The sequence below is a fragment of the Brevibacterium sp. 1718 genome (assembly GCF_051131255.1).
In the GTDB taxonomy this organism is placed as follows: domain Bacteria; phylum Actinomycetota; class Actinomycetes; order Actinomycetales; family Brevibacteriaceae; genus Brevibacterium; species Brevibacterium sediminis.
This window is the reverse complement of sequence record NZ_CP186550.1, coordinates 1,145,950-1,202,216: the sequence shown is the minus strand read 5'-3', so window position 1 is coordinate 1,202,216 and position 56,267 is coordinate 1,145,950. Positions and strand designations below refer to the sequence as shown.

General features: G+C 65.0%; 51 protein-coding genes and 1 tRNA gene (2 of these 52 only partly in view). 17 read left to right on the top strand and 35 right to left on the bottom strand.

What is annotated here, in order from left to right; all coding sequences use genetic code 11:
• Both ACOZ9V_RS05205 and ACOZ9V_RS05200 read right to left on the bottom strand, forming a co-directional pair.
• Window positions 1–76: the 5' end (the start) of an HpcH/HpaI aldolase/citrate lyase family protein gene (locus ACOZ9V_RS05205; protein ID WP_139468672.1), read on the bottom strand. Its footprint begins 728 nt before the window's first position; the window shows 76 of its 804 coding nt (coding positions 1–76); the start codon lies at window positions 74–76; its stop codon lies beyond the left edge, outside the window.
• An 8-nt stretch (window positions 77–84) separates the two neighbouring features.
• Complete coding sequence (locus ACOZ9V_RS05200) at window positions 85–615, bottom strand: MaoC family dehydratase (protein ID WP_434594254.1); 531 nt, start codon at window positions 613–615, stop codon at window positions 85–87.
• A gap of 85 nt (window positions 616–700) precedes the next feature.
• Here ACOZ9V_RS05200 and ACOZ9V_RS05195 point away from each other — a divergent pair, with 85 nt between their 5' ends.
• On the top strand, window positions 701–1,360 hold the full coding sequence (locus tag ACOZ9V_RS05195) for a histidine phosphatase family protein (RefSeq protein WP_172173851.1): 660 nt from the start codon (window positions 701–703) through the stop codon (window positions 1,358–1,360).
• Between the two features lie 32 nt (window positions 1,361–1,392).
• Here the strand turns inward: ACOZ9V_RS05195 and ACOZ9V_RS05190 are convergent, their stop codons facing one another.
• Window positions 1,393–1,905 (bottom strand): SRPBCC family protein, encoded by a 513-nt coding sequence (locus tag ACOZ9V_RS05190; RefSeq protein WP_181270908.1) that lies wholly within the window; start codon window positions 1,903–1,905, stop codon window positions 1,393–1,395.
• An 83-nt stretch (window positions 1,906–1,988) separates the two neighbouring features.
• On the bottom strand, window positions 1,989–2,351 hold the full coding sequence (locus tag ACOZ9V_RS05185) for an ArsR/SmtB family transcription factor (RefSeq protein WP_139907214.1): 363 nt from the start codon (window positions 2,349–2,351) through the stop codon (window positions 1,989–1,991).
• Between the two features lie 183 nt (window positions 2,352–2,534).
• Here ACOZ9V_RS05185 and ACOZ9V_RS05180 point away from each other — a divergent pair, with 183 nt between their 5' ends.
• Complete coding sequence (locus ACOZ9V_RS05180; RefSeq protein WP_139468677.1) at window positions 2,535–3,356, top strand: HAD-IIA family hydrolase; 822 nt, start codon at window positions 2,535–2,537, stop codon at window positions 3,354–3,356.
• Between the two features lie 312 nt (window positions 3,357–3,668).
• Complete coding sequence (locus ACOZ9V_RS05175; RefSeq protein ID WP_434594247.1) at window positions 3,669–4,598, top strand: hypothetical protein; 930 nt, start codon at window positions 3,669–3,671, stop codon at window positions 4,596–4,598.
• A 109-nt stretch (window positions 4,599–4,707) separates the two neighbouring features.
• Here the strand turns inward: ACOZ9V_RS05175 and cls are convergent, their stop codons facing one another.
• The 4 genes from cls to ACOZ9V_RS05155 form a co-directional block, all read right to left on the bottom strand.
• Complete coding sequence (gene cls / locus ACOZ9V_RS05170; RefSeq protein WP_434594245.1) at window positions 4,708–6,180, bottom strand: cardiolipin synthase; 1,473 nt, start codon at window positions 6,178–6,180, stop codon at window positions 4,708–4,710.
• 175 nt (window positions 6,181–6,355) lie between these two features.
• Window positions 6,356–7,528, bottom strand: a complete 1,173-nt coding sequence (locus tag ACOZ9V_RS05165; protein ID WP_434594242.1) for an acyl-CoA dehydrogenase family protein — start codon at window positions 7,526–7,528, stop codon at window positions 6,356–6,358.
• Between the two features lie 47 nt (window positions 7,529–7,575).
• The gene (locus tag ACOZ9V_RS05160) at window positions 7,576–9,585 is read right to left on the bottom strand and encodes an acetyl-CoA carboxylase biotin carboxylase subunit (RefSeq protein ID WP_434594240.1); all 2,010 of its coding nucleotides are present in this window, start codon (window positions 9,583–9,585) and stop codon (window positions 7,576–7,578) included.
• 17 nt (window positions 9,586–9,602) lie between these two features.
• Window positions 9,603–11,216: a carboxyl transferase domain-containing protein gene (locus ACOZ9V_RS05155; protein WP_181270912.1), complete on the bottom strand. Its 1,614-nt coding sequence runs from the start codon at window positions 11,214–11,216 to the stop codon at window positions 9,603–9,605.
• 134 nt (window positions 11,217–11,350) lie between these two features.
• On the opposite strand from ACOZ9V_RS05155, the gene ACOZ9V_RS05150 reads away from it, so the two are divergent.
• Entirely contained in the window at window positions 11,351–11,977 is a 627-nt protein-coding gene (locus ACOZ9V_RS05150; protein WP_181270913.1) for a TetR/AcrR family transcriptional regulator, read from the top strand.
• Window positions 11,978–12,041: 64 nt separating this feature from the next.
• On the opposite strand, the gene ACOZ9V_RS05145 is transcribed toward ACOZ9V_RS05150, so the two are convergent.
• From ACOZ9V_RS05145 to ACOZ9V_RS05135, 3 genes are all read right to left on the bottom strand, one after another.
• Window positions 12,042–12,962, bottom strand: coding sequence for an NADP-dependent oxidoreductase (locus ACOZ9V_RS05145; protein WP_139907208.1), 921 nt, complete (start codon window positions 12,960–12,962; stop codon window positions 12,042–12,044).
• Between the two features lie 93 nt (window positions 12,963–13,055).
• Complete coding sequence (locus tag ACOZ9V_RS05140) at window positions 13,056–15,233, bottom strand: 3-hydroxyacyl-CoA dehydrogenase NAD-binding domain-containing protein (RefSeq protein ID WP_139907207.1); 2,178 nt, start codon at window positions 15,231–15,233, stop codon at window positions 13,056–13,058.
• Window position 15,234: 1 nt separating this feature from the next.
• Window positions 15,235–16,443, bottom strand: coding sequence for an acetyl-CoA C-acetyltransferase (locus ACOZ9V_RS05135; RefSeq protein ID WP_181270915.1), 1,209 nt, complete (start codon window positions 16,441–16,443; stop codon window positions 15,235–15,237).
• 374 nt (window positions 16,444–16,817) lie between these two features.
• On the opposite strand from ACOZ9V_RS05135, the gene ACOZ9V_RS05130 reads away from it, so the two are divergent.
• A complete protein-coding gene (locus ACOZ9V_RS05130) occupies window positions 16,818–17,222 on the top strand; it encodes a hypothetical protein (RefSeq protein ID WP_181270916.1) in 405 nt (134 codons plus the stop codon).
• 146 nt (window positions 17,223–17,368) lie between these two features.
• On the opposite strand, the gene ACOZ9V_RS05125 is transcribed toward ACOZ9V_RS05130, so the two are convergent.
• Window positions 17,369–18,199: a carbon-nitrogen hydrolase family protein gene (locus tag ACOZ9V_RS05125; protein WP_181270917.1), complete on the bottom strand. Its 831-nt coding sequence runs from the start codon at window positions 18,197–18,199 to the stop codon at window positions 17,369–17,371.
• 50 nt (window positions 18,200–18,249) lie between these two features.
• On the opposite strand from ACOZ9V_RS05125, the gene ACOZ9V_RS05120 reads away from it, so the two are divergent.
• Window positions 18,250–18,930: a GntR family transcriptional regulator gene (locus ACOZ9V_RS05120; protein ID WP_188741299.1), complete on the top strand. Its 681-nt coding sequence runs from the start codon at window positions 18,250–18,252 to the stop codon at window positions 18,928–18,930.
• 143 nt (window positions 18,931–19,073) lie between these two features.
• On the opposite strand, the gene ACOZ9V_RS05115 is transcribed toward ACOZ9V_RS05120, so the two are convergent.
• On the bottom strand, window positions 19,074–20,444 hold the full coding sequence (locus tag ACOZ9V_RS05115) for an MFS transporter (RefSeq protein WP_434594233.1): 1,371 nt from the start codon (window positions 20,442–20,444) through the stop codon (window positions 19,074–19,076).
• Between the two features lie 138 nt (window positions 20,445–20,582).
• Between ACOZ9V_RS05115 and ACOZ9V_RS05110 the strand changes: the two genes are divergently transcribed.
• Window positions 20,583–21,263, top strand: coding sequence for a DUF2848 domain-containing protein (locus ACOZ9V_RS05110; protein WP_434594231.1), 681 nt, complete (start codon window positions 20,583–20,585; stop codon window positions 21,261–21,263).
• Between the two features lie 77 nt (window positions 21,264–21,340).
• Window positions 21,341–21,820: an ureidoglycolate lyase gene (locus ACOZ9V_RS05105; RefSeq protein ID WP_434594228.1), complete on the top strand. Its 480-nt coding sequence runs from the start codon at window positions 21,341–21,343 to the stop codon at window positions 21,818–21,820.
• Window positions 21,821–21,904: 84 nt separating this feature from the next.
• Here ACOZ9V_RS05105 and ACOZ9V_RS05100 read toward each other — a convergent pair.
• A tRNA-Thr gene (locus tag ACOZ9V_RS05100) sits at window positions 21,905–21,977 on the bottom strand.
• 210 nt (window positions 21,978–22,187) lie between these two features.
• On the opposite strand from ACOZ9V_RS05100, the gene ACOZ9V_RS05095 reads away from it, so the two are divergent.
• Entirely contained in the window at window positions 22,188–23,306 is a 1,119-nt protein-coding gene (locus ACOZ9V_RS05095; protein ID WP_434594226.1) for a M20/M25/M40 family metallo-hydrolase, read from the top strand.
• A gap of 41 nt (window positions 23,307–23,347) precedes the next feature.
• Here the strand turns inward: ACOZ9V_RS05095 and ACOZ9V_RS05090 are convergent, their stop codons facing one another.
• On the bottom strand, window positions 23,348–24,505 hold the full coding sequence (locus ACOZ9V_RS05090) for a DNA polymerase III subunit delta' (protein WP_434594223.1): 1,158 nt from the start codon (window positions 24,503–24,505) through the stop codon (window positions 23,348–23,350).
• Window position 24,506: 1 nt separating this feature from the next.
• A complete protein-coding gene (gene tmk, locus ACOZ9V_RS05085; protein WP_434594220.1) occupies window positions 24,507–27,395 on the bottom strand; it encodes a dTMP kinase in 2,889 nt (962 codons plus the stop codon).
• Window positions 27,396–27,525: 130 nt separating this feature from the next.
• On the opposite strand from tmk, the gene ACOZ9V_RS05080 reads away from it, so the two are divergent.
• Window positions 27,526–28,260: a lipoate--protein ligase family protein gene (locus ACOZ9V_RS05080; protein WP_434595354.1), complete on the top strand. Its 735-nt coding sequence runs from the start codon at window positions 27,526–27,528 to the stop codon at window positions 28,258–28,260.
• A 93-nt stretch (window positions 28,261–28,353) separates the two neighbouring features.
• A complete protein-coding gene (locus ACOZ9V_RS05075) occupies window positions 28,354–28,848 on the top strand; it encodes a GNAT family N-acetyltransferase (protein WP_434594217.1) in 495 nt (164 codons plus the stop codon).
• A 250-nt stretch (window positions 28,849–29,098) separates the two neighbouring features.
• Here the strand turns inward: ACOZ9V_RS05075 and topA are convergent, their stop codons facing one another.
• Both topA and ACOZ9V_RS05065 read right to left on the bottom strand, forming a co-directional pair.
• Complete coding sequence (gene topA, locus ACOZ9V_RS05070) at window positions 29,099–31,930, bottom strand: type I DNA topoisomerase (protein WP_434594214.1); 2,832 nt, start codon at window positions 31,928–31,930, stop codon at window positions 29,099–29,101.
• Window positions 31,931–32,098: 168 nt separating this feature from the next.
• The gene (locus ACOZ9V_RS05065) at window positions 32,099–33,757 is read right to left on the bottom strand and encodes a methyltransferase (RefSeq protein ID WP_434594211.1); all 1,659 of its coding nucleotides are present in this window, start codon (window positions 33,755–33,757) and stop codon (window positions 32,099–32,101) included.
• Window positions 33,758–33,791: 34 nt separating this feature from the next.
• Here ACOZ9V_RS05065 and ACOZ9V_RS05060 point away from each other — a divergent pair, with 34 nt between their 5' ends.
• Window positions 33,792–36,068, top strand: a complete 2,277-nt coding sequence (locus ACOZ9V_RS05060; protein WP_434594208.1) for a DEAD/DEAH box helicase — start codon at window positions 33,792–33,794, stop codon at window positions 36,066–36,068.
• 9 nt (window positions 36,069–36,077) lie between these two features.
• Here the strand turns inward: ACOZ9V_RS05060 and ACOZ9V_RS05055 are convergent, their stop codons facing one another.
• The 9 genes from ACOZ9V_RS05055 to ACOZ9V_RS05015 all read right to left on the bottom strand — a co-directional run bounded on the left by ACOZ9V_RS05055 (window position 36,078) and on the right by ACOZ9V_RS05015 (window position 44,159).
• Window positions 36,078–36,395 (bottom strand): Rv3654c family TadE-like protein, encoded by a 318-nt coding sequence (locus ACOZ9V_RS05055; RefSeq protein ID WP_139468699.1) that lies wholly within the window; start codon window positions 36,393–36,395, stop codon window positions 36,078–36,080.
• A complete protein-coding gene (locus ACOZ9V_RS05050; RefSeq protein WP_434594205.1) occupies window positions 36,392–36,778 on the bottom strand; it encodes a TadE family type IV pilus minor pilin in 387 nt (128 codons plus the stop codon). Before ACOZ9V_RS05050 ends, ACOZ9V_RS05055 begins: the two co-directional genes overlap by 4 nt.
• 6 nt (window positions 36,779–36,784) lie before the next feature.
• A complete protein-coding gene (locus tag ACOZ9V_RS05045; protein WP_139468701.1) occupies window positions 36,785–37,030 on the bottom strand; it encodes a DUF4244 domain-containing protein in 246 nt (81 codons plus the stop codon).
• 187 nt (window positions 37,031–37,217) lie between these two features.
• On the bottom strand, window positions 37,218–37,820 hold the full coding sequence (locus tag ACOZ9V_RS05040) for a GNAT family N-acetyltransferase (protein WP_092016110.1): 603 nt from the start codon (window positions 37,818–37,820) through the stop codon (window positions 37,218–37,220).
• A gap of 42 nt (window positions 37,821–37,862) precedes the next feature.
• A complete protein-coding gene (locus ACOZ9V_RS05035; RefSeq protein ID WP_434594200.1) occupies window positions 37,863–38,459 on the bottom strand; it encodes a type II secretion system F family protein in 597 nt (198 codons plus the stop codon).
• Window positions 38,456–39,151 (bottom strand): type II secretion system F family protein, encoded by a 696-nt coding sequence (locus ACOZ9V_RS05030; RefSeq protein WP_434594197.1) that lies wholly within the window; start codon window positions 39,149–39,151, stop codon window positions 38,456–38,458. Before ACOZ9V_RS05030 ends, ACOZ9V_RS05035 begins: the two co-directional genes overlap by 4 nt.
• Window positions 39,148–40,320 (bottom strand): TadA family conjugal transfer-associated ATPase, encoded by a 1,173-nt coding sequence (locus ACOZ9V_RS05025; protein WP_434594194.1) that lies wholly within the window; start codon window positions 40,318–40,320, stop codon window positions 39,148–39,150. The genes ACOZ9V_RS05030 and ACOZ9V_RS05025 overlap by 4 nt, the downstream gene beginning before the upstream one ends.
• The gene (ssd, locus tag ACOZ9V_RS05020) at window positions 40,317–41,324 is read right to left on the bottom strand and encodes a septum site-determining protein Ssd (protein WP_181270926.1); all 1,008 of its coding nucleotides are present in this window, start codon (window positions 41,322–41,324) and stop codon (window positions 40,317–40,319) included. The genes ACOZ9V_RS05025 and ssd overlap by 4 nt, the downstream gene beginning before the upstream one ends.
• Before the next feature lie 243 nt (window positions 41,325–41,567).
• The gene (locus tag ACOZ9V_RS05015; RefSeq protein WP_434594191.1) at window positions 41,568–44,159 is read right to left on the bottom strand and encodes a hypothetical protein; all 2,592 of its coding nucleotides are present in this window, start codon (window positions 44,157–44,159) and stop codon (window positions 41,568–41,570) included.
• A 337-nt stretch (window positions 44,160–44,496) separates the two neighbouring features.
• Here ACOZ9V_RS05015 and acs point away from each other — a divergent pair, with 337 nt between their 5' ends.
• Window positions 44,497–46,434 carry an acetate--CoA ligase gene (gene acs, locus ACOZ9V_RS05010; protein WP_434594188.1) on the top strand — a complete coding sequence of 646 codons (1,938 nt, stop codon included), beginning with the start codon at window positions 44,497–44,499 and terminating at the stop codon, window positions 46,432–46,434.
• A 179-nt stretch (window positions 46,435–46,613) separates the two neighbouring features.
• Window positions 46,614–47,021, top strand: coding sequence for a phage holin family protein (locus tag ACOZ9V_RS05005; RefSeq protein WP_039211350.1), 408 nt, complete (start codon window positions 46,614–46,616; stop codon window positions 47,019–47,021).
• 82 nt (window positions 47,022–47,103) lie between these two features.
• Here the strand turns inward: ACOZ9V_RS05005 and ACOZ9V_RS05000 are convergent, their stop codons facing one another.
• Window positions 47,104–48,108, bottom strand: coding sequence for a TetR/AcrR family transcriptional regulator (locus tag ACOZ9V_RS05000; RefSeq protein ID WP_434594185.1), 1,005 nt, complete (start codon window positions 48,106–48,108; stop codon window positions 47,104–47,106).
• 111 nt (window positions 48,109–48,219) lie between these two features.
• Between ACOZ9V_RS05000 and ACOZ9V_RS04995 the strand changes: the two genes are divergently transcribed.
• Both ACOZ9V_RS04995 and ACOZ9V_RS04990 read left to right on the top strand, forming a co-directional pair.
• Window positions 48,220–49,179, top strand: a complete 960-nt coding sequence (locus ACOZ9V_RS04995) for an ABC transporter ATP-binding protein (RefSeq protein ID WP_434594182.1) — start codon at window positions 48,220–48,222, stop codon at window positions 49,177–49,179.
• 58 nt (window positions 49,180–49,237) lie between these two features.
• Window positions 49,238–50,083 (top strand): ABC transporter permease, encoded by an 846-nt coding sequence (locus ACOZ9V_RS04990; protein ID WP_434594180.1) that lies wholly within the window; start codon window positions 49,238–49,240, stop codon window positions 50,081–50,083.
• Between the two features lie 28 nt (window positions 50,084–50,111).
• Here ACOZ9V_RS04990 and ACOZ9V_RS04985 read toward each other — a convergent pair whose 3' ends face one another.
• Window positions 50,112–50,843 (bottom strand): NUDIX hydrolase, encoded by a 732-nt coding sequence (locus ACOZ9V_RS04985; RefSeq protein ID WP_259357050.1) that lies wholly within the window; start codon window positions 50,841–50,843, stop codon window positions 50,112–50,114.
• A complete protein-coding gene (gene nth / locus ACOZ9V_RS04980; RefSeq protein WP_139468712.1) occupies window positions 50,840–51,616 on the bottom strand; it encodes an endonuclease III in 777 nt (258 codons plus the stop codon). Before nth ends, ACOZ9V_RS04985 begins: the two co-directional genes overlap by 4 nt.
• 243 nt (window positions 51,617–51,859) lie before the next feature.
• Here nth and ACOZ9V_RS04975 point away from each other — a divergent pair, with 243 nt between their 5' ends.
• Complete coding sequence (locus ACOZ9V_RS04975) at window positions 51,860–52,537, top strand: Crp/Fnr family transcriptional regulator (RefSeq protein ID WP_101545702.1); 678 nt, start codon at window positions 51,860–51,862, stop codon at window positions 52,535–52,537.
• Window positions 52,538–52,851: 314 nt separating this feature from the next.
• On the opposite strand, the gene ACOZ9V_RS04970 is transcribed toward ACOZ9V_RS04975, so the two are convergent.
• The 5 genes from ACOZ9V_RS04970 to ACOZ9V_RS04950 form a co-directional block, all read right to left on the bottom strand.
• A complete protein-coding gene (locus ACOZ9V_RS04970; RefSeq protein WP_434594176.1) occupies window positions 52,852–53,619 on the bottom strand; it encodes an MBL fold metallo-hydrolase in 768 nt (255 codons plus the stop codon).
• Entirely contained in the window at window positions 53,616–54,587 is a 972-nt protein-coding gene (locus ACOZ9V_RS04965) for a hypothetical protein (protein WP_434594173.1), read from the bottom strand. The genes ACOZ9V_RS04970 and ACOZ9V_RS04965 overlap by 4 nt, the downstream gene beginning before the upstream one ends.
• Entirely contained in the window at window positions 54,577–55,050 is a 474-nt protein-coding gene (locus ACOZ9V_RS04960) for a RidA family protein (protein WP_101545695.1), read from the bottom strand. Before ACOZ9V_RS04960 ends, ACOZ9V_RS04965 begins: the two co-directional genes overlap by 11 nt.
• A gap of 49 nt (window positions 55,051–55,099) precedes the next feature.
• Window positions 55,100–55,255, bottom strand: a complete 156-nt coding sequence (locus tag ACOZ9V_RS04955) for a hypothetical protein (RefSeq protein WP_009883339.1) — start codon at window positions 55,253–55,255, stop codon at window positions 55,100–55,102.
• A gap of 279 nt (window positions 55,256–55,534) precedes the next feature.
• A protein-coding gene (locus ACOZ9V_RS04950) for a transglycosylase domain-containing protein (protein ID WP_434594169.1) crosses the window boundary here: on the bottom strand, window positions 55,535–56,267 show its 3' end. The gene runs 1,673 nt beyond the window's last position; 733 of the gene's 2,406 nt are visible here — the last part of the coding sequence; its start codon lies off the right edge, out of view; it ends in the stop codon at window positions 55,535–55,537.

The window sequence follows — 56,267 nt, the reverse complement described above, 5'->3', positions numbered from 1 at the left end:
GTTCGGCTGCTTTCGTGTACCGATCGGGACGATCGCCGGGGACGAAGAGCCAGGCGGGTTTGAACTCGAGGGACATATGGGGGCTCACTTTCCGGTGTCGGACTGATCGGCGGTGTCGGCGGCGGACTTCGCCGCCGTGGACTCGTGGCTGGAGTCGAACATCATCGCCTGGCGCACGGCCTTCGCGACGAGTTTGCCGTGCTGGTTGTAGCCGCGGTGTTCGAAGGTGACGATGCCCTGGCCCGGACGGGACTTCGAATCGCGTTTGTCGAGGATCGTCGTCTCTGCGTAGAGAGTGTCGCCGTGGAACATCGGTGCCGGGAAGCTGACCTCGGAGAAACCGAGGTTTCCGACTGTCGTTCCCTGCGTCAGCTGGGACACGGACAGACCGATGAGGGTGGCCAGGGTGAACATCGAGTTGACGAGGCGCTCGCCGAAGGGTTCGGTAGCCGACCAGGCCGCGTCGAGGTGCAGGGCCTGGGTATTCATCGTCACGGCCGTGAACAGGGTGTTGTCCGCTTCGGTGACTGTGCGGCCCGGTGCGTGCTTATAGGTGGCGCCGACTTCCATCTCGTCCAGCCACAGACCTCGTTGTGCAATGACCTTGTCACTCATGTAACGCTCCTCACTCGTCGTGATTTGAGTTTATCGCCATTCACCGGACCCCTGCGACCCGGGGGTCGGTAGGATCGAGCACACCATGGCCATCACACGATCCCTCTTCGTCGTCACCCACCCGGAGGCCCGACACCATCTCGAGGCCCGGGTCGGCGGGTGGCACGATTCCGAGCTCACCGTCCGCGGCGAACTCCAAGCCGATCGCATCGCCGCCGAACTGCGGTCGCGGATCCCGACGGCCGCCTCCGCGCCGGTATTCACCTCTGATCTCAAACGGACGCGCAGGACCGCCGAAGTGATCGCCGATCGACTCGGCACGCGCGCAATCGACCACCCGGGTCTGCGCGAGAAGTCGTACGGAGTCGCGGAGGGACGGGAGCAGTCCTGGCTGGACGCGCGCTTCATCTTCCCACCCGTGCCCGACGACGCCTTCGACCACACGATGCGCCTCGATCATGCCGAAGGCATCGACGGCGCGGAGACGCGACGCGAGGCCGGTGCTCGAATCTACGCCGCGGTCGGCGAGATCCTCACGCAGCGAGCCTCGCACCAGGTGGTCGTCACCCACGGCTTCGCCCACACGTTCGTCATCGGTCGGTGGCTCGAACTGCCTCTCGAGGCGATGGGGCGGGCGACGTTCGCCGCGCATTCCGGGTGCATCACCGAACTGACCGAGGACGATCGGTTCGGCAATCGGACCCTGCGGTCGCTCGCTGCGGTGGACCACCTCGGCGATGCCTGAGGCGGTCCACCGCCGTGATCAGTCGGCACCGGTCAGGACCCGAGCTCTGTACCGAGTTCGTTGAAGGCCGATGACCATCCGTCGTAGGCACTGGCGTCTTCACCCGAGTCATTGGGCAGGCCGGTCAGCGTGAACGTCATGCGAGTGCGGTCGGCGCCGATCTCCTCAAGTGCGACGCTGACGCGCGGGGCATCGTCGACCTCGCCGGGACTTCCCCAAGTGAAGTCGAGGCGGACGGGCTCGTCGATGTGAAGGTACTTCCCGGCGGTCGGGAACTCCTGCCCCGTATCGGGTATGCGCATCGTATAGGTGTATTCGCCGCCGACCCGCAGGTCGACGGATACGGATTCGCGTGGAGTGACCAGCGTTTCGGGGTGGAACCAGCGGGCCATGACGTCCGGGTTCGTCCAGGCTTCCCAGACGCGGGCGCGCGGGGCGGCGAATTCGCGGACGATGGTGAATCCGGGTTCTCCCGCCTGTGCGCTGTTGGGATCGGTCGCGGTGTTGGCTGTGGTGTCTGTGGTGGCTGTGTTCTCGGCGTTCATCGCTGTTCTCCTCCTTGAGTCTTGCATGATGTCTGCGTCATACGTGATGTCTGCGTCATTCGGTACGTCGTTGATGTCGATAGTCAGTCCGCAGTTCGATCTGTGGTCGACGGGTCGGTCGTCGATGTATCGGTGGGCACCTCCTCGGCGAGGATGCGGTCGAGGCTGTCGAAGCGCTGCTGCCATTCGTCGTGGGCCGCCTGCAGCCAGCCGGCGGCCTCGGTGAGGGCATCGGCGTTGAGTGCGACGATGCGCTGCTGCGCGGATTTCGATCGGGTGATCAGCCCCGCCGTCTCGAGCACCTTGAGGTGCTGGGAGACCGCGGAACGACTGATCGGCAGCGGCTCCGCGAGCTCACCGGCGGTCTTGTCTCCCCCGCGCAGACGATCGATGATCGCCCGACGCGTCGGATCGGCAAGCGCCGCGAAGACGTGATCCATACTCATTTAAGCATCCCCTTAATTAAGTGATTACTACAATACACTTTTCGACCGCTCCGTCAAGGGGGCTCTGGGACGATCCGCAAAGGGGTACGGCACCACCCCGGATCGGACTTCTCAGCACACTTGCGCCCAACCCGACTAGGCTGGAAGCAGCCGCTTCGGCCCACCCCGAGCTCGAGGAGAGACATGGATCGCGATTCGATCGACTGCTGGCTGACCGATATGGACGGTGTCCTGGTCAAGGAGAACAATCCTCTGCCGGGAGCCGCAGAGCTGCTCGCCCAGTGGCGTCAGGCCGATATCCCCTACCTGGTGCTGACGAACAACTCCATCTACACCGCTCGTGATCTCTCCGCCCGGCTGCGCTCGAACGGGCTCGACGTCCCCGAGTCGAACATCTGGACCTCTGCGATGGCCACTGCGGATTTCCTGTCCAATCAGGTCGAGCACGGCACGGCCTATGTCGTCGGCGAGGCGGGGCTGACCACGGCGATCCACGAGGCCGGGTTCGTCATGACCGAGCACGACCCGGACTTCGTCGTCGTCGGCGAGACCCATTCATATTCGTTCGAGGCGATCACGAAGGCGATCCGCCTCATCGACGCCGGCTCCCGCTTCATCGTCACGAACCCCGACGCCACCGGTCCCTCCCCCGAGGGCGTCCTGCCTGCCACCGGCGCCATCGCCGCTCTCATCACGAAGGCGACGAACCGCGAACCCTACGTCGTGGGCAAGCCCAACCCGATGATGTTCCGCTCGGCCCTGAATAGGATCGGCGCCCATTCGATGAGCACCGCAATGATCGGCGACCGCATGGACACCGACATCATCGCGGGCATGGAAGCGGGCATGCACACGGTCCTCGTGCTGTCGGGAATCTCCACCGCCGAGGATGTCCGCCGCTTTCCGTTCCGACCCAACGAGATCGTCGACGGCGTCCACAATCTGCTGGACGTGCCGCTGGAGAGCCGCGGCGACCTCGGCCCCGACCCCACGGGTTCCGCCTGAGGCACGCACTCCTTCGCCGAGAGACAGGGGGCATGCACCCCGGGCCGCCCAGAAACGGGCTGAGTGTCGAAACACGGGTGTACGCACCCGTGTTTCGGCACTCAGCCCGTTTTTCGATGGAGCCGGCGACCTTGCAACCCAGCACAGGCCCGTGCTGCATCAATCCCTTCACCTTCGCCGTCGCCGAAGCTGCACCATCTGACCACACAAATAAACCACGTTTAATAGTATTTGCTTGCATTTGGAATATTTTAAGATCATCCTTGATAGATGTTCCAAGTGCTGACAGCGCAACAGCTCCGTGGACTCGGCATGTCCCGCAGACAGTTGGCCGACGCCAAACGATGCTGCCTGCGCCTAGTCAGGAAGGGTCACTACGTGATCCGCAAGTCGTGTGATGATAGCCATCACGGACCCATCCGCGGTCTTTCCACGGATCACGACACTTCGTTTCCAAAAACCTTCGGAGATCTGCGGGACGAAGCCGAGGAGCTGCGGGTCCAGATCGCATGCCGCCTCGGTGAGCTTCTGCCGGGAGATGTGTTCTCTCATGTTTCGGCCGCGCTCATCCACTGTCTTGACCCCGCTGTGCTCGAATCGTCGAAAGTCGAGATCTCCAGGAACTCCCCTACCCGCAACTACGACGGCGTGTTCATCTACTCGCGCAGACTTCCACCGGAACAGGTCTCATCCGAGTTCGCCTATCCGGTCACCACTCTGCCCAGGACTCTGGCTGACGTTGCTCTTGACCGTTCGCTCGAAGTTTCTGTACCGCTCATCTCTCAAGCACTCCGTTCGGGAGAGGTGGACCGGGCAGACATCACCGATCTGTTGGCGAAAGGGCAACGCGGACGCCGAAGAGCCCTCTTGGCCGTTGATCTCTCGAGCGCCGAATATGAATCTCCAGCCGAGGCGGTCTGCGCAGTGAAGTTCCATCGCTTCGGAGTAACCGGAATGGTCCCGCAGGTCGACACGTTCACAGAGTCGGGCAAGTTCATCGGACGCAATGACTTTCGGCACAAGTCCGCTGCTGTCGCAGTGGAAGTCCACGGTCTCGGCAAGTTCTATCTCAACCCTCACGGCCCTGATGAGGCGGCCAAATTGAGTCATCAGCGCAATATGGATCTTCTCAACGCCGGCTTCAAGGTCTTCAACCTGAGCTTCGGCGACCTCTTCAGACCTCGCATCTTCGCTGCGATCGAGCGGGCCATCGAGACGACTGATCAGCGAAAAACGGGCTGAGTGTCGAGACACGGGCGCGCACGTGCGTTTCTCGACACTCAGCCCGTTTCTCGGCGAAGCAGCCGTGCCGCTGCCCGTTTCTCGGCGAAGCAGCCTGCCCCTAGCCCGCCTACTGCAGCGAAGACGTCAGGCGCATGACGGACTCCATATAGCGGCGGGGCCATGGCCGCTTCTCCCATTCCTCCAGGGTGAGTTCGTCGCTGACGCCCTGGTAGTCGGCGACGACATCGATGATGTCGTCGACCAGGTCGCCGCCGGTGGTCAGCAGGCTGATCTCGTAGTTGAGGCCGAACGAGCGCATGTCCATGTTCGATGAGCCCATCACGGCATAGAGGTCGTCGACGATGAAGCACTTCGTGTGCAGCACGGCGGGTTTCGGGTACAGGAAGATCCGCACCCCAGCTTCGAGCAGCGACCGGTAGTAGGACGACTGTGCCCGGTCGACCATGTACTGGTCCGCCTGCTCGCTGACGTAGAGTTCGACGTCGACCCCACGCCTGGCCGCGGTCTCCACGGCGGCCAGCAGCGATTCGTCGGGCACGAAGTAGGGGCTGACGATGGCCAGACGCTTCTGCGCCATGTACATCATCGAGGTGAAGACCTTGAGGTTCGGAGCGGTCGTGAACCCGGGCCCAGAAGGAACCAGCTGCATCGCGCTCGTCGCCCCGCCTACTTCGGGCTCGTTGCCGTCGCGCTCGTACGGGCGGATACCCAGAGCCTGTCCCGATTCGGAATACCAGTCGGTGGAGAACACCGCCTCGATTCCGGCGACGATGGGCCCGGAAAGCTCGACCATGATGTCGTGCCAGTTCCGGCCGATCTGTGAGTTCTTCCTGTTGAGGTAGCTCGAATCGATCATGTTCTGCGAACCCATCATCGCCCGCTTGCCGTCGATGACGAGCAGCTTGCGGTGGTTGCGCAGGTCGATGCGCCGAGCCTTGCCTCGCCATGGAATGAACGGCAGCATCAGGTGCCATTCGATGCCGGCCGCGTTCAGTCGTTTGCCGAGCCGGTGGAATCCCGGATACTTCCGGGATCCGATGTGGTCGAAGAGGACACGGACTTCGACCCCGCGCGCAGATGCTCGCTCGAGCGCCTGGAAGAAGACGTCGGTCGTCGAATCCCACGCCATGATGTAGATCTCGACGTGGACGTATTCGTGTGCTTCGTCGACGAGTTCGGCCATCCGCGCTATCGACGCTTCGTAATCGGAGATCACCCCATGGCTGTCGCCGGTGACCATCGGCAACGCGGTCAGTGCCCGCCCCAGCTGGGCGACGGAGACGAATTCGGGCTCGGCGACCAGAGACGGCGGCACATCGGGCAGGTCGTCGGCGCCTTCGTGCATGAGTTCGTTCGCTTCAGCCTGGATCCGCGCCCGGCGCTGGTTGATATAAGGGCTGCCAAGCAGCAGGAATGCGGGAATTCCGACGATCGGCACGAACAGGATGAGCAGCAGCCATGCCGATGACGATGACGGGCGGCGGTTCTCCGGCACCACACCGACCGCGATGATCTTCACGATGTATTCGATGACGATCCACGTCGTCGTCGCCACCGATGCCACCATGCTGAGATCCATGTGCTCCCACTTCCCTTTCGGTCGCCGTCTCACCTCACGGTGTTATCGGATAAGAATATCGCCCGCCGAGGCGGACCTGCACGTCCGTACGGATGTGCGGCGCCGCCTCGGCGGGCGATTTGGCATGGGTGGCCGACGGAAGGTCGGCACCTGCTCTCAGATCAGGAGCGGGAGCTCAGAGTCCGAGTTCGCGGGCGATGAGCATGAGCTGGACCTCGGTGGTGCCTTCGCCGACTTCGAGGATCTTCGAGTCGCGGTAGTGGCGAGCCACGAGGTATTCGTTCATGAAGCCGTAGCCGCCGTGGATCTGGGTGGCGTCGCGCGCATTGTCCATGGCTGCTTCGCCGGCGATCATCTTCGCAATAGCCGCTTCCTTCTTGAACGGGAGTCCGGCGAGCATCCGCGAAGCCGCGAGGTAGTACGCCGACCGGGCTGCGACGACGCGTGCTTCCATGCGGGCGATCTTGAAGGAGATGCCCTGGAAGTCGGCGATCGGCTTGCCGAAGGCCTGGCGTTCCTTCGCGTACTTCACTGATTCGTCGACGCAGCCCTGGGCGGCGCCGACGGACAGGGCGCCCACGGCGATGCGGCCCTCGTCGAGGATGCGTAGGAAGTTCGCGTAGCCACGTCCGCGTTCGCCGAGCAGGTTCTCTTCGGGCACCTGCACATTGTCGAAGGTGAGCGGGTGCGTGTCCGAGGAGTTCCAGCCGACCTTGTCATAGGCCGGTTCGGCGGTGAAGCCGGGGGTGCCGGTCGGGATCATGATCGTCGAGATCTCAGGCACTTCGCGGCCCGACTTCGAGGTTCGGGTTCCGGTCACGGCGGTGGCGGTGACCAGGCGGGTGATGTCGGTGCCGGAGTTCGTGATGAAGCACTTGCTGCCGTTGATCGTCCAGGTCCCGTTGTCCAAAGTGGCCTTGGTCCGGGTGCCGCCGGCATCGGATCCGGCCTCGGGTTCGGTCAGGCCGAAGGCGGCCAGGCCCGAGGCGTCGGTGAGCTTCGGCAGCCATTCCTTCTTCTGCTCTTCGGTGCCGAAGCGGTAGATCGGCATCGCTCCGAGCGAGACCCCGGCTTCGAGCGTGATGGCCAGGGACTGGTTGACCCGGCCGAGTTCTTCGATGGCCAGGCACAGAGCGAAGTAGTCGCCGCCCATTCCGCCGTACTCTTCGTCGAAAGGCAGACCGAACAGCCCCATCTCGCCCATCTTCGCAACGAGGTCGTAGGGGAACTCGTGCTTGGCGTCGAGTTCGGCTGAGACGGGTGCGACCTCTTCGTCGGCGAATTTCGCGACACCTTGACGCAGGTCTTCGTATTCTTCGGGCAGCATTCCCGGAACAAAGGTTTCCATTGTTTCCTCCCCGCTTGTGGCGTGGTTGTGGTGTGAGTGGCTGGTGACTATTCGGTGGCGTCTGCGACGGCCTCGGCGGCGGCTTCGTCGACGACTGTGGCGAGCACTTCGTCGAGAGCGACTTGGGCGCCTTCGACAGCGGTGACGGTGACGATTCCGGCTGCGGGTGCGGTGAGCACGTGCTCCATCTTCATTGCCTCGACGACGACGATCGGATCGCCCTGTTCGACGTGGTCGCCGGTTTCGACCTTGATATCGACGACGGAGCCGGGCATCGGTGCGAGCACCTCGGCGCCTTCGAGTCCAGGGGTCAGCGAGGTGTCGGCCCGCGGCCGGGTGAAGACGTGGATTCCGGTGTCGGTGCTCACCCAGATGCTGCGGTCACGGGCATCGGAGAAGATCCGCGCCGTGTGCTGAATCCCGTCGAGGGTGACATGCCACAGTCCGTCGGCATCGACCTCGACGGCTCCCGCTCGAGTCTCGACGTCGACCGTCTCTCCGCCCGTGGCCAGGGTGACCGTGGGGTGGAAGTCCGGACGTGAGGTGCGCCAGGCGCTGGGTCCTGCCCACGCCGAGGCGGCCGACCGATTCGCGGTCAGTTCGGCGTCCGTGACCGGTCCAGTCAGGGTCGTGCCTGCCGCTCCCCCGGTGACCGTGACAGCGGCGGCCGCCAGCTGCGCGTGGGTCTCACCGGCGCTGTGCGCCAGCTGATCCTCGCCGAGGTTGTCGATGAGTGAGGTGTCGAGGTCCCCGGAGATCACCTCGGGCAGTGCGAGAAGGGTGCGCAGGAAGTCGATGTTCGTCACGATTCCCGGCACCGCCGAGGCGGCGAGCGCGGCATCGAGCCGCTTGAGCGCCGTTGCCCGATCGTCGGCACGGACGATGAGTTTCGCGATCATCGGGTCGTAGTCCGAGGCGATGGTCTGGCCAGCGTCGAGGCCGGCATCGACGCGGATGCCCTCACCGGTTGGGAAGACGACGTCGAGGGCACGCCCACCGGTGGGCAGGAACCCGCGCGAGGGATCCTCGGCGTAGATTCTCGCTTCGATCGAATGCCCGGTCAGTGTGATGTCATCCTGCGTCAGCGGCAGCTCTTCGCCCGCGCCGACGCGCAGTTGGAGTTCGACGAGGTCCACTCCGGTGACCTCCTCGGTGACGGGGTGTTCGACCTGCAGTCGGGTGTTCATCTCCATGAAGAAGAACTCATCGGGACGGTCGGCCCCGACGATGAACTCGACAGTGCCGGCTCCGACGTAGCCGACGGACTTCGCGGTCTCGCAGGCGGCCTGGCCGATTCGGGCGCGGGTCTCTTCGTCCAGCAGCGCAGAGGGTGCTTCCTCGATGACCTTCTGGTGACGGCGCTGCAGGGAGCATTCGCGTTCGCCGAGGTGGATGACGTTGCCGTGCGCGTCGGCCATGATCTGGACTTCGATATGGCGCGGGGTGGCGACGAGGCGTTCGAGGAACAGCGTGTCGTCGCCGAAGGAGCTCGCGGCTTCGCGGCGGGCGGTCCGCAGCGCCTCGGCGAGTTTGTCGGCTTCGAACACCGCGTGCATTCCTTTGCCGCCGCCGCCGGCGGAGGGCTTGATGAGCACGGGGAAGCCGATGTCCGTCGAAGCCGCAATGAGGGCCTCGTCGCTCATCGCGGCGTCCTTCGTGCCGGGCACGAGCGGCACCCCGCGGGAGGAGACAGCCTGCTTCGCGGTGATCTTGTCGCCCATCGTCCGGATCGCGTCGGCTCCGGGGCCGAGGAAGACGATTCCGGCGTCGGCGCAGGCAGCGGAGAATTCGGCGTTCTCCGACAGGAATCCGTAGCCGGGGTGGATGGCTTCGGCTCCCGTGGCCTGTGCTGCGGCGATGACCTTGTCGATGCGCAGATAGGACTCGGAGGCGGCGGCCGGCCCCAGGCGGACCGCGGTGTCGGCGGCCTTGACGTGGGCCGCACGGGCGTCGGCGTCGGAGTAGACGGCGACGGTGCGGATGCCGAGTCGGCGGCAGGTGCGGATGACGCGCAGGGCGATCTCGCCGCGGTTGGCGATGAGGACTGTTGTGAACATTTTCGTCATGGTGGGGCTCACATTCTGAAGACGCCGTAGCCGCTGGCATTCAGCGGGCGTTCCATCGGTCCGAAGCGGGCGAGTTCGAGGGCCAGTGCCAGTACCTGGCGGGTGTCACCGGGTTCGATGATTCCGTCATCCCACAGGCGAGCCGTCGAGTAGTACGGGTTTCCCTGGGCTTCGTACTGGTCGCGGATGGGCTGTTTGAACGTGTCTTCGGCCTCGGCGCTCCACTCCTCGCCGCGGGCCTCGAGCTGGTCGCGCCTGACGGTCGAGAGCACGCTGGCGGCCTGTTCGCCGCCCATCACGGAGATGCGGGCATTGGGCCACATCCACAGGAAACGCGGGGAATACGCGCGGCCGCACATCGAGTAGTTGCCGGCGCCGAAGGAGCCGCCGATGACGACGGTGAACTTCGGGACGCGGGCGGTGGCGACGGCGTTGACCATCTTCGCACCGTGTTTGGCGATGCCGCCGGCTTCGTAGTCGCGGCCGACCATGAATCCGGAGATGTTCTGCAGGAACACCAACGGCACGCTGCGCTGGTCGCAGAGCTCGATGAAGTGGGCGCCCTTCTGCGCGGATTCGCCGAACAGGATTCCGTTGTTGGCGATGATGCCGACGGGGTGTCCGTCGAGGTGAGCGAATCCGGTGACGAGGCTCGTGCCGTATTCGGCTTTGAACTCGTGGAACTCGGATCCGTCTACGAGGCGGGCGATGACCTCGCGGACGTCATACGGTGTGCGCGAGTCCACCGGCACCACCGAGGTCAGCTCCTCCGGCGAGTGTGCCGGCATGCGGGATTCGATGACGTCCCAGTTCGGAGTGCTCTTCGGCCCGAGAGTCGAGACGATGTCGCGCATGATCTCCAGTGCATGGGGGTCATTGGCCGCGAGGTGGTCGGTGACGCCGGAGACCCGGGAGTGCAGGGCTCCGCCGCCGAGCTCTTCGGCGGTGACTTCCTCGCCGGTGGCGGCCTTGACCAGCGGTGGGCCTCCGAGGAAGATCGTGCCCTGCTCGGAGACGATGATCGATTCGTCGGCCATCGCGGGGACGTAGGCGCCGCCGGCGGTGCAGGAGCCCATGACGGCGGCCAGCTGCGGGATTCCGGCAGCGGAGAGTGTGGCCTGGTTGAAGAAGATGCGACCGAAGTGCTCTCGGTCGGGGAAGACGTCGTCCTGATTCGGCAGGTTCGCGCCACCGGAGTCGACGAGGTAGATGCACGGAAGGCTGTTCTCTTTGGCGATTTCCTGGGCCCGGAGGTGCTTCTTCACGGTCACCGGGTAGTAGGTTCCGCCCTTGACGGTGGCGTCATTGGCCACGATCACGCATTCGCGGCCGGCGACCCGCCCGATTCCGGTGATGATTCCGGCGCCCGGGCTGGCGTCGTCATACATGCCGTTGGCGGCCAGCGGAGAGAGTTCGAGGAAGGGAGTGCCGGGGTCGAGGAGATGCTCGACGCGCTCACGCGGCAGCAGCTTTCCGCGATCGATATGGCGCTGTCTGGACTTCTCGGAACCGCCGCGGGCTGTGGCCGCAATGCGCTCCCGGAGTTCAGCGATGAGTTCGGCGTGGGCCTCGGAGTTGACCTGCCCCGTCGCCGGACTGACCGCAGTTCCCACTGCTCTCATTCCATCCTCATTTCAGTTAATGATTCTTAACTGACTGCTATGATACTGCTCACAGGCAGAACTGACAACGCACGAGCCAGCCCGCACCGACGTCGTCCCAGGCGGTGGGCATCAGGCTCAGGGAAGGAGGCCGGATGTCGATCTCGGACGAGGCCAAGCCGACGGCGCGGGCAGCGGCGAAGGCAGCCAGGCGCGAGCAGCTGCTCAAGGTCGCGAAGACGCTCTATGCCCGGCACGGCTTCCATGGGGTGCGCCTCGACGACCTGGGCAAAGGTGCGGGGATCTCGGCGCCGGCGGTCTACCGGCATTTCTCGTCGAAGGAGGCCGTGCTCGAGGAGCTCCTCGTCGGCATCTCTGCGTATCTCCAGTCCGGAGGCGAGGAGATCGTCTCCGCGGCATGGGACACCGCCTCGGGGATCTTCCCCACCGAGGCGGTCCCGACCCTGCGGCGTCTCATCGACTTCCATGTCGACTTCGCCATGAGCGAGCCCGAGCTCATCCGCATCCAGGACCGTGACCTCGAGGCGCTGCCGGACGAATCGCGACGGACCGTGCGCCGTCTCCAGCGTGCCTATGTCAGTCGGTGGGCGGAGGTCGTCGAGGCCGCCCATCCGGCGTGGACGCTGGAGTCGGCCACTGTGCGCGTGCATGCGGCGTTCGGGATGATGAATTCGACCCCGCACCAGGCTCGTCGCTCCAGCGCCGAGGTGGTCGGGGTCGAATTGCGCGCCGCAGCGGCCGCGGCGCTGGGACTCAGCTGATCACCGGATCAGCCGAGTCCCGCCTCGGCGATATTTCGATCACCGAGGACGGTATAGCCGATATTCAGGGCACGATGACGAGTTTGCCGCGGACGTGACCGGTGGCGCTGTCCTTGAAGGCCCGGGGAACATCGTCGAGGCCGTAGGTGCCTGCGATGTCGACGGTGAGTTTTCCTTCGTCGACGAGGAGACCGAGGCGAGCAGTCTCGGAGCCGTCGGGACGCACCCAGATGTAGCGTCCGCCGTGCTCGGCGACACTGGGATCGGCCACCGAGGCGTGCGCTCCGCCCTCGGCGAGCACGGCCAGGGTGTCGTCGAGGACTCCCCCGACGAAGTCCGCGACCCCGTCGACCTCGCCGCCGGCAGCCTCGAGAACGCGCTCGACCAGGCCGTCGCCGTAGGTCACGGGCTCGGCGCCGAGTCCGCGCAGGTATTCATGATTGGCTTCGGACGCGGTGCCGATGACGCGTGCTCCGGCGGCCCGGGCGATCTGCACGGCGAAGCCGCCCACTCCCCCGGAGGCTCCGTGGATGAGCACGGTCTTGCCCTCCAGGTCGCCGAGGGACTCGAGGGTCCGCAGAGCGGTGCCGCCGGCCAACGGCAGTCCGCCTGCCTGTTCCCAGCTCAGACTCTTCGGCTTCGGGGCGACCGCACGCACGGGGACGGCGACCTTCTCGGCGAAGGTCCCGCCGCCGAGCACGTCCTTGCGTGCATAGGCGACGACTTCATCGCCGATGGAGAATTCCGGGGTGTCGAAGCCGAGTCCGACGACGACACCGGCGACATCCCAGCCCGGGATGACGGGGAACTGCGTGGGCATGACCGGGTCGAGGTGCCCGCCGACGAGCTTCCAGTCGACCGGGTTGACTCCGGCAGCCTTGACTTCGATGAGCACCGAGGCGGGCGGCAGCTTCGGATCGGGCAGCTCGCGGACGGTGATGTCGTCGAAGTTCTCGGTGTAGGCGTCATAGACGGCGGCGCGCATGGCAATGGCCTTCCGGTAGATGTCAGTGACACTGAAGTCTCAGTGTGACAGGACAACACCGGAAGGCCATCATGCTATTCCAGGGGTCTCCTCTTACTCGTAGGTTTCCCCGGTCTTCGCGCGTTCGACCAGCGAGGCCGGCGGTGTGAAGTGCTCGCCGTACTTCGCAGCCAGATCATTCGCCCGGTCGACGAAGCCGGCCAGACCGCCTTCGTACTGGTTGACGTACTGGAGCACGCCGCCGGTCCACGCGGGGAATCCGATGCCGAAGATCGAACCGATGTTCGCGTCCGGCACCGAGGTGAGCACACCCTCGTCGAGGCACTTGATCGTCTCGATCGCCTCGGCGAAGAGCATCCGCTCCTGCAGATCGGCGAAGGGCTGATCATTCGATCCCGATTCGTACTTGTCGCGCACCCCCTGCCACAGCGTGGTGCGTTTGCCGTTCTCGTCGTAGTCGTAGAAGCCGGCGCCGTCCTTGCGTCCAGTCCGTCCCTGCTCGACCATCCAGTCGAAGACGGCTTCGGAGGGGTGGGCTATCCAGGTGCCGCCAGCGGCCTCGACCGCGTCGCGGGTCTCCTTGTTGATCTTCTGCGACAGGGTCAGCGTCAGTTCGTCGAGCAGCTGCAGGGCACCGGTGGGGTACCCGGCCTGCAGTGCCGCCTGTTCCACGCTGGCCGGCTCCACGCCTTCGCCGACGGCGGCGACCGCCTCGGCGATGAAGGTGCCGATGACGCGGGAGGTGAAGAATCCGCGCGAGTCGTTGACGACGATCGGAGTCTTCCGGATCTGCTGCACGAGGTCGAAGGTGCGGGCGAGGACCTCGTCGGAGGTGTTCTCACCGCAGATGATCTCGACCAGCGGCATCTTGTCGGCCGGTGAGAAGAAGTGGACACCGATGAAGTCCTTGTCCCGGGTGACGCCCTTGGCCAGGTCGGTGATCGGCAGGGTCGAGGTGTTCGAACCGAGGACCGCATCAGGCTCGACGATGTCCTGGATCTCCTGGAACACCTTCTGCTTGAGATCGACGGACTCGAAGACCGCCTCGATGACGAAGTCGACACCGGCGAAATCCTCGGCCGAGGCACTCGGGGTGATCCGGTCGAGGACAGCTTGCGACTTCGCCTCGGTGGTCTTGCCCTTGGCCAAGGCCGATTCCTCACGCTTGGCGGCGTAGGCCTTGCCCTTCTCCGCATTGGCGAGCTCGACGTCCTTGAGGACGACCTCGATACCGGACTTCGCTGCGCTGTAGGCGATCGCCGCCCCCATCATTCCGGCACCGATCACGCCGAGCTTCTTCACCTGACGAGGTGTGACACCGTCAGGGCGCGAGCCGCCGGAGTTGATGTGGCCGAGGTCGAAGAAGAACGCCTTGATCATGTTCTTCGCCACCGGAGTATGGGTGACGTTGACGAAGTAGCGGGACTCGACCGTTAGCGCGGTGTCGATGTCGACCAGTGCGCCTTCGACCGCAGCGGCGACCACAGCTCGCGGAGCCGGCATCGGCGCACCCTTGCCCTGCTTGCGCAGCAAGGACGGCAGCGCGGGAAGCATCGCGCCGATCTTCGGCGAGGACGGGGAGCCGCCGGGGATCTTGAAGCCCTTGACGTCCCACGGCTGCACAGCCTCGGGGTTGGCCTTGATCCAGGCCTTGGCCTTGGATTCGAGTTCGGCCGCGGGGGCGAGTTCGTCGATGAGGCCGAGCGCCTGGGCGTCGGCGGCCTTGAACTTCGTCGACGGCAGGATGGCCTTCTGCAGTGCGGTCTGGATGCCGAGCATGCGCACCGACCGGGCGACTCCGCCGCCGCCGGGCAGCAGGCCGAGTGAGACCTCGGGGAAGCCGAAGCGGGCGCTCGGGTTGTCATCGGCGGCGATCCGGTGGTGAGCAGCCAGGGCGAGTTCGAGTCCGCCGCCCAGTGCCGCACCACCGAGGGCGGCGACGACCGGCTTGCCGAAGGTCTCGAGGCGACGCAGCACCTTCTTGAGGTGTTCGACGGTCGCGAACTCCTCTTCGGCATTGGCCGGATCGGCCGCACGCAGCTTGTTGAGGTTTCCGCCGGCGAAGAAGGTCTTCTTCGGAGAGGTCAGCACGACGCCGGTGATGTCATCGACATTGGCTTCGAGCCACTCCACGGTCGCCTCCAGGGCAGCCGCGAAGTAGTCGTTCATGGTGTTGACCTTGGCACCGGGTTCGTCGATGACGACGGTGACGATGCCTTCGGCATCGGTGTTGCGCTGGTAGTCGGCAGCTGTGGTTTGAGTGTTCGTCATGTCAGACCCTTTCGATGATCGTCGCGATGCCCATGCCTGCGCCGATGCACAGGGTGACGAGTCCACGCTTGAGGTCGCGGCGCTCGAGTTCGTCGAGGACAGTGCCCAGAATCATGGCCCCGGTGGCTCCCAGCGGGTGGCCCATGGCGATGGCTCCGCCGTTGACGTTGACCTTCTCGTGGGGGATGTTGAGATCCTTCATCCACTTGAGCACCACGGCTGCGAATGCCTCGTTGAGTTCGAACAGATCGATGTCATCGACGGTCATGCCGGCTTTGTCGAGGGCCTTCTTCGTCGCCGGAGTCGGACCGGTGAGCATAATCGTGGGTTCCGAGCCGGTGACCGCGGTGGAGACGATGCGGGCACGGGGTTTCATCCCCATCTTCTGGCCGACTTCCTCGTCGCCGAGGATGACCAGCGAGGCGCCGTCGACGATTCCCGAGGAGTTCGCGGCGGTGTGGACGTGGTCGATGGCTTCGATCCAGTGGTACTTCTGCAGAGCCACCTCGTCGAATCCGGTCTGTGCGGCGAGCTTGGAGAATGCCGGTGGCAGCTGCGACAGCGATTCGACGGTCGAGCCGGGACGCATGTGCTCATCGCGGTCGAGCACGGTGATGCCGTTGATGTCCTTGACCGGGATGATCGAGTTTTCGAAGAGGTTGTTCTCCCAGGCAGCAGCGGCACGCTTCTGCGATTCGGCGGCGAAGGCATCCACGTCTGCCCGGCTGAAGCCCTCTGTGGTGGCGATGAGGTCGGCACCGATGCCCTGCGGCACGAAGTACGTGTCATAGTTCGTCGTCGGATCCTGTGCCCAGGCTCCGCCGTCGGATCCCAGCGGCACACGGGACATCGATTCGACGCCTCCGGCGAGGACGAGGTTCTCGAAGCCGGAGCCGACCTTCTGGGCGGCGATGTTGACGGCTTCGAGCCCGGAGGCGCAGAAGCGGTTGACCTGAACGCCGGCGACGGACTCGTCGAGGCCAGCAACGATGGCGGCGACGCGGGCGATATCCGACCCCTGCTCGCCGACCGGGGACACAACGCCGAGGACGATGTCGTCGATGGCTTTGTCGTCGAGATCGGGGTTGCGCTCGCGAATGGCGTCGATGAGTCCGGTCACGAGATCGATGGGTTTGACGCTGTGCAGCGCTCCGCCGCGGTTCTTGCCGCGTGGGGTGCGCACTGCGTCATAGATGAACGCTTCGCTCATGTGTTCCTCACAGTCTGAGGGCCTCGCACGGGATCTCGGTAGTGACCCCAGCGGACGACCCGATGTTGGGTTCCTGTGTCTGCTTCACGATTGCCGCCGGCCCGATTCCGTGCTCGAACGCGCGTGGTGTCTGGCGGAAATCGAGCTGACTGATCAATCGTTCAGTAGTGTGCCCTTCTATTGTCTACCAGTTTCCAGTGATGATCAACACATGGCATTCGAGCGGTTCGACGGGCCTTCCAACCCGAACTCAGCCCCTCTTCCAGGCCCTCATAGGACTGCTTTCGAGAGGCCCACCCGGAATGCCGATTAGCTTTGACGACAGAAGTGGTTATGATGAATCGACTTATCAGTTCTGATCCCCATGGAGAATCATGTCCTTGACCACCCTTGCCCGCACGAAGACGGGTTCGAAGCTCATGGCACTGACCCTTGCTGTCGGCCTGCTCGCCGGCCCCATCGCCGTCGACGCGGCACCCGCCGAAGCTGCGACGAAGAAATGCGCAGTGAAGATGTCGAATTCGAAGCCCCGCCAGTACTCGAACACCTGGGTCAATGTCTCGAAGGTCGGCTCGAAGGCCAAGGTCGAGACCCTTGCCCACTACAAGACGACGAAGACGAAGAAGAAGGCCACTGCGTCGAAGAAGGGCAAGGCCTCTCTGAAGTACTACATCTCCGGCGCTACCCCAGGTAAGGCTGTCAAGGTGACCGTGATGGCAAAGAAGGGCAAGACGACGTGGAAGTGCTCGACGTCGTTCAAACCGGTGAAGAAGCGCTGAGCGCCTGACGATTCGCCTACAGGCCGAGGACGCAAGTAGAGATGCATAAGCCCCTCTCGATCCAGCATGTGCGTTGGATCGAGAGGGGCTGTCGCCTGTCCGCCCGCGATGGGCGCTCCGGCAATCAGCCGGCTGAAGACCTCCTTTCAAATGCTTTCGACGCGAATGTCCTTCTCCAGACGCGAGTTATTGAGAACGGGCAGTGAAGCGCGGATGTCCGTGATTCTGTCCGGATCGATGTCGGCGAAGATGATCTCTTCACCGCGCCCCGCCTCGGCGAGCAATTCACCGTTCGGAGCAGCCACATACGAATGGCCGATCCCCGTCGGATTTCCTTCCTTCGCCGGTGCTTCCGTAACCGCGGGATCCGCCTGGTCACAGGCGAGCACATAAGCTGTGGAGTCCAATGCCCTGGCTGGTCCCAAGAGCTTCCACTGTTCAACCTTGCCCGGACCGGCGCCCCACGAGGTCGCGAGGATGATCGCATCCGCTCCCGCTCGCGCTTGAGCGGTGAACAATGCGGGGAATCGCACGTCGTAGCAGATCGCCAGGCCGAAGGTCAGATCGCCGAGGCGGAATGTGCGAACCGACTCCCCTGCGGTCACCGAGTCCGATTCGCGGTGGCCGAAGGCATCGTAGAGATGGACCTTGTCGTAGTCGGCGCTGACCTCTCGACCGTCATCGATACCGCGGACCACGAGACTATTGGTCACGGTCCCGTTGTCACCCGGGCGGAAGACGCCCACGGCGATCACAGTTTCGTTCTTCCGTGCGATCTCGGTAATCGACTGAATCCACCCACCCTTGTCGTCCGCCGCCGCGCGCGCCAAATCGTGCCCGAAAGCGATCTGTGTGGCCTCGGGGAAGACCACGAGCTGCGCCCCTTCAACCGCTGCAGCCGCAGTGTGGTCTGCGACCTTGTCGAGGTTCGCCTGCGGGTCTCCCGTCGAGTTCATCTGAACCAACGCGATCTTCATGTCTCTCTCCTCTGTATCCATGGTTGAATCGGATGTCTTCTGTGCGACGAATGCTGGTTGTCCAGCAAACGACTAAGGTGGGTTGTATGCAAACTTCGTCAGGTCCAGCCGCACGCCGGACAGCCTATGAGCGCCTGCGTGACCTCGTCCTGACGGATCCTGCGATTCAGGGAACCTTCCTGACCGAGGGGGATCTGGTCAAACGTTTCGGCCTGTCCCGGACTCCGATCCGCGAAGCGCTCATCATGCTTGCTTCCGACGGGCTCGTCGATCTCATTCCGCATCGTGGAGCCTATATTCGCCCCAGTGACGATCGTGAGATCCGCGAGACGATGGAAGTACGACAGATGATCGAGCTCGACACAGCTCGACAGATCCTGGATTCCGGTGAAACTCCGGTTGCGGTCATGGACGACCTCTATCGCCAACAGGTGGAGCTTCCCGTTTCTCCTGATACGATTCCCGATTTCATCAGTCTCGATCAGCGCTTTCACGCATCAATGGTCGACGCGGCAGGAAATCGTGTGCTCAGCGACATCTATACCCGCCTGCGAGTCAAGCACGTCCGCTTCGGAATCTCTGCGACGTGGACGAGCGCCGACCGACCAACGCAGGTACTCGATGAGCATTCTCGGATACTCGAGGCCCTCAAATCCGGCGACTACGATGCCACCGCCGCGGCGATCCGCGAACACATCGCACAAACTCAGAACCTGCTGCTCTCCCGCTGAGAACCTCAGACCTCGACGAGCAGGCTCTCTTCTCGGGCCGCCTACTCGAAGTCTGGCTTCGCAGTCGTCGATGACTCTGCACCCCCGTCTGACTCACAGTGCCCCGGCAGCCGCGGGCCGCCGGAGCACATGGCTCATCGAACTCAACGACTCGCAGCCACCTCGTCGACGGAGTCCGCCGAGCGCTGCGCGACTGCAAGCCTCTCAAGATGGTCGACGTCCTCCTGCACGTTGTTGTTGCGTCCCATGATCAGACCGATCAGCGTGAGAGTCACGGCTCCGGCCAAGTACACGGCTACCCAGACCCAGGTTCCGGTGTTGTCGAGCAGCAGCGTGAACATCATCGGAGCGATCGCCCCGCCGAGCACACCGGCGATGGTGTATGCCAGTGACGAACCTGTGTACCTCAGTCGAGGTGTGAACTGCTCGACGACAAACGCCGCCTGCGGCCCGTACATGAGCGAGTGGAAGAACAGGCCGACGGGGATGCCGATGTACATCCAGGTGGCGTCTCCCGCTTCGAGCTTGGTGAAGAAGACGAAGGTCCACGCCACTGCGCCCACCGCAGCGACACCATAGACAAGACGTCGGTTGATGATGTCCGAGAGGTAGCCGGCCAGCGGGATGCAGATGACCTGGAAAGCTGAGCCGAGCATGACCGCACCCAGCACCGTGGTCCGGTCGAGGTCGAGCACAATCGTGCCGTAGGCGAGGGTGAAGACTGTGAAGAGTGCGTAGGTGACATCGGGCCCGATGCGGGCGAGGATCGCCGAGAACAGCGGGCGCGACTCGGTCTGCAGAAGTTCGGTGATCGGCTTCTCGGGACGCTCACCCGACTGTTCGACTGCCTTGAAGACCGGGGTGTCTTCGAGCTTGAGACGGATCCACAGACCGAAGAGCACAAGCACCGCCGACACGAGGAACGCCACGCGCCAGCCCCAAGCGAAGAACTGCTCTTCGCTGAGGGCGAGAGTCAGACCCGCAAAGGCACCATTGGCCATGAGGTTGCCGGCCGGAGGTCCGATCTGAGCAGCTGACGACCAGAAGCCGCGATAGCGCGGATCTCCGTATTCGCTAGACAGGAGGACAGCGCCGCCCCATTCACCGCCGACACCGATGCCCTGGGCGAAGCGCAGGAGCACCAGGAAGAGCGGAGCCCACAGGGAGATGTTCTGGTAGGTCGGAAGGATGCCGATGAGACACGTCGAGACTCCGATGAGCACAAGAGTCCAGACCAGGACCTTCTTTCGGCCGACTTTGTCGCCGAGGCGGCCGAAGACGATTCCACCCAACGGCCGCGAGACGTAGCCGACTGCATAGGTCGAGAAAGCCAACAGCACGCCGACCATCGGGTCGCCCGAAGGGAAGAAGAGCACGGGGAAGACGATGGCCGCCGCTGCCGAATAGATAGCGAAGTCGTACCACTCGAGCGTGGTGCCGCTCAGGCTGGCGGCGAATGCCTTGATGAGATCCTTCCGCGCCACCGGCGGACGGGTTGTTGATGCACTCTGCATAGCAATCCTTTTCATCTGTCTGGACAGCCCTCGCCTGCGACTCTGCGGCAAGAACTGTGATTGCGCTAACAGTATACAGACTGTATACAATGAGACAACATCACGTGAAAACTCATCGACGACAAGGAAGAACACACGATGCTCACCTTCGAACTCCCGGACAAGACCACCGTTGACGTACACGTCGACAGGCTTCTCAACGCGGGCTATGCCGGTCGAAACCAAGAAGCGGTTCAGCATCACATTGACGAGTTGGCCGCTCTCGGAGTACCTGGCCCCAGCCAGGTGCCCGCCCTATATCCCGTGTCTCCTTACCTTGCTCAGCAGGCTGAGACCGTGACGGTACAGCACGGAAAATCCTCTGGAGAGGCGGAATGGGCGCTGGTCGTATCGGACCGCGGCGTACTCATCACCGCAGCCAGCGATCAGACCGATCGCGACCTCGAAGTGTATGGAGTGGCATGGAGCAAGAACGCTGCACCGAACATTCTGGCCAAGCGTGCATGGGTCTATGAGGAAATTGCCGATCACATCGACGAGATCCACATCGAGTCCTTCGTCACTGATGCGGGTGGCGTCGAATCACAGCTTCAGGATGGAAGCTTCGCCGATCTGCTGCCTCCGAGCTATTGGCTGGACGAACTCAAGGCCAAGGAGGTCGCGCAGCCGGGCACCGTCCTCATCTCTGGCACCATCCCCATGGCCGAAGGTGTTGACCAGTTCGCCTCACGCTGGCGAGTGCGCCTGTTCGACCCGCGCACCGAGGACAGCATCGAAATGTCCTACACCGTGGAAAAGATGCCTGAGCCGGTCGGGTGAAGTGAACCATGAAGCCTCCTTCTCGCTCTCACGTGAGCTTGGGCCGGCGCGAGAACTCCGACCTCGCGGAGGACGGAATGCTTGAGCTGACGCCGGAAGCCTTCGCGCCATTCGGCAGGGTGATGGATTTCCACGCCCAGCAGGTGCCCGGTTCGTCAGCATTCCTGTCAGCAGCGACGTCGTTCTTCCGTGCTTCCCTTTTCGAACCAGGTGTCGGCGGAACGACCGATCTGCTGTGGGTATCTTACGACCGCGCAGAGCCACCGGAGGATTTCGAAGCGCATCTGCTCACGGAGCAGGCGCTCATTCCGATCACCGGTACGATCGTCCAGCACTTGTTCCGCGACGATGTCGACAACGGTACGGTCACTCGGTTTCTGGTCCGCCCGGGGCAGGGAATCGTCATGTCTCCAGGCAGCTTTCACACGACGACGTCCGTCGATGGCGAAGCGCTGTGTCTGATGGTCAGCCGAGTGAGCACCTCTGACGACCTCAGCCGCAGCTTGCAGACGGGTTGCCAAGCAAGTGAGACCGCCTTCGCTCGGCCTCCTGGCTGAGAGGGTCTGCGCCCAACAGGCGTTGCGGCCACGAGAAAGCCCCTCCCGCACCAGAGTCTGTCCTGGTGGGAGGGGCTGTTGCCGAGCCGCCTGCGGGAATCGAACCCGCGACCTATTCATTACGAGTGAATCGCTCTGCCGACTGAGCTAAGGCGGCAACCGAACCAACTTTAGCCAACTTCTCTGCCAGCGGTCAAAACGACGATCACCCTCCAGGGCGGTTCCGGCAGAGAGCTTCGTCACCCCCTCGCCGGAAGGCGACAAATGACCACCTGGCCCGCCTTTACGCGGGTGCCGCCGGGCCGCATCTCGGCACCCGTTAACCTTGAAAGGAGAGTTGGCTGACAAGCGAGAAGGTGAGACATCCATGGCAGAGTTCGACTCCGACGACTTCATGAGTGATTTCCAGGCGCTCATCGAATGCGAGTCGTTCTCCAACGACCTCTCTTCCCTGGCCCGCAGTGCCCGGCTCGTCTCGCGAATCGGCACCGGAATGCTCGGTGCCGCACCTCAGATCATCGAGACCGACGGCCACCCGCATGTGCTGTGGCGCTTCGGAAACGGACCGCGCAAGGTCGTGCTCATCGGCCACCACGACACCGTCTGGCCGACGGGAACGCTCGCTGATTTTCCGTATTCGGTCAAGGACGGAGTTGTTCGCGGACCCGGCGCCGATGACATGAAGGGCGGACTGCTCATCGCCATCTACGCGTTGGCGAAGGTCCGCGCCGAGCTCGGCCATCTCGATGGCGTCAGCCTCCTCATCACTGCCGACGAAGAACTCGGTTCCCCTGGTTCCCGGCAGATCATCGAAGACGAAGCGCGCGGGGCGAAGGCCGCCCTCTTGTTCGAAAGCGGTGCCGCCGACGGTGCCGTCAAGATCGCTCGCAAAGGCGTGGCGATCTACCAGCTCGAAGTCACCGGTCTGGCATCGCATGCCGGAGTAGAACCGGAGAAGGGCATCAACGCCACCATCGAAGTGGCCAACCAGGTCATCGAGATCGCTGCACTGCACAAACCCTCTGTCGGGACCTCTGTAGTCCCGACCGTGATGACCAGCGGATCGACCACGAACACCGTACCGGCCAAAGCCGTCGTCGGCATCGACTCCAGGGCAGCCTCGGCGGATGAACAGGTGCGCATCGATGAGGCTCTGCGCGCCCTGACGCCCAGCGTGGCCGGTGCGAAGATCGAACTCAAAGGCGGAATCAACCGCGCCCCGCTCGAAGAGGACATGGCGATGGGCCTGTATGCCCGTGCCCAACGACTGGCAGGACGACTCGGGCATCCCCCGCTGCGGTCAGTCGCAGTCGGCGGCGGGTCGGACGGCAACTTCACCGCCGGAGTCGGGACGCCGACCCTCGACGGCCTCGGCACCGTCGGCGGAGGTTCCCACGCCCGGACCGAACACGCTCTGCAGATCTGGATTCCCCGCCGCATCGAACTCACCGCAGCACTCATTGCAGAACTCCTCGGCGACGACTGAGCGTCTTCGGCCATTCCCCCGGCGCGCCCAACCGTCGGCGATCAGAGTGCGCCCGTGCGGTCCTCTTGCAGCCAGGGGTTCGACAGCAGCACGAAGGCTGCTTCGACGATGAGCACGGGCGACATGTTCGTCTGCAGGCGCTGCCGGGCCTCGGTGATCGCATCGATGCGCAGCAGAGTGGTGTCGGGGCCGTCCCGGTTCGCCTGTTCGGCGATGAGATCGACTTCGCCGGCGTTGATCCACCCGTCTCGGATCCCCAGCTGGTACATGAGGATGTCACGGTAGAGGCTCATGAGCTCGAGGAAGATCCGGTCGAGCTCATCGTTGCGGGCCCGCACCGAACGGCGCTTCTGCTCTTCCTCGAGCTTTCTGATCTGCGCTCTGGCCGCGGGCGGAATCGTCTTCTCCCCTTCGACCCCCAATGTGGTCAGAAGCTGAGTCCGCTCGGCGGCATTGCGCTCTTCGACTCGTGACTTCGCGGTCTCTGCCGCTGCGTCGACGATGCGACCGGCCAAACGTATCGTCGCCCCCACCGAGGTGAGTTTGCCCGGGATGGCGAGGATCTGTTTGCGTTCGGCGTCGGCCGACTCGTTGAGCGCCAGGTATTTCGCGCGCCCGATGTGGTTCTGAGCCACGGCCGCAGCCCAATGGGCACGATCCTCCGAGACACTGTCTCGCTGCATCAACAGCTGTGCCACGGCCTCCCGAGAAGGAATACGCAGGCGTACCGGGCGACACCGCGATCGGATGGTGGTCAGCACATCGATCGGGCTCGGTGCACACAGCAGCCACACAGTTCCCGGAGGAGGTTCTTCGATGGCTTTGAGCAGCACGTTCGCCGTCCGCTCCATCATCCGATCGGCATCTTCGATGATGACGACACGCCATTTCGAGTTCACCGGCGACGACTGAGCCTTGGATACGAGTTCGCGGACCTCTTCGATCGAGATGACCGACTTCTGCGTCGACATGATCGTCAGCGACTCGTGATGTCCCGACAGCACCCTGGCGGTCACGTCGTTCGATTCGGTGCCACCGGAGATCAGGGCCGCGGCGAAGGCCCGAGCCGCATTGGATCGTCCTGAGCCGGGAGGACCGGTGAACAGCCACGCATGGGTCATCGCCGCCGGGTTGTCCAGGGCATAGCCGAGCTGGGTGATGACGTCATCCTGGCCGACGAGTTCGTCGAAGACGCTCACTTCAGGAATCCTCCGGGTTGGTGAAGCGGCGGTTGCTGCGTTCACGCTGCCTGCGCAGACGTTCCCGAGCCTGCCGTTCGATCTCGGCTTGCGCCTGCAGCCGTTCACGGCTCATCTCCCGGGCACTGCGGACCGGCAGCACGGTAGTCTCCGCATCCCCGGCATCGGCCGAGTCCTCGTCTGCGTCAACCGCACCTGCCTCGGCACTCGAATCGGCCCGGTGAACGACACGGGTTTCGGCGTCTTCGGGATCGACACGGTTGACGATGCGGGTTTCCGCGTCTTCATCCGTGGCGATTCGGTCCGTCGGCACACCATCGGCATCGTCGCTGTCATCAATGATCGCGTCGGAGTTGGTTCCATGGGTCGGCAGCACCGTGGTGGCATCATCCTCGTCGGATCGGCGCGCACCCTTCTGCTCGAGGAACGACAGGAGCTCCTCCTCGTCATTCTCCGAATCCCGGTCCGCGGCCTCACCGGCGACCCCCGGAGCACTGGTAGCACCGGATGGTTCCTCACTCGCCGAGGCGGTCGGATCCTCTCGCAGATCCGCTCCGAGGTCGACGCGTTTGGTGGGAACAGCACCCGAGATCTCGGCCTCGGCGTCGGTGACCGCAGAGGGAACGAAGCGATCGCCGGAGGCGGGGACGAAACGCGGTCCGCGTTCGTGCATCTCGTCTTCGCCGCGCGTATCGCGTTCGTCGGTGTCGTCCGCATTGGTGTCATCCTCGGCGGAGCCATCTGCCGTATCCCGGCTGTCGACAGAGTCGTCTGCAGTCTCAGGTGCACCGTCCACTTCTGCGGAGGAGTCGGGAGAGGATGTTTCGTCTTTGTCGTCGTCAGGCACGGTTCCGGCGGCCACGGCAGCGATCGGCACGGAGCTGCGTTCCGGGCCGCTGTCGGGCTCAGCATTCGATGTTGAGGCGGGGGCCGCCTCGGTGCCGGTGTCGCGCTTGACCAGGGTCTGCGGAAGCCGAGCGCGGATGGCCGCGAGGATCTGCTCGGTGAGTTCATCGGCGTCGACCGAGGCGTCGAGGACGACATACCGGTCGAGTTCCTTGTGTGCGCGGGACAGGTAGGTCTGGCGCACGCGCTGGTGGAACTGCTGGTTCTCGTCGTCGAGGTAGTTGCTGTCGCCACGCTTGCCCATCCGCTCGGCCGCGACCTCGGGTTCGATGTCGAGGACGATCGTCAGGTTCGGCACGAGCCCCTGGGTGGCCCACCGACTCAGCGCGAGGATCGTCTTCTCGTCGAAGCTGCGACCGGCTGCCTGGTAGGCGATCGTCGAATCGATGTACCGGTCGGTGATGACGATGTTTCCGGCGTCGAGGCTGGGGTCGACCAGGGATGCCACATGGTGGGCACGGTCAGCGGCGAAGAGCAGGGCTTCGGTGCGCGAGCTCGGCGGGTCGGAGTCGAAGAGAACAGAACGGATCTTCGTGCCCAGTTCGGTGCCGCCGGGTTCGCGAGTGGCCTCCACGTGATAGCCGTCATCGGCCAGAGCCGCGGAGATGCGTTTGATCTGTGTGGTCTTGCCGGAACCATCTCCGCCTTCGATGGCGATGAAGAATCCGGCGCCGAGGCGTTCGGCCGAGTTCCCGAGTCCGCCGGCCGCAGTCTCCGGCTGGCTGGGCGGGCGGAATCCGTGGACGATGTCGACGGACAGCCCCTGCAGTCTGTGCGGGTCGAAGGTGAAGAGTCCGATGACTCCGGCGACCAGGGCGGCGATGCCGAAGATGAGGAACGCGACGTCGCTGGGAGCCAGGATCCAGTCAGGACTTGAACCGACTTCGACCGTGCCGCCGAGATCGAGGGCGTTGATCACCAAGGCCAGACCGGCGCCCGCGACGGCACCGTAGCGGCGGGAGAAGTCATAGGGCTGAGCGCGCACGCCGATGCCGACGAGGAACGCGATCGCGGCCGAGAGCACGACCTTGCCGGAGAGTTCGTTGATGGCGCCGGTGGCGAGCAGCAGCACACCGGAGACGAGCAGAGCGAAAGTGGACACACGCGGACGGGACATTCCGGGGGCGAAGGTCGGCCCCATCTCGAATCCGACGGCCCACCCGACGAGGCAGCAGGCGATGATGAGCGCGAAACCGGCCTGACCATAGCCGTGGCCGATCGCCGTCGGCTGGGCAAGCATGAAGGTCGCGCCGAGGACGGCGAAGAGGCCGATGCACACCCACGGATTCGCGATCGCCTCGGCGGGGCGGGCGACCCGGGCCTTGAGTTCGGGGAACTGCCCGGTCGTCGCAGACTCTGCGTGCAGGGCACGTTCGGGGGTGAGGAAGATGATAACGGAACCGGCGGCCATGCCGATGCCCACCAGCAGGGACACCCAGCCGAGCGCTTGAGTTCCCGCTGCAGAGCCGCCGAGGATCTGGAAGGCACAGGAGACGAAGACGAGGACGGCCGCGGGAATGCCGACACGGCGCCACGGCTTCTCGTGTCTGAAGGGGTTGATGCTCATGAGCAGACCGACCACGGCGCCGAGGAACAGGGCCGCGACCCAGGTCAGCCACGCGCTGGGAGCCAGGCTGAGGACGACGAGAAGTGCGGCTTCGACGATCGCTGAGATACTCAGAGCTGTCTTGCGCACCGCCGGCGGTCGGGAGGCGAAGACCTTGGCCGGGATGAAGAGACCTGCGCAGGAGAGGGCGAAGACGATGAGCAGCGACAGACTGCCCATCTGATTGTCGAATCCTCCGGCGCTGAGAGACTCTCCCATGGCGGTGTAGGCGCGTCCGCCCACCGTCGCGACGAGTCCGCTGGTTCCTGCCACGACGTAGCTGATCGCGACAAGAACGATCAGGGCACCCCAGGCGGCGGTCTCGGTGACCAGGCGGCCGGGGGCTCCGGGCAGTCGGTGTCCTGTAGTCGTCAACATGCTCACAGCCCTACACTATCTGGCCGAACTGACATATCTCTTGGAAACGAGTGCGATCTGCGACAACCCGAACCCGACCGGGGCCTGCCGATCCTCTACCCTTGAACTCGTGCACACAGACTCACTGGCGATGACTACGGTGGCGGCGGAAGGCTTTGGCCCCGTGGAGGAACTCGCATTCGCCCGCGTCCTCCTCGATTCGGTCAAGGCCGGACGCCGCGGAGCGACTCTGCGGATGTACCGACCGGCCCCGACCTTGGCGTTCGGTGCCAGGGATCGTTTCCTGCCCGGCTTCGCCGCCGCCATCGAAGCGGCCCGGGATCACGGTTTCACGCCTGCCCTGCGCAGCCTCGGCGGGCGCGCGGCCGCATACCATCCGGGTTCGCTGGTCATCGATCACATCGAACCGAGTGATTCATTCATCACGAACACCAACGCACGGTTCACCGGTTTCGGCCAGGACTATGTCGAGGTGCTGCGCGGGCTGGGCATCGATGCCCGCCTCGGCGAGATTCCCGGCGAATACTGTCCCGGTGAACACAGCGTCAACGTGGCCGGGCGGATCAAGGCGATCGGCACCGCCCAACGTGTGGTCTCCGGTGCCTGGCTGTTCTCGTCGTCCGTCGTCGTCGAGGACCCGGATCCGATCCGCGCGGTACTCACCGATGTCGAAGCCGCTCTCGGAATCGACTGGGATCCGTCCACGGGCGGATCGATCAGCGAGGTCCATCCGGAGGTGACGATCGATTCCGTCGCCGAGGCGTTCGCCGCTTTCTACGCCGACGCGAATCCGGATTCGCCCCTGTCCCCCACCGCCGAGGAGCTGGCCGAGGTGGCCGCCCACGCGGACAAGCACCGGCTGTGAGGTCGGCGAAAGCTGTGGTCGGCACAGGCCGGGACAGCGCGCGAACCGCGGAGACTGAATTCCTTTGACCGAACGACTTTGGGAGCACACACCATGACCGTCACCATTCGTGAAGCAGAACGCTCTGATCTGCCCGAGATCCTGCGGCTCGTCCGCGCGCTGGCCGTCTACGAGAAGGAACCGGATGCGGTCGAGGCCACCGAGGCGGATTTCGCGGCAGTGATGTTCCCCGACGGTGGTCATGCGAACACGTTCGGTCTCGTGGCCGAGTCGGGCGGCGAGGTCATCGGCATCGCGATCTGGTTCCATTCGTTCTCGACCTGGACGGGCAGGAACGGCATCTGGCTCGAGGACCTCTTCGTCTTGCCCGAACATCGCGGCTCGGGAGCCGGAAAGGCGCTGCTCGGCCGGCTGGCGCAGATCTGCCAGGAGCGCGGACTGACGCGGCTCGAATGGTGCGTGCTCAAATGGAACACCCCGTCCATCGGGTTCTACGAATCGCTGGGTGCGAAGCCGCAGGTCGAGTGGGAGACCTACCGACTCGACGGCCAGGCACTCACGGACTTCGCAGATTCGTCGCGCGGCTGATCGCGCCCCTGAGGCACTGCTGTCCACGTCCCAGAAGCACTGGAGTACGTGGCCGGCGCCGGCAAACGGCGATTGTTGGGTCGATCCACGGTGTTTTCGACGTCGGAAACACCGTGGATCGACCCAACAATCACGGGCCACGGGGTGTCACAGCCGACGGGAGAAGAAACGACTTTCGCCACCTGCCGGACCATCAGGCAGGTGGCGAAAGCAGTGACAGGTGAACGCCGCGGGCTCGGCGGACGTCGACTCAGGGAGTCTTCGGCTTGGCCGTGCTCGTCTTCTTCGCAGCCGTAGTTCTCGCCGCCGTGGACTTCGACGCAGTCGACTTGGAAGCCGTCGTCTTCTTCGCGGCGGTGGTCTTCGACGCGGTGGTCTTCGACGTAGTCGTCTTGGCGGCCGTAGTCTTCTTCGCAGTCGATTTCTTGGCGGGGGCCTTCTTTGCCGGAGCCTTCTTCTTCGCCGGCCCCTTCGCGCGCTTCTCAGCGAGCAGAGTCGCGGCGCGTTCGAGCGTCACGGCTTCGACGGAGTCGTCCTTGCGCAGGGTCGCATTCGTCTCACCGTCGGTGACATACGGTCCGAAGCGACCGTCCTTGACGACGACGGGCTTCTTCGTCTCCGGGTCCTCGCCGAGTTCCTTCAGCGGTGCCGCGGCCCGACGACCGCCGCGCTGCTTCGGCTCGGAGTAGATCTTCAGCGCCTCTTCGAGGGTGATGTTGAAGATCTGCTCCTCATCGGTCAGGGAGCGGGAGTCGGTTCCCTTCTTCAGGTACGGTCCGTATCGGCCGTTCTGCGCGGTGATGTCCGTGCCCTCTTCGTCCTGTCCGACCACGCGCGGCAGGCTGAGCAGCTTGAGCGCGGTCTCGAGGTCGATCGAGTTCAGATCCATCGACTTGAACAGGGAACCTGTGCGCGGCTTCGGCTTCTTCGCGCCGCGCTTCGGCTTCTCCTCGGGTTCGGGCAGCACCTCGGAGACATAGGGTCCGAAACGACCGTTCTTCGCCACGATGGTGTGTCCGGTCTCCGGGTCGACGCCGAGCTCGCGGTCGCCGTCGCCTTGGGATTCGATGAGTTCGGCTGCTTTCGCCGCTGTCAGCTCATCGGGTGCCAGATCGTCGGGGACGGAGACCCGCTTCGGGTCCTCTCCATCCTTCTCCGAGGCGACTTCGAGGTAGGGACCGTAGCGGCCCACACGCAGGTTCACGCCCTCGCTGATGGCGACGGTGTTGACCTCGCGGGCATCGATATCGCCGAGGTCGTCGACGATGGCTTTGAGTCCTTCACGGTCCTGGGTCTTGTCACCGAAATAGAATCCGGCCAACCAGTCGTTGCGATCCTCCTCGCCCATCGCGATCCGGTCGAGTTCGGATTCGAGGTCAGCGGTGAACGCATAGTCGACCAGACCGGTGAAGTGCTCTTCGAGCAGGCGGACGACAGAGAACGCCAACCAGCTGGGCACCAATGCATTGCCGCGAGTGGTCACATAGCCGCGGTCCTGGATGACGGAGATCGTCGCAGCATAGGTCGAGGGTCGGCCGATGCCGAGCTCTTCGAGCTGCTTGACCAGGCTGGCTTCGGTGAAGCGCGGCGGCGGAGCGGTGGTGTGGCCGTCGGCTTCGGCCTTGACGACCGACAGCGATTGGCCCTCTTCGACCTGCGGCAGCCGCGATTCTCCGGACTTCGTGTCGTAGCGGGACGCGTCCTGGCCCTCTTCATAGGCGGCAAGGAACCCGCGGAAGGTGATGACGGTGCCGCTGGCGCTGAAACCGGCCTCGTGGCCGTCGGCGAGAGCAGCGCTGACCTTGATCGTCGCGGTCTTGCCCTTCGCGTCGGCCATCTGGCTGGCGACGGTGCGCTTCCAGATGAGGTCGTAGAGACGGAACTCGTCGCCGTTGAGCTGCTTGGACACCTGTGCCGGGGTGCGGAAGGAGTCACCGGCGGGACGGATCGCCTCGTGGGCCTCCTGCGCCGATTTCTGCTTGCTCGCGTACTGGCGCGGCGACTGCGGAACGAATTCGGGACCGTAGAGTTCGGTCACCTGCTTGCGGGCGGCAGCGATGGCCTGACCCGACAGCGCCGAGGAGTCGGTACGCATATAGGTGATGTAGCCGTGCTCGTACAGCGACTGAGCGGTGCGCATGGCCTGACGAGCGCTCATGCGCAGTTTGCGTCCGGCTTCCTGCTGCAGGGTCGAGGTCGTGAAGGGTGCGGCCGGGCGCCGGGAGTACGGCTTCGACTCCACCGCGGTCACCGTCAGCGCATCCTTGGCGCTGCCGTTCAGCTCCGTGGCCAACGACTCCGCTCGCGCCTGGTCGACGATCGTCGCCGAGGTGTTCTTCAGCTCGCCCTTGTCGTTGAAGTCACGGCCGCTGGCCACTCGCGATCCGTCGAGTGTGGTGAGATTCGCAGCGAACGGGTTCGTCCCGTCCGGCAGACCGAGATCGATATCGAGGTCCCAGTAGTCAGCGGGCACGAAGGCCATGCGTTCGCGTTCGCGTTCGACGACGAGGCGGGTGGCCACGGACTGCACACGTCCGGCCGAGAGCCCCGCACGGATCTTGCGCCACAGCACGGGTGAGACCTCGTAGCCGTAGAGACGGTCGAGGATGCGGCGGGTCTCCTGCGCGTCGACGAGCGAGGAATCGATATCGCGGGTGTTCTCCAGGGCCCGTTCGATCGCCTCAGGCGTGATCTCGTGGAAGACCATGCGCTTGACCGGAATCTTCGGTTTGAGGACTTCGAGCAGATGCCAGGCGATGGCCTCTCCCTCGCGGTCCTCATCCGTTGCCAGATAGAGTTCGTCGGCGTCCTTGAGCAGACGCTTGAGTTCGGTGACCTTCTTCTTCTTGCCCGGATCGATCCGATAATAGGGATCGAAGTTGTTGTCGACGTCGACAGCGAACTTTCCGTACGGCCCCTTCTTCATATCGGCGGGCAGCTCCGAAGGGGTGGGCAGGTCGCGGATATGACCGACGGAGGCCTCGACGTCATAACCGTCGCCGAGGTATCCCACAATCGTTCGCGCCTTCGTCGGAGACTCGACGATGACGAGGCGACGGGGCTTCTTCTCGGTTGTGGTCACGCTTTCACATTCCTCTCACGGCATCAGCTGCCCGCTGCAACGGACGATCCGGCCCAATGTAACACTGTTGAACGGACACGTTCCTCATCGGCACTTGCGGCCCGGATGCTGCCCGGACCTCGTCCGATCTCGGCTCGGACACGGGGTCAACGGTTTCCGATCCTATCCCTATTCCGCCGACGTCCCAGTCGTCGAGGTCCCGATCGAACCGCCGTCGGGCAGCAGTGCACCCGCCGCGCACAGGGCTCTGACCTGCGCCACGAGCTGATCTTCCAGAGCCGTGGGATCGACCTCGAGAAGCTGGGCCAAGGCCCCGGCCGTCTGTCGCAGGGTCAGCGTCCCATCCGCGACGGACACGAATCCGGCCAGTGCCGTGTCGAGGTCGAAGACCTGCCCGAAGCCGATCCCCTGTTCCAAGGTGATCGAGTTGGGTTCCGGCGCCCCGGGAAGGAAATGGCGATGTTCGACGAGGTCCGGAGAGCGTGTGAAAGCAGTCGCGGCGATCTCCTCCGGTCCGGCCGCTGCCAGCCACGACCGGATCGCGATGATCGTGGTGAGGAACTCTGCGAGTCCGTGCGGATTGTTCGCCGGCGCCGAGGTGACTCTGACCCGGGTCTTGAACACTCCCTCGGCCGTCTCCAACGGTCCGCGGTCGACGTCCGAGGTGACGTCGCCGATCGCGGGATCTTCGGTACCAATCGTTGGCACATCGTTATCGGACTTCGCGATCAGCACGTACCCGAAGACGACTTCGTCCACAGCTCTGGTGGCGAAGTCGTCGAGCCATGCGGCGACTGCGTCGTTCCAGGCGGTGCTGGCGCGAGGGATCCCGCTGTCGCGGATCCAGGTCTCGGCGTAGGCGATGGGGTCCAGGGCTTCGCGTTCGATGACGAACACCGACGTGTCGTCATCGCTGACCCAGGACTCCGGTCCTTCGTCCTTCCCCGAGGCGGCTTCCCAGTTTCCGAGGCAGACGCTGCGTCCGCCCGGGGTGAGGTTCTCAGGGATCCGGGTGAAGAGCTCCCGAACGAGTCGGTCCCCAGTCATTCCGCCATCTCGGTATTCGAAGGTGGTGTCCGTGCTGCGCGGGGTGATCACGAACGGCGGATTCGACACGAGCAGATCCACGGGTTCCTGCAATGGTTCGAGAAGCGAGCCGTGCCGGAATTCGATCGTCGTCACACCGTTGAGTCCGGCCGAGAGTTCGGCCAGACGCAGGGCCCGGTGGGAGATGTCGGTGGCGATGACTCGGTCGCTGTGGCGGGTCAGCAGCAGAGCTTGGATTCCGCAGCCGGTGCCGATGTCGGCGGCCACCCCGACGTGGTCGCGCGGGGTGATCGACACCAGTGTCCGGCCGGCTCCGCCGAGTCCGAGTACGAACTCGCTGTCGAGGACATCCGGTGTGGTCAGGGTGCCGTGGTCGGCCACGAGGTAGAGGTTCTCGTCCCCGGGACGGAAGCCGCGGGGAACACCCACGGGAAGTTCATAGGGGGTCAGGGCGAAGGGGGCGGTCACCTCGTCGTCGTCCACGGTGATCAGCCCCGCCTCGGCGGCGGTGTCGAAGGACTCCCCCAGCAGGGCGCGGACCTGGGCGACCGGGACTGTGCGGTGGAAGTGGAAGAGCAGCGCCGCGCTGGCCATGGCACGGTCGGCGGCCGTCGACGACTGGTCCGCCAGCGTCCGGGCGCAGTGGTGGATGGCGGGTGCGGCGTTGTTGCGCAGCAGCGCCTCCGAGGTCGGACCACCCCAGAACTGGCGCAGCCGTGGTTCGGTGTATCCGGAACGGTAGAGGGTCTCGCCCAGGTGGGCCAACGGCAGATCAGTCACAGAAGAATCCTAGCGACTGCGCCATAATTGACTCATGGCCTCCTCTGCTCTTCTCGACATCGTCACCGGTTTCGGTGCCCGGGATGAGCGGATCGTCCATGTCCGCGATATCCCGCAGCGTTTCGAACGGGATGCCGAGTGGCCGGACTGGATCGACGAGGAACTCAAGCACGCATGTCATTCCATCGGCGTCGACGCTCTGTGGCAGCACCAGCTCGAGGCGGCGCAGACGGCCAGGGACGGTTCCGACGTCGTCATCGCCACCCCCACCGCGTCGGGCAAGTCGTTGGGATTCTGGCTGCCGGTGCTCGAAGCGATCCAATCGACTCGCGGGAAGCTGCGCACCGCCTCGGCGATCTACATCGCTCCGACAAAGGCTCTGGCCGCCGATCAGTTGGCCAAACTCGAACGATTCGTCATCCAGGGCATGCGTCCCGCCAGCTACGACGGGGACACCTCACAGGTCTCGAAGGACTGGGCGAGACGGCATGCGAACATCATCTTCACCAACCCGGACATGCTCCACCGCAGCATTCTGCCCCAGCACGAACGCTTCGCCCGGATGTTCAAAAACCTGCGCTTCATAGTCATCGATGAAGCCCACCGCTACCGTGGAGTGTTCGGGTCCCACGTCGCACTCATCCTCCGCCGCCTGCTGCGCATCGCCGCCCACTACGGGGCTGCCCCGGTCGTCATCGGAGCCTCGGCGACGATGGCGGACCCGGACGCAGCCTTTGCGAAGCTGACCGGGCGGCCCGCAAACGCGGTGACCGAGGATTCTTCACCCCGGGCAGCAGGCAGCTTCGCACTGTGGGAGCCTCCTGTGTCACCGGGCGGGGACCGGCGCAGCGGCCTCGTCGAGGCCGCCGATGTCATCACCGATTCCATGTGCGCCGGATATCGATCGATCACGTTCATCGCCTCCCGCCGAGGCACCGAAGCCCTTGCGCAGACGGTCCGTGACCAGGTGGGTGAGGTGGACGAGACCCTGACCGGCAAGGTCGCGGCATACCGGGGCGGGTATCTGGCCGAAGAGCGCAGGATGCTCGAGACGGCTCTGCGTTCGGGTCAGCTGCTGGCCGTGGCGTCGACGAATGCTCTGGAGCTGGGCATCGACATCTCCGGACTCGACCTGGTCATCATCTCCGGCTGGCCGGGGACCTTGGCGTCCCTATGGCAGCAGGCGGGACGCGCGGGCCGAGCCGGGCAACGGTGGATGGCTGTGTTCATCGCCCGCGATGATCCGCTCGATACCTTCGTCGTCCACCACCCCGAAGTCATCTTCGACTCCCCCGTCGACGCCGGCGTCATCCATCCGGGCAATCCGCACGTGCTTTCCGGTCACCTGTGTGCGGCCGCCGCCGAGGTGCCTCTGAAGGCGGCCGATCTCGTGCACTTCCCGGACGATTCGTCCGAGGTCATCGACGATCTCGTGGAGCGGAAGATGCTGCGAGCACGGCCGACCGGATGGTTCTGGGCAAAAGACCAACCGGCGACCGACCTGTCCGATATCCGCGGTTCCGGCGGCGGACAATTCAGCCTGGTCGAAGCGAGCACCGGCACTCTGCTGGGCACGGTCGACGAATCGGGTGCACATACGGGAGCCCATCCGGGCGCGGTGTACACGCATCAGGGCATCGACTTCACCGTCCTCGATCTCGACCTCGAGGACCGGATCGTCGCCGTCGAACGTGCCGAGGTCGACTACACGACTCAGCCGCGCTCGCAGACGGAGATCTCGATCGTCGACACCGATGCGCAGCGGGTTCTGCCCTCCGGGGTGGCTGTGTGCAGCGGCACCGTCGACGTCAAGGATCAGGTCGTCGCCTACCGGATGCGGGCCAAGCGAGGTGGAGCGATCATCGCCGAACACGAGCTCGACCTGCCGGAGCGCACGCTGCGGACGAAGGCCGTGTGGTGGACGATTCCGCAGAGCGTCCTCGACGAGGCCGAAGTCGTCTCCGGAGACCTGCCCGGAGCCGTCCATGCCGCCGAGCATGCTTCGATCGGTCTGCTGCCGCTCTTCGCCGGCTGCGACCGGTGGGATATCGGCGGAGTGTCGACGGCTCTGCATGCCGACACCGGACTGGCGACAGTGTTCGTCTATGACGGTCTGGCCGGTGGTGCCGGTTTCGCCGAACGCGGCAGCGAGGTCATCGAAGAATGGTTGGGTGCGACAAGGGATGCCATCGCCGCATGTGAGTGCATCGACGGCTGCCCGTCGTGTGTGCAGTCGCCGAAGTGCGGCAACGGCAACGAACCGTTGGAGAAGGACGCTGCGCTGCGGCTGCTGCGCACCGTGCTCAGGTAGCGATCCCCCTCATTTCCCGGCGACGGCCTCCTCTCTGACCTTCGGCAGAGGTCCCGGGATGTCGACTTCGATGACGACATAGGCGGATTGCTCACTCAATGAGGCACGGCAGTCCTTGAGGTGTCCGCCGTTGCGAATCGCGACCTCCTTCGCCGTCTCACACGGTTCCCCGGTGGCCAGTCCGCGCACGGCGTCCGCGGCGGCGAGCGCCGCCAGATCCGCGGCACTCTGTGCCCGACTGTGGGCGACGAACGCCTGGCCGAGGCTGCCGATGGCGGTGACGAGGACGAGCACGATCGAGCAGAGACCCACGACGATGTTCGTCATGACGGTCCTCCTCTGTCCCCTTCGAACCGTGCGGTGGCATCCGCGTCGACGGTGTCGAGGAAGAAGATCGCGGCCGGCAGCTCGATCGTGACCGTGACGACCGAGTATCCGCCGTCGGCTCGGACACGGACCGAGGATGAGTCACCGGCGTGCTTCTTCGCTTCGGACACGACGGCGGCCTGTGGTTCGCCGCGGGCGATCTCACGGGCCGCGGACCGTGCCGCGTCGAAGGCTCGCAGCTGGGAGAACCCGACAGCGGCGGCTCCCGCGAGCAGCACGATGAGAAGAACGACAGCCGGCATGACGACGGCGAATTCCGCCGTCGCCGTTCCCGCATCGCGATCCCATCCTCGCTGCCGCTGACGGGAGCTTCCGCGTGCCATGACGGTTCAGCTTCCCAGACCGAGCGCCGAGGAGATGACCCCCGTGATGAGTTCCTTGATCGGTTCGGATTTGAGGACCACGACGAGAAGTGCGGCGAATCCGCACGCGGCCAGAGTGGTGATCGCATATTCGGCTGTGGTCGCTCCGGCGTCGGGTTCCCAGAACTGTTCGATCTCGCTGTGGTCCTCGACCGGTTCCACGTGCCCGGTCGGCGGGTCCTCGATCTGCGGGGACGGTGATGTGGTGGCCATGCTCTCCTCCTTGGCTGAAACCCCGTTCGCACTCTGCGAGCGGACCTTCAGCCTGGGAGTCGGCATGCTGCCGTGTCCAGGGCCGGATTCGCACCTGTGGAAACGTGTTCTGCATCCACAGGCTCACCGTGTGTGAGTGGAGGCGCCGTCCACAGGAAACGGCGTGCGAGTCAGCGCAGCCCGAGCATCAGCTGTTGCCGGCCCAGTCGTCTCTGAGGATGGCCATGATGACTTCGTCGTGGCGCCGGCCGTTGAAGAACACGGCTTCGCGTCGACGGCCTTCTTCGACGAATCCGGCTTTCGTATAGGAGGCGATTCCACGGGTGTTGAACGCCCAGGTCTGCAGCTCGATGCGATTGAGTCCCAATTGGAGGAACCCGTATTTCACGGCCAGTCGCACGGCATCCGAGCCGTATCCGCGACCGTGGAATTCAGGGCCGAGGACGATCGCCAGAGTGGCGGACTGGTTGATGGGATTGCGTCCGTAGAGGGTGACATGGCCGACGAACTCCTCGGTTTCGGTCAGCTCGATGCTGAAGCCGACTGCCTCGCTCGAGGTGTTCGCACTCCACTGCGAGAACTGCTCGGACACACCCCCTTCGGGCCGCGGCAGAACCGTGTGATTCTGCAGGACGACGATCGAGGGATCGAACCACCACTGTTCGAGGTACGGCAGATCATCCTCCCTCAGCGGCCGCAGGCGCACGGATCGACCGACGAAGAGATTCTCGGCGTAGTCCTCGGCTTGTTCGACATTGGACAGCTGATTGAAAGGTGTGACCGGTGCCATGTCCCGAGCCTATCGGTCGAGTCTGAAAACCCGGTCACCACTTCAGAAGAACACGGTCGTGAGGTCGGTCAGCAGTGAGATGACGACCGGAACGACAGACAGCAGCAGGAACGCCGGCAGAATGCACACACCCAAGGGCAGCACCAGCTGCACACCCAGCGAGGCAGCCGCCTCCTGCCGACGCCGACGGGACGAAGCCCGCAGCTCCTCGGCCACTGACTCGATGAGAGGTGCCGGGCCGACGCCGGTGTGTTCGGAGAACTCGAAGACCTTGAGCACCGGCAGCAGGCGATCGTCGTCGGCGAGCCTGCGCCCTCCGATCGTCATTGCACGGGCGATCCTCTGCAGACCCGACCGGTCGTCTGTGGCCTCGGCGGTCAGGGTCAGCGCCACGGGAATCGGCAGACCGGAGGTCAGGCAGATCGCCACAAGGTCGAGGTCGAACGCCAGCTGATCATCGGCCACTGCTCCTGCCGTCCCCGACTCCGGCGTTCCCGCCTCCCCGGCAGCCGCCTCGGTGTCGGTGGGAACGGATCGGCCCTCGCCGAGGAGGCTCTGCAGTCTCCCGCGGGTCGGTCCGGACCACAGCAGCACGCCGAGTCCGACGCAGACACCGATGAGCACAATCAGCATGGTCATCTCTGTGCTCTGAGCATCATCGTCCGCATCCACCACCGGCCGGCCCCGTACAGGAGGAGACCGGCACCGATGCTCAGCTGTCCCGGCAGTCCGGTGATGAGTTCCAGAGGGCGGACGCCGATGAGCAGGCCCAGACCGACACCGATGAGCGGCAGCCAGCTGAGCACCCGCACCGTCGACCTCGGTCCGGCCATGGCGATGCGGCGTTCGCGTTCGGCGTCGAGGGCGTCTCTCTGGGCTGCCGCATACCTGAGGATCATCTCCGCTGCCGGTGCTCCGGAGCGTTCGGACACCGTCCACACAGCGGCCATTCCCGACAGCACGTGAGCGGCGGTTTCCGACAGTCCGGAGCTGCGGGTGGCGATGGCACGTCCGGGTTCCTCACCCAGGGAGATGGCTCGTGAGATCGGGGTCAGGACGTCGTTGCGGCGGCTCAGCGTGCTCATCACCGCCTGCGGGGTCATCCCCACCTTGAGCAGGTGGGCGCAGTTCTCCACGGCGGCGATCGCCCACAGACGCTCGGCCTGATCATCGGCGGTATGACCGCCTCGGCGAAAGAAGGCACGCACCCGTTTCCGCACCGATTCTCCGCCCTCGCCACGGGGCAAGAGCTCGCGCAGCCTGGAGCCCGGATCCGGGGGCGCGGCGAGGACGATCCCCGCCGCGATGAGGATGGCGGTGACGACGATCATTGCACGGACTTCTGTTCGAGCACGGCTTCGAACCGGGCCAGGGCACGCCGATTGACTGTGCCGGCCGTCGACGGCGAGGGGCGACCCCACACCGGTTCCATCACCACTCCCTCGGATCCGGTCCTCGTCGGGATCGCCAATTCCGTGACTCCCCGCTCGGAACCCGTGCGACGCAGATGGATGACGAGGTCGATGGCGGTGGAGAACTGCGAATACACGGCGTCCGGACTCATCTGCGCCAGCGCACCGAGCGCAGCCACCCGGCTGGGCACGGCCTCGGCGGTGTTCGCGTGGATCGTCGCACACCCACCTTCGTGCCCGGTATTGAGGGCCGTGAGCATGTCCCGGACCTCGGCACCGCGGCATTCCCCGACGACGAGGCGATCGGGCCGCATCCGCAGGGCATTGCGCACGAGGTCGGTCAGGGTCACTTCGCCTCCGCCTTCGACGTTGGCCTGACGCGCAGCGAGCTGCACGGTATGCGGGTGGGTGACGATGAGCTCGCGGGAGTCCTCGACGATGACGATGCGTTGGATCGGTTCGACCAGCGACAGCAGAGCGCCGAGGAGGACGGTCTTTCCCGTGCCCGTTCCGCCGGAGACGAGGATGTTCGCCCGCGAGGTGACCGCCTCGGCGACGAGGGGGCTGATCTCAGCGGGGACGAACCCTTCGGCGCAGAGCTGGGAATAGGGGAATCCGGCCCGTTTGGGTACGCGGAAGCTGATCGTCGTCGTCTCCCCGGAAATCGGTGGGACGATCGCGTTCATCCGCACCCCGTCGGGCAGACGAACGTCGACATAGGGGGAAGAATCGTCGAGGCGGCGCCCGCCGAGGGCGGCCAAACGCACCGCCAAGGACCGCACGTCCTCTTCGGATCCCAGCGTCAGGTCGAGCAGCTGGGGACCGTCACCGGTGTCGGCGAAGACCTCCCGCGGCCCGTTGACGAACACGTCCGTGGTGCCGGGCACCTCGAGCACGGACTGCAGGGGTCCGGCCCCGGACAGCTGCGCGGACAGCCGGGTGACGAGTTCGAGCAGGGCGGAGGAACCGAGCACGCGTCCGGTGCGCTGGACCGCCTCGGCGACGGCGGCCGTGGTCACCGGTCCCGGATTGTCGAGCAGCGTTTTGCGGACATCGGCGACGAGCGAGGCGTCGAGCCATTCGCTCATTCCACCCACTCCCCCAGCAATCGGTCGACGAGGCGGCCGAGGTGCGCCCCACCTGGGATTCCCTCGCCGCGGTCGACGGCAGCGGACAGGCCCCGATCGTCGCGGATGCTTCCAGCCAGGCTCAGCCCGATGGAATCGGCGAGGAGGTCGGCGTCGAGCCCGCCGGCCCCGGTTTCACGGACGACGAGGCGCACATCCGGGTGGGCTTGGGAGAGCCGCTTGGCCACTTGGGAGGAGGCGACGGCGGATCTGACCCGGGCCGGGGAGACGAGGAGGACATGATGGCAGCGCCGGGTCCACTGGGGTGGGGCGTGGCGGGGCAGATCGACGATGACGAGGTCGAAGGCCTGGCCGGCCGCGGCGAGGAAGTCGTCGAAGACGTCCGGGTCGAGGTCGACGGTGTCGTCTCGCCCCCAGGACAGAAGGGCGAGCCCGTCGTGGCGGGGCAGCGCTTCGGCCAGGGTGGAGGGGCGCAGCTGTCCGCGGGAGGCACTGAGGTCGGTCCACCGGGGACCGGGGGCCTGTTCGGCACCGAGGACGAGGTCGAGTCCCCCGCCGAGCGGGTCGGCGTCGACGAGGACGGTGCTGTGATCGGCTCCGGCCCGCCGGGCGAGTGCGCAGGCGAGCACGGAGGCTCCGGCTCCCCCGCATCCGGCGACGACGCCGACCGTGGTCCCGGGTGCCGTCGGCGGTTCGACAGCGGCGATCATCCGCCCGCTCAGCCATTCCGCAGCAGCAGGCAGCACGGCGAGCTGGTCGACGCCGAGGTGCGCGGCCCTCGCCCAGGTCGAGGAGGGTTCGTCATCGTCGAGGACGACGAGGATCGTGTCTGCCCGGTCGGTGGCGGGGGCTTCGCGGACGTCTTCTCCGAGGAGGATGAGCGACGCGGACTGCCAGCCTCCGGAGTCGGGAGGCAGGACGGTCAGCGAGATGCCGATGCTTTCGGCCACTCGTGCGCATTCTTCGGTGATCGCACCGAGGTCGGTGATGAGGGCTACCTGCATGCACCGAGCCTGGATCCGCCCGGCTGCCACCGGCCAGGCCGGAGTGCCGCCCTGTGGATGGAACGACGAAGGGGCGCCTCCTGTGAGGTTGAGTCACAGGAAGCGCCCCCAGCGGCAGTCGGCGGCCTCCGTCCACGTCAGCCGCGGTGGGCCGACCGGCCGGTCACATCATGTGGTGCCGGTGGGCACCGGTTCGACCGAGGTCTGTCCACAGCGTTGACGCGTGAGTGGATTCCAGTCGGCTCAGCCTCGCTGGATTCCTTCGATATTGCGCAGGATGCCAGTGGTGCTGCCGTCGGAGTCGCGGACCTTGAACCAGGATCCGTTGTCTTCGAGGCTGAGGTACCAGTCGCCGGGATAGATCGTGAACACCGGCATTCCGGTGGTCTCGTCCACGGCTTCGCGCGGTTCGGGAACGGCGAACCAGAAGGCCTGGATGATGGGGCGTCCACCGTCCTGGTTCTCGGCCTGACCATTGTCCTGATCGGCGTTCCGTCCGTCGTTCGGCGCATCACCGGACCGGTTCTGCCCCACATCGGCGGGCACCGGCTGGTTGTCGACGGCCGTCTGTGCCATGGTCTCGTCATTCGACCTCTCCGCGCCCCCGTCGGTCTCCGGCCGGTTGGCGTAGTCGGCCACGGGAACGTACTGAGTCGGCTCTTCGCTTTCGGGAGCGGTGGTCCGCTCCGAGTTGACTGCCGGCTCCATCACAGCGGTCGCCTGTTCGTCGTCGTCCGCGCCCGTCTTGCCAACTGAGGTGGGTTCATCATCTGACGCGACCTTGTCGTCGGCCGGGGTGCTGACGACGGTGGCATCGGTGGAGCGGATGTTGGCGTCGTCGTCCGGGTCCTGCGCCGTGGTCCCGTCGGTCGATGCCGGGGAATCCGATGGCGAATCGTTCGACGCCGCATCTGCCGAGGCCGCATCTTCCGATGCATTTCCTGTCGAGGCCTGACCGGCATCGGTCGAGGACTGCGCAGCCGAATTCGCGCCGGCGACGTTCGCACCTTCGGCGGCGTTCGTGTCGGACGATTTGGCGTTGACCTTGGAGACCAGGTCGCTGCTCTCGGACGGTGACACCACCGTGGGGGTCTCGTCTGACTCCGACGAGGCTGCCGTGGACCGGTCCGCGGACGTGTCGTCGTTCGCTTCATCCTTCCGAGCAGCCGACCCGGTGTCGGTCGATTCCGCACCGGACGTCGGTTCCGCACCAGGCGTCGATTCCGCGTCGGACTCCGTTTCGGGAGCGGCGTGGCGGCCACGGCGACGTTCGGAATCCGAATGCGCGGCAGCGACGCCGGCAGCACCGGCACCGATCACTCCGGCGCCTGCGGCAGCGGCCGCGGCGCCCGAGTGTGACTTGTCATCGGACTGCCTGGACTGTGCGTCAGACGCTGCAGGCTGGCTGCCCGACTCAGCGGCCTGGCTTCCCGCAGCGGCGGTCTGCTCTCCGGTCGCATCGGTCTGCGGCTGTCCGGCTCCGACACCGAATGCCTGAGTCGGTTCGCTCTGCGAATGCTGTGGGGCTTCCGAATCGTGACGACCCAGGTAGGTCTGTCCGTCACCGGTGCTGTGCACCGGTCCGTCGGCCGAGGCGTGGTCGGATGCCACGTCCGCGGATTCGGGCGCAGCGCCCGCGCCCGAGGTGCCGGAAGCGGCGGGTGCGGCGAAGGAGCTAGCCGAACGCTCGGAGTCCTGCTCCTGCGGCGGAGCGTAGGGGCTGGGCTGGTTCTGCTGGTCGGAAGGCTGGGCCCGCTGTTCCGGAGCGGCGAACTGGTTCTGCTGTTCCGGACCGCCGAACTGTCCTGGTCCGCCGAACTGGTCCTGCTGTCCGGGCGCACCGAACTGAGTCGGCTGGGCGGACTGTCCCGGGCCGCTCGGCTGACCGAACTGATCCGGCTGACCGGGCGCCGCCTGTCCCACACCGGCCGGAGCCGCTCCGTAAGGCGCGAATCCGGGTGCACCGGTGCCCGGGCCGGCAGCACCGGGCACATTGGCCACTGGTGCCGGATGCTGGGTGTGCTTGGTGACAGGGCGAGCCTTCGGATGGGTTTCGATGTCCTCGCGGCCGGCGAATTCCTTGGCGAAGAACGGCAGCATCGTGAATACTCCGGCGAAGAACGCGATGAGGCCGGCGAAGAACGTCAGGTACGAACCCACATGCCAGTAGACCGCCGAAGTGAGCAGATCGACGAACACATAGGTGAAGGCGATCGCCGAGAGCACGGAGATGAACTGGTCGAGGCTGAGCGATCCGACTCGCAGTCGGCTGTTGCCGAGCTTGTTGACGAGCACGGCCGCCACGATGAGCAGAATTGTGAGCACTCCGAACACGAGCGCGCCCATATCGGCGACATTCCAGTGCCACAGAGTGGTCGTCTCACTGCCGAGGCCGTAGTCGTAACCCCGGTAAGGCACGAACAATGCGATGAAGGCGAGCAGTCCGGCGAACAGGAGGAAGAGATCGCGCAGAGTCAGCGGGCCGAGGATTCCCGGGCCGGTCTTCTGCTTCGGCGCAGGCGCCTGACCGAACTGGCCCTGTCCCGGAGCCGAACCATAGGGTCCCGGCGCCGATCCGTACTGACCGGGAGCAGAACCGTACGGGCCAGGTCCCGAACCGTACTGGGCCGGGGCCGAACCGTAGGGCCCTTGTGCGGCGGGCTGTCCCGGTGCGGAACCATAGCCCGGCCCGGGAGCCGAACCGAACTGCCCTGGTCCCGAACCGTAGGCCGGCGGCTGACCACCGGGCTGCTGCGCGTTCTGGCCCGGGTACTGCGGGGGCTGATCCTGCCACGGCTGTGGCCCGGACCCGGTTGGATGCTGCGGCGAACTCATCGCTGACTCCAGTCGATCTCGGGGAAAAGCTAACAGTGTTTCCGTGTCCGCGCGGGACGGATCCCGACAGACTCTGACCCCATCCTTGCAGAACACAGGCCTCCTGTGCACTCATATGCGCATTCTCAGGCACGTCGAAGACTCCTCAGTCCCCCGCCGAGGCGGCCCTTCCGTCGCCGCGTAACCGTCGAAATCACGTGAGCTATACCACGATAAAAGCACGGTGGCTACCCCCGATTTGCCCGTTCATCGAGTGAAACTGCTCTCCCCACCCCCCGACCACAGGTATACAGTGCAACTAGAATTTTCGATCCACCAAGGAAGTCGGAGGGAAAGCATGACCGAAACCGCTGCCGAGCAGACCGAGACATTTGCCCCACCTGAGCAGTTCGCGGCCGCCGCCAACGTCAAGGCCGATGAATACGAACGCGCCGAGGCGGACTACCTGGGTTTCTGGGCCGAACAGTCCCGTGAGCTCGTCGACTGGCACGAAGACTTCGACGAGATCCTCGACTGGACGAACCCGCCGTTCGCGAAGTGGTTCGTCGGCGGAAAGCTCAACGTCGCTTATAACTGCCTCGACCGTCACGTCCTCGCCGGCAACGGCGACCGAGTGGCCATCAACTTCGAAGGCGAACCGGGCGACTCCCGCACCTTCACCTATGCCGAACTCCTCGCTGAGGTGTCGAAGGCGGCGAACACGCTGATCGACCTCGGCGTGAAGACCGGCGACCGGGTGGCCATCTATCTGCCGATGATCCCCGAAGCGGTGATCTCGATGCTCGCCTGTGCCCGCCTCGGTGCGGCGCATTCCGTCGTCTTCGGCGGATTCTCCGCCGATGCTCTGCACTCGCGCATCATCGACGCCGAGGCCCGCGTCGTCATCACCGCCGACGGCAGCTACCGGCGCGCCAAACCCACGAGTCTCAAGCCGGCCGTCGACGAAGCGATCGCCCAGGGCGACACTCCCGTCGAGCACGTCCTCGTCGTCAAGCGCACCGGTCAGGACGTCGACTGGGTCGAAGGCCGTGACCAGTGGTGGGAGGACTCCGTCGGCCAGGCCGGCGACACACACGAGTGCGAATTCTTCGACTCGGAGCACCCGCTGTTCATCCTCTACACCTCCGGTACGACAGGAAAGCCCAAGGGCATCCTCCACACCACCGGCGGCTACCTCACTCAGGTGCTCTACTCGATGAAGGCCGTCTTCGACATCAAGCCCGAATCCGATGTCTTCTGGTGCACCGCCGACGTCGGCTGGATCACCGGTCACTCCTATGTCACCTACGGCCCACTGGCCGCCGGCACCACTCAGATCATCTACGAAGGCACTCCGGACACCCCGCATCAGGGTCGTTGGTGGGAGATCATCGAGAAGTACAGAGCCACGATCCTCTACGCCGCACCGACGGCGATCCGCACCTGCATGAAGTGGGGCGAGGAGATCCCCGCGAAGTACGATCTATCCAGTCTGCGCCTGCTCGGCAGCGTCGGCGAACCGATCAACCCCGAGGCCTGGCGCTGGTACCACCGCGTCATCGGCGGTGAGCGCTGCCCGATCGTGGACACATGGTGGCAGACCGAGACCGGGGCCCACATGATCGCGCCTCTGCCCGGCGTGCTCTCAACCAAGCCCGGCTCCTCACAGCGTCCGATTCCCGGCATCTCCGTCGATGTCGTCGATGATTCGGGTGAGAACCCGGCCGGCCCCGAAGGCGGACTGCTCGTCATCCGCCGCCCATGGCCGTCGATGCTGCGCGGAATCTGGAAAGACCCGGAGCGCTTCAAGGAGACCTACTGGTCGCGGTTCGAAGACACGTACTTCGCCGGCGACGGCGCCCGCCGTGATGAGGACGGGGACATCTGGTTCCTCGGGCGTGTCGACGACGTGATGAATGTGTCCGGTCACCGCCTGTCCACCGCGGAGATCGAGTCCTCGCTCGTCGCGCATCCCAAGGTCGCCGAGGCGGCGGTGGTCGGCGCCGCCGACGACACGTCCGGTCAGGCCGTCGTCGCGTTCGTCATCGTCTCCAACGGCGTCGAGGACTCCCCCGAGACCTCTGAGGAGCTGCGTCAGCATGTGGGCAAGGACATCGGCCCCATCGCGAAGCCGAAGAAGGTGCACATCGTCACGGACCTGCCCAAGACTCGCTCGGGCAAGATCATGCGTCGCCTGCTCAAGGACGTTGCCGAGAACCGCGAGGTCGGCAACACGTCGACCCTCGCCGATGCCTCGGTGATGGATCAGATCGAAAAGTCCGTCACAGGAGCCTGAGCCCCTCGCTCTGAGGCCGAAATCGGATGACCCGTCGGTGACAGACGACCCTGCCGCATAACGGCGGTCGTCCGGATCCGACGGGTTTTCCCGATTCCCCGCCGATTCGCCTTTGGCCGCAGAGCCCGTTCAGACTACTCTTAAGTTAGATTGTCCTCGTTCTCGATTTAGGAGCTCTCATGGCCGAACGGTCCATCAGCGAACTGATCAAAGGCATCAGCGACGATTCCAAAGCGATCGCCGAAGAAGAGATTGCCCTCGCCAAGGCCGAGGCCACTGCCGGTGCGAAGAACCTGGGCATCGGGGCCGGACTGGCCATCGTCGCTCTCTTCCTGCTCTTCCTGTCCTCGTTCATGGTGATCTTCGCCGGTGCGGCAGCATTCCATGAGGGTCTGGGCTGGCCATGGTGGGGCAGCTTCCTCATCGTCTTCGGCATCCTCGCCGTCATTGCGATCATCCTCGTCCTTGTGGCCCTCCCGCTGTTCAAGAAGGGCAACCCGGTTCCCGGCACCGCGATCGGTTCGGCCAAGTCGCTGGTGGCCTCTGTCAAGCGCGCAGTGAAGAATCCCTCGGGACCCAGGTACTGACACCTCTCCCAATCTGAGAACCGCGGCAGATGCGAGAAGCGGCGCCGGACATTTCGTCCGGCGCCGCTTCTCGCATTCACGCTCAGCGTCGCTTCGCGACTCGCTCCTTGGCTTCCCGCAGAACCTGACGTTCCCGTTTCCGTGCCTCGGCCAGCACCTTCTGCGCCTGCCGGACCGCTTTCTGCGCCTCTCGCAGCTTCTTATCGGCCGCTACCGCGGGGTCATCATCGGCGATCGCGGCATGCCCTGCAGCCGCTGCCTCCGTCGCATCATCGGGCGCGGCGACTGAGGTCGCTGCGCTCGAGCCGTCGTTCGCCACGTCGGACACGGCACCTGCCCGCGCGTTCACGATCGCCTCGATGAAGGCCTCCACCCCGTCCAAACCCCGTTCGAGCCCGAAGTCGAAGGGATCGAATTCCGAGGCGAAGACCCCCGCATCGATCGCCTTCCTGAGGAAGGGATATCCATCCTCGGTGATGACGGCGTCGAAGAGACGCTGCTCCCGCGCCGCCACCTCGGCGGCGTCCAAACCGGTCGCTCTGCTCTGCTCCTCGTAGCCTGCCGCAATCAGCCCTTTCCAACGAGCCGCACCGGTGACGAGAAGAGAGACAGCGATCCCCTCCTCTTCGGTCAGACCGGTATCGCGGAGCGCCTCGAGATCGGCTTCCAGCCAGGCCGAACTGTTCGGGGTGATCGGACTGCCGGTGATCGGCATCGACAGCAGCCAGGACTGACGCGAATAGATCTGTGACTGCGCCTCATAGAGTTCACCGAGTCGTGCCCGCCAGCCGAGATCCTCCTCGCCTGGCTCCGGAGGCAGGCCGGTCGCCTCCTCCTGCATGAGCAGCAGCAGATCGTCCTTCGAGCTGACATAGCGGTAGAGCGACATCGGCGTGTACCCGAGTCGTTTCGCGACCGCCGACATCGACACCGCCTGAATGCCGTCGCTGTCGGCGATCTCAATCGCAGCGTCGACGATCTTCTCGACGCTCATCTCCCTCTTCGGCCCCCGCTGGGGAGTCGCCGCGACACCCCAGGCCAGTGCGATTCCACTGGGAAGCTGCTCGATCAGATCATCCGTGCTCATGCCGCCAGTCTATATTGTGTATGGCATATATTGCGTGTTATTGTCATACACAGTTTCTGTCATATACAGAAACTTGCTCCGGGAACCACGACTCGTGAGAGGACTCCCATCATGACCACGGACAGTTCAACCAGCACCGCACAGGACTCAACGGCACCGTCACCGAAACCGACAGGGCACATCGACACGGGTGACCTCCGTTCTCCCGCTATCTCTTTCACACAGGTGGGCAAGCGCTTCGGAACGAAGACCGTCCTCGACGGACTCGACTTCCACGTGCACAGAGGCGAGGTCTTCGCACTTCTCGGCTCCAACGGCGCCGGGAAGACCACATGCATCAATATCCTCACCACGCTCGTCCGCCCTGATGCCGGATCAGTTCGAGTCATGGACGTCGATGTGCGTGAGTCACCCGCCGAGGCGAAGCGGCGATTCGCCGTCACCGGCCAGTCAGCTGCCGTCGATGCCCACCTCTCGACCGAAGAGAACCTCGTCCTCCTCGGTCGGCTCTCCGGGCTGAGCCGGAGTGCCGCGAAAGCGAGAAGCCGCGACCTCGCCGAGAGGCTCAGCCTCACAGCCTTCATGTCCACCCGGGTCGCCGCACTCTCCGGCGGTATGCGTCGCCGCCTCGACCTGGCTCTCAGCCTCGTCGTCCCCGTCGAGGTGCTCATTCTCGACGAACCCACCACCGGGCTGGACACCCGCTCCCGGCAGGAGCTGTGGACTGAAGTCAGCGAGCTCTCCCGAGGCGGCGCGACGGTGTTCCTCACCACCCAGTACCTCGACGAGGCCGATGCACTGGCCGACCGGATCGGCCTGCTCGACAGCGGCCGAATGGCGGGTCTGGGCACACCGGCAGAACTCAAGGCACGCATCGGCGAGGACACCGTGTCGATCCGCGGAACAGACGGAACTCAACTGGATGAGATCGCGACCGACGGCACTGTCGCCGGCCTCGCCACGGCTCTCGAGCCGTGGACTTCCCGATCGCCTCGGGCCTCGGTTTCCCTGCACAGTCCCAGCCTCGACGACGTCTTCCTCGCTTTCACCTCGGCCGGCTCACCTCACTGAGCGCTCGATATCCGATCCCACGTCTCCGATCTCCACACCGTCCAGAGAGGACAGACCAATGTCACACAGTCACCCGATCACCGATACCCCGACGACAGCAGCGACCACCGCCTCTCCCCTCCCCCGAGGGGTCTCCCGTACACGCCCTCGCGGGTTCTCCACCGAGGTCGCCTTCATCGGCAGGAGCCTGCGTCACGCTGTTCGCGACGTCGAATCGCTGCTCATGGCCGTCGCTCTGCCAGTGATGCTCATGCTCATGTTCACCTTCGTCTTCGGCGGCGCTCTCGATCCCGACGGCGGCTACGTCGACTACGTCGTCCCCGGAATCATCCTCACCTGCGCCGGATTCGGTGCCGCCTCGACCTCGCTGTCGGTGGCTTCGGACATGACCTCCGGGTTCGTCGACCGACTGCGGACGATGCCGGTGCGAGCGTCTGCCGTCATCACCGGGCACGTGGCGGCGAGCCTCGCAAGGAATCTGTTCGCCACTTCCATCGTCCTCCTCGTCGCCGTCGCCATCGGATTCCGCCCCTCCGCCGGAGTGGCCGAATGGCTGGCGACCGTCGGACTCGTCGCCCTCTACATTCTGGCGATCACGTATCTCTTCGCCGCTATCGGCCTCGCCGCGAAGTCTCCCGAATCCGCCAATGGATACGGTTTCATCCTGCTCTTCCTCCCGTACGTCTCCAGCGCGTTCGTGCCGGTCGAGACCATGCCGAAGTGGCTGGAGGTGTTCGCCGACAATCAGCCGATCACCCCGATCATCGACGCTCTGCGCGCACTGCTCATCGGCACCGAGATGGGCGCTTCCGGCTATCTCGCTGTCGGCTGGTGTCTGCTCATCCTCGCTGTGGCGGCGGTGTGGGCCGCGGTGCTGTTCAGAGCGAAGGCCGGGCAGCGCTGACCGTCACCGGAATCCGCAGTGGCCGAATTCAGAAGTCGATGGCGATGGGAACCTTCTTGTCCCATTCACCGGCCCAGCCGAGATGGTCGAGGGCGAAGTCGAGGATGCCGGCAGTGAAGCCCCATACCTTGAGGACTCCGACGTCGAAGGCCGGGGTCGAGATCTTCAGATCGGGACGGGCGAAGGTTCCGCGGTTGGCGGGGGCGACGAGGTCGGCGATGGCCACCCGATAGACGGAGTAGGACTCCCGCTGATCCATCACCTGGACTTGGCCCGGCTGACGCCAATAGCCGATAACCGGAGTGACCTCGAACTTCGAGACGGGGATATAAAGCGGGTCCATCTCTCCGAGAACTTCGACGGTGTCCGGGGAGATTCCGGCTTCTTCCTCCGCTTCACGCAGCGCGGCGGCCGCCATGGAATCGTCTTCGGGGTCACGACCGCCACCGGGGAAGGCGACCTGTCCGGGATGATGGCGCAGGGTCGCGGCCCGCTGGAGAAGAACGATGTCGACATCGGCGACGCCGAGTTCGGCCAGGCGCGATGCTTCTGCGCCTCCCGCCTCGGTACGAGGCTCTCCCCCGCGCCCGAAGAGCATGAGAACGGCGGCGTCACGGGCGGACTGCTCGGCGGCGTCCTTCTGTCGGCGCAGCCACAGCGGGGACCCGTGCGAGGCAGCGAGATCTTCGAGCTGCCCGCGCAGGGCCCCATCGGCGATCGTCGCCGATTCGGGTGGAAGGTCGGGGATTCGGGCGCTCATCGTCCCTCCTCGGGGACAGCCTCCTCGGCGGGAGTGGCCAAAGGCGCCATTTCGAACCGAAGCATGGCACGTGCCTTGTCCGGGTCGAGTTCCCCGATCCCGAACGATGGGCACAGCGCCGTCAGGGGGCAGGCTCCACAGGCGGGCTTGCGGGAATGGCAGATGCGGCGGCCGTGGAAGATCACCCGATGCGAAAGCATGGTGAGGTCCTTCTTCGGGAACAGGGCCGCGATCTCGTGCTCGGCCTTGACCGGATCGGTCTCCTCGGTCCAACCGAAGCGGCGGGCCAGCCGGCCCATATGTGTATCGACGGTCAGCCCAGGGGTGTCGAAAGCGTTTCCGAGGACGACGTTCGCGGTCTTTCGTCCGACTCCGGCGAGCTTGACGAGCTTGTCCAGCTTGTTCGGCACCACGCCGTCGTATTCATCGACGAGTTCGTTCGCGAGCTTGACGATGTTGCGGGCCTTGGCCCGGTAGAACCCAGTGGAGCGGATGTGCTCCTCGACCTCGATGAGATTGGCCACAGCCAGGGCGTGGGCGTCGGGGAAGGCGGCGAAGAGGCTCGGGGTGACCGAGTTGACGCGGATATCGGTGGTCTGGGCGGAGAGGACGGTGGCGATGAGCAGCTGGAACGGAGTCTCGAAGTCGAGCTCGCACTTCGCGTTCGGATACACCTCGGCGAGGATGCGATGGATCTTCCGCGCCCGGCGGGTCCGGCCCAGCGGGGTCTCCTTCGCGAACTTCCGCGCGCTCTTCTCTGCCACAGTCAACACGACTCACCATCCTAATCCGTGCCCTGTCATTCCGCAGTCATGCCGGTCACACCCGTGAATCATGTTCGCGCCCGGATCTGCGCACCTTGTTCTGGCCGGCTGCGGGAATGGTGTGGACGGGAGTCGTGTTGGGCGGTGCGGGAGAGGTTTTCATACTGATGGGCCACACTCCCGCGTCTTTGCTGGTATCGATGCAGATGACCAGGTAGATTTGTGTGTGATTATCACGACAAGGAGGAACCAGTGGATATTGAAGTGGTGCGGGGCGCGACGCTCTTCGCAGGTCTGGACGATGAAGCCACCAGTGCATTGATGAAGTTCATGAACCCGCGGAGTCTCCGTCGGGGAACCGTGCTCTTCCATGAGGGCGATGCCGGTGACGAGCTCTACATCGTCTCCTCGGGCAAGCTCAAGATCGGCCGTGAGTCCTCCGACGGCCGTGAGAACCTGCTGTCCGTGGTCGGCCCCGGCGAGATCATCGGTGAGCTCAGCCTCTTCGATCCGGGCCCGCGTTCGACCTCGGTCACTGCCGTCTCCCAGTCGGAGCTGCTCAGCCTCAAGCACGAAGACCTCACCACTTGGCTCAACGAGCGTCCGCAGGCCGCGATGAACCTGCTCAAGGCCCTCGCCCAGCGTCTGCGTCGCACCAATGAGACCGTCGGCGACCTTGTCTTCTCCGATGTGCCCGGCCGTGTCGCCAAGGCTCTGCTCGATCTCGCCGCTCGCTTCTCGAAGCCGGCTCCCGACGGTGTGCTCGTCGCTCACGACCTCACTCAGGAAGAGCTGGCTCAGCTCGTCGGTGCCTCGCGTGAGACCGTGAACAAGGCACTGGCCGACTTCGCCGCCCGCGGCTTCATCCGTCTCGAGGCCCGCTCCGTCGTCATCCTCGACATGGACCGCATGCGCAACCGCGCCCGCTGATCCTCCCAGCGACCTCCGGCCGCTGTGGCCGCGTGGACGCCGCGACAAATGGACGCCCCAGCCGATTCGGCTGGGGCGTTCGTTCTGGTCGGGACAGGTGTGCGTCGTGCCCGGCGCTCGCCGTCTCAGGGGCTGTCGCGTGAGGTGTGGGAAGTTTCGTGATCGCGTTCTGATCCAGTCATCGAGTTCAAACTCGATGACTGGATCAGAACCCGAGTTGTGAGTGGTGTGGCATCCAGCTAGACCGAAGACGTCGCGCGCCAGGCGCCGCGGCAGGACTCAGGCGTCGGCGCCTCCGACGTCAGCAGCGGGACTCAGGCGTCGTCGGCGGCGGGCAAGGCGTCGAGGTAGGCCAGCTGAGCCTTGACGATCTGCTCGGCCGCCGACCGTACGCTGGAGTCGACGTCGTGGTAGACGATGTCGCATACCTCTGAGGCCGTCTTCGCCCCCTGCTCCAATGCCGCTTTGACCTGCTCGATGCGTTCGAGTCGGTGGGAACGGTAGTAGTCGATCACCTCGGCGGGGGCGTCGATGCGCTCACCGTGGGCCGGTTCGATGATGGCGAACTCCCCGTCGTCGAGCAGCTCCTTCAAACGGTCGAGGGAGTTGAGATAGTCGCCCAGGGAGCCTTCCGGATGGGTGACGATCGTCGTCCCCTCCCCCAGGATCGTATCGCCGCTGTAGAGGGCTCCGGAGTGGATGAGGCTGATGCTGTCGCTCGTGTGTCCGGGGGTGGCGACGACGCGCAGCACGTCGGCCGGAGTGTCACCGAAGGCGATCTCGTCGCCGTCGCTGACCGGGTCCGTGTGCCGGGCGAAACGCTCGAGCACGGCATAGACGGGCACGTCGGGGGCCCATTGCTCGATGCTTCCGAGCATCTCGGAGTGGTCGGCGTGCTGGTGGGTGAGAACGACCGCCGCCAGGTCACGGTCGGCCACCTCAGCGAGGAAGGCTTCACGATGATCGGCCATCTCCGGTCCGGGATCGATGACGACTGCGGAGGTGTCATCCTGGCTGGTGAGCACGTAGGTGTTCGTACCGGTCAGGGTCATTGGGCCGGGGTTGTTCGCACGGATTCTCATGAGTCGTCGTTCTCCTCGTCTGTCGTTTCGTCATCGTCACCGCTGAATGTCAGGAAGCCGGGGTTCTGGTCGGTGTCGGTCTCGCCGACGGCCACGGCCCGGTCGCGCAGGCTTCCCTTGCTGTGGGGGTCCTTACCCGTGTGGATGACGAACTTCCAGTCGCCGTCGTCATCGACGATCTCCGGACGCAGCGGGTGGAGGTTGCGGATCTGCGCCATGGCCGCGCCCACGGTTGGGACCTCGGCGAGGCTTTCGACGATGATGCGGGCGGCCGCGCCGATGCGGTCGGGGTCTCCTCCCACCTCGGCGATGATCTGGTCGGGGCGTTTCCATCCGGCAGAGGTCTCGTTCGGTGACAGGAAGTCGACGTCCTGGCCGAAGGGCACGGTGGCGATGAAGTAGGTGGTGTCGAACCGGTGCAGCTGGGTGGGGGTGTTGATCCAACGCAGCCACGGTTTGCACAGATCGGGACGCAACCGCAGGTCTCGGTCTCGTAAGACCTGTGACCAGGACACTTCGTTCGAGAACAGCCTCGATCGGGTGGTGTTCCAGTCCGTCTGCGGTGTGGCCACGATCTCCCGGTCGACATCCTCGGCGAGCAGGATTCCGGTGGCAGCGAAGGTGATGCGGGCGGCCGCGGAGAAGTGGTGGAGGGCGCGGGATTTGTTTTCGATGCTCAGCGCACGGGCGCACCGGGCCGAATTCCATCCGGCCAGAGGCAGCTTCCGCACATCACCCGGGCGCAGGCTGCTGGTGGGAAATGCCCACCGGTTGCGGTCTTCGACGCCGCGGGCGTCGAGTTGCCGGGTGATGAAGAGTTCCAGCCCGTCCGCGGAATCCCGGATCAGCACGATCGCCGAGGTGGGGCGCGGGGCCTCCGGGACGGGCCACCGTCCGTCGGACTGCCAGTGGTCAAGCAGCCACCGCAGCTCCGACGAGACGGGAAGAGTGCGTCCGCTAAGCGGCATCGCCTGAGACCTCGACGATGACTTCGACCTCGACGGGGGTGCCCAGAGGCAGAGTGTTCACGCCGACCGCGCTGCGGGCGTGCTGCCCACGGTCTCCGAAGATCTCGCCATAGAGCTCGGACACGCCGTTGATGACGGCTGGCTGCTGGGTGAAGTCGTCGGCGGAGTTGACGAAGCCGGTGACCTTGACGACGCGCACGATCTTGTCGAGATCGCCGATGACTCCGGCGATGGCGGCCAGAGCGTTGAGCCCGGCGGTGCGTGCAAGTTGGTAGCCGGTGTCGAGGTCGACGTCCGTGCCGAGGTGACCGGTCGCAGGCAGTTTGCCGTCGACGACGGGCAGCTGGCCCGAGGTATAGACGTAGTTCCCGGTGCGCAGGGCGGGGACGTAGGCGCCGGCTGGTGTGGCGATCTCGGGCAGTTCGAGGCCGAGTTCGGAAAGGCGCTCAAGGGTCTTCGACATTGTTCTTCTTTCGGTGAGGGTGGGGTGTCAACGGTCCGGCCGGTTCAGCTCATTCTTTGGGGCGTTTGAGGTAAGCCACGAGTCCGTTGTTGTCGGGACCCGGGACGACCTGCACGAGTTCGTATCCGTCCTCGCCCCATTGGTCGAGGATCTGCTTGGTCGCGTGGACGATGAGCGGCACGGTGACGTATTCCCACTTGGTCATGGTTCTCCTCAGTTGTTGGTGCGGCGCCGAGGCGGTCCGAGTGATCCGGTATGACCAGGCTTTCCTGGTGCGGTCGACGACGCAGGTCCGTTCCCCACACTAGCCCAGACTGGGCACGCTGGGCACCCGTGTTCAGCGGGCGGCGGTCACAGCTGTTTCGCTGCGGCGACACCCGTGAAAGTCAGACAGCGAAGGCGGGGAGGCCCTGGTCCTCCCCGCCTTCACCGGGACGTTCTCCGCCGGGTTCTATCGGCCGGTCACGACCGGCATCTCATCGGCTCAGTTGCCGCCGAGGCCGGGAGCCTCGCCGCCGCCGTCACCGCCATCACCGCCGCCATCACCGCCGTCACTGCCGCCGTTGTTGCCGCCGCCGTTTCCGCCGCCGCCTCCGTTGTTTCCGGAGTTGCTGCCTCCACCGCCGCCGTTTCCGCCGCCACCGGTGCCGCCACCGCCGTTCCCGTGGCTTCCGCCACCGCCACCGCCACCGGTGCCGCCACCTCCACCGCGGCCGCCGCTGGACGAACCGCCACCACCGCCGGAGCCGCCGCCGGAGAAGTACTTGCTGCTGGGCTTCGGGAACCCGGTATTGCCCTTGGTCTCCTTCACCGCCTGGCTCATGTATGCCTGCCAGGTCTTACCGGAGATGGTCGCACCGTAGATGTGGCCTCTGACGGCGCCGGCGCCGTTGGTGCGCCAGTCCCGAGTGCCCCCCGGATCACCGGTCCAGACCGCAGTCGACAGCGTCTTGGTGAACCCGAGCAGCCAGGTGTGACCGACCTCGAAGTTCGTCGTACCGGTCTTGGCGCCTGCCGGAACTCCGATCTTCAGCGAGCTCGTCGTACCGCCGTTGAACGTCTGAGTCAGCGCGTAGGCGACGCCCTTGGCCACTTCCTTGTCGAGCACTCGCTTGCAGCCTTCGCCAGGCAGGTCGAGCTTCTCGCCTTTGCGGTCCTTGATCTCAATGATCGGCTTCGGCCCACAGAATTCGCCTTCGTTCGCGAAGGTGGCGAAC

Coding starts and splice junctions, on each gene's coding strand:
- acs (WP_434594188.1), top strand. CDS start 44,497: ATGACCGAAACCGCTGCCGAGCAGACCGAGACATTTGCCCCACCTGAG.
- ACOZ9V_RS05095 (WP_434594226.1), top strand. CDS start 22,188: ATGGCAGAGTTCGACTCCGACGACTTCATGAGTGATTTCCAGGCGCTC.
- ACOZ9V_RS04985 (WP_259357050.1), bottom strand. CDS start 50,843: ATGAGCGCCCGAATCCCCGACCTTCCACCCGAATCGGCGACGATCGCC.
- ACOZ9V_RS05195 (WP_172173851.1), top strand. CDS start 701: ATGGCCATCACACGATCCCTCTTCGTCGTCACCCACCCGGAGGCCCGA.
- ACOZ9V_RS05125 (WP_181270917.1), bottom strand. CDS start 18,199: ATGAAGATCGCGTTGGTTCAGATGAACTCGACGGGAGACCCGCAGGCG.
- ACOZ9V_RS05175 (WP_434594247.1), top strand. CDS start 3,669: ATGTCCCGCAGACAGTTGGCCGACGCCAAACGATGCTGCCTGCGCCTA.
- ACOZ9V_RS05110 (WP_434594231.1), top strand. CDS start 20,583: ATGCTCACCTTCGAACTCCCGGACAAGACCACCGTTGACGTACACGTC.
- ACOZ9V_RS04955 (WP_009883339.1), bottom strand. CDS start 55,255: ATGACCAAGTGGGAATACGTCACCGTGCCGCTCATCGTCCACGCGACC.
- ACOZ9V_RS05135 (WP_181270915.1), bottom strand. CDS start 16,443: ATGAGCGAAGCGTTCATCTATGACGCAGTGCGCACCCCACGCGGCAAG.
- tmk (WP_434594220.1), bottom strand. CDS start 27,395: ATGTTGACGACTACAGGACACCGACTGCCCGGAGCCCCCGGCCGCCTG.
- ACOZ9V_RS04960 (WP_101545695.1), bottom strand. CDS start 55,050: ATGTCGAAGACCCTTGAGCGCCTTTCCGAACTCGGCCTCGAACTGCCC.
- ACOZ9V_RS05160 (WP_434594240.1), bottom strand. CDS start 9,585: ATGTTCACAACAGTCCTCATCGCCAACCGCGGCGAGATCGCCCTGCGC.
- ACOZ9V_RS05180 (WP_139468677.1), top strand. CDS start 2,535: ATGGATCGCGATTCGATCGACTGCTGGCTGACCGATATGGACGGTGTC.
- ACOZ9V_RS05130 (WP_181270916.1), top strand. CDS start 16,818: ATGTCCTTGACCACCCTTGCCCGCACGAAGACGGGTTCGAAGCTCATG.
- ACOZ9V_RS05015 (WP_434594191.1), bottom strand. CDS start 44,159: ATGAGTTCGCCGCAGCATCCAACCGGGTCCGGGCCACAGCCGTGGCAG.
- ACOZ9V_RS05185 (WP_139907214.1), bottom strand. CDS start 2,351: ATGAGTATGGATCACGTCTTCGCGGCGCTTGCCGATCCGACGCGTCGG.
- cls (WP_434594245.1), bottom strand. CDS start 6,180: ATGGATCTCAGCATGGTGGCATCGGTGGCGACGACGACGTGGATCGTC.
- ACOZ9V_RS04965 (WP_434594173.1), bottom strand. CDS start 54,587: ATGCCGCTTAGCGGACGCACTCTTCCCGTCTCGTCGGAGCTGCGGTGG.
- ssd (WP_181270926.1), bottom strand. CDS start 41,324: ATGCAGGTAGCCCTCATCACCGACCTCGGTGCGATCACCGAAGAATGC.
- ACOZ9V_RS04970 (WP_434594176.1), bottom strand. CDS start 53,619: ATGAGAATCCGTGCGAACAACCCCGGCCCAATGACCCTGACCGGTACG.
- ACOZ9V_RS05060 (WP_434594208.1), top strand. CDS start 33,792: ATGGCCTCCTCTGCTCTTCTCGACATCGTCACCGGTTTCGGTGCCCGG.
- ACOZ9V_RS05030 (WP_434594197.1), bottom strand. CDS start 39,151: ATGATCGTCGTCACCGCCATCCTCATCGCGGCGGGGATCGTCCTCGCC.
- ACOZ9V_RS05080 (WP_434595354.1), top strand. CDS start 27,526: ATGACTACGGTGGCGGCGGAAGGCTTTGGCCCCGTGGAGGAACTCGCA.
- ACOZ9V_RS05120 (WP_188741299.1), top strand. CDS start 18,250: ATGCTGGTTGTCCAGCAAACGACTAAGGTGGGTTGTATGCAAACTTCG.
- ACOZ9V_RS05190 (WP_181270908.1), bottom strand. CDS start 1,905: ATGAACGCCGAGAACACAGCCACCACAGACACCACAGCCAACACCGCG.
- ACOZ9V_RS05025 (WP_434594194.1), bottom strand. CDS start 40,320: ATGAGCGAATGGCTCGACGCCTCGCTCGTCGCCGATGTCCGCAAAACG.
- ACOZ9V_RS05055 (WP_139468699.1), bottom strand. CDS start 36,395: ATGACGAACATCGTCGTGGGTCTCTGCTCGATCGTGCTCGTCCTCGTC.
- ACOZ9V_RS05150 (WP_181270913.1), top strand. CDS start 11,351: ATGTCGATCTCGGACGAGGCCAAGCCGACGGCGCGGGCAGCGGCGAAG.
- ACOZ9V_RS05105 (WP_434594228.1), top strand. CDS start 21,341: ATGCTTGAGCTGACGCCGGAAGCCTTCGCGCCATTCGGCAGGGTGATG.
- ACOZ9V_RS05040 (WP_092016110.1), bottom strand. CDS start 37,820: ATGGCACCGGTCACACCTTTCAATCAGCTGTCCAATGTCGAACAAGCC.
- ACOZ9V_RS05075 (WP_434594217.1), top strand. CDS start 28,354: ATGACCGTCACCATTCGTGAAGCAGAACGCTCTGATCTGCCCGAGATC.
- ACOZ9V_RS04995 (WP_434594182.1), top strand. CDS start 48,220: ATGACCACGGACAGTTCAACCAGCACCGCACAGGACTCAACGGCACCG.
- ACOZ9V_RS05045 (WP_139468701.1), bottom strand. CDS start 37,030: ATGGCCACCACATCACCGTCCCCGCAGATCGAGGACCCGCCGACCGGG.
- ACOZ9V_RS05155 (WP_181270912.1), bottom strand. CDS start 11,216: ATGAGAGCAGTGGGAACTGCGGTCAGTCCGGCGACGGGGCAGGTCAAC.
- ACOZ9V_RS05200 (WP_434594254.1), bottom strand. CDS start 615: ATGAGTGACAAGGTCATTGCACAACGAGGTCTGTGGCTGGACGAGATG.
- ACOZ9V_RS05000 (WP_434594185.1), bottom strand. CDS start 48,108: ATGAGCACGGATGATCTGATCGAGCAGCTTCCCAGTGGAATCGCACTG.
- ACOZ9V_RS04990 (WP_434594180.1), top strand. CDS start 49,238: ATGTCACACAGTCACCCGATCACCGATACCCCGACGACAGCAGCGACC.
- ACOZ9V_RS05145 (WP_139907208.1), bottom strand. CDS start 12,962: ATGCGCGCCGCCGTCTATGACGCCTACACCGAGAACTTCGACGACATC.
- ACOZ9V_RS05165 (WP_434594242.1), bottom strand. CDS start 7,528: ATGGAAACCTTTGTTCCGGGAATGCTGCCCGAAGAATACGAAGACCTG.
- ACOZ9V_RS05035 (WP_434594200.1), bottom strand. CDS start 38,459: ATGACCATGCTGATTGTGCTCATCGGTGTCTGCGTCGGACTCGGCGTG.
- ACOZ9V_RS05050 (WP_434594205.1), bottom strand. CDS start 36,778: ATGGCACGCGGAAGCTCCCGTCAGCGGCAGCGAGGATGGGATCGCGAT.
- ACOZ9V_RS05005 (WP_039211350.1), top strand. CDS start 46,614: ATGGCCGAACGGTCCATCAGCGAACTGATCAAAGGCATCAGCGACGAT.
- ACOZ9V_RS05115 (WP_434594233.1), bottom strand. CDS start 20,444: ATGCAGAGTGCATCAACAACCCGTCCGCCGGTGGCGCGGAAGGATCTC.
- ACOZ9V_RS05140 (WP_139907207.1), bottom strand. CDS start 15,233: ATGACGAACACTCAAACCACAGCTGCCGACTACCAGCGCAACACCGAT.